Source organism: Telluria sp. RB2R28, assembly GCF_059685835.1.
The window spans coordinates 1,082,470-1,139,805 of record NZ_JCASIK010000001.1 but is presented as its reverse complement, the minus strand read 5'-3'; the positions used below and the strand labels follow the sequence as shown (position 1 = coordinate 1,139,805).

General features: G+C 64.5%; 50 protein-coding genes (2 of these 50 cut by a window edge). 16 read left to right on the top strand and 34 right to left on the bottom strand.

Annotated features, from left to right (window positions below):
* From AC56LV_RS05090 to AC56LV_RS05075, 4 genes are all read right to left on the bottom strand, one after another.
* A protein-coding gene (locus tag AC56LV_RS05090) for a glycoside hydrolase family 31 protein (protein WP_499556320.1) crosses the window boundary here: on the bottom strand, positions 1-1,377 show its start. The gene continues 1,491 nt to the left of window position 1, outside the view; 1,377 of the gene's 2,868 nt are visible here — the first part of the coding sequence; it begins with the start codon at positions 1,375-1,377; the stop codon falls past the left edge of the window.
* A gap of 77 nt (positions 1,378-1,454) precedes the next feature.
* Positions 1,455-3,134, bottom strand: a complete 1,680-nt coding sequence (locus AC56LV_RS05085) for a GH35 family beta-galactosidase (protein WP_499556319.1) — start codon at positions 3,132-3,134, stop codon at positions 1,455-1,457.
* 30 nt (positions 3,135-3,164) lie between these two features.
* Positions 3,165-5,468, bottom strand: a complete 2,304-nt coding sequence (locus AC56LV_RS05080; protein ID WP_499556318.1) for a glycoside hydrolase family 95 protein — start codon at positions 5,466-5,468, stop codon at positions 3,165-3,167.
* Positions 5,465-7,711 (bottom strand): exo-alpha-sialidase, encoded by a 2,247-nt coding sequence (locus AC56LV_RS05075; protein WP_499556317.1) that lies wholly within the window; start codon positions 7,709-7,711, stop codon positions 5,465-5,467. Before AC56LV_RS05075 ends, AC56LV_RS05080 begins: the two co-directional genes overlap by 4 nt.
* A gap of 213 nt (positions 7,712-7,924) precedes the next feature.
* On the opposite strand from AC56LV_RS05075, the gene AC56LV_RS05070 reads away from it, so the two are divergent.
* Positions 7,925-9,505, top strand: a complete 1,581-nt coding sequence (locus AC56LV_RS05070; RefSeq protein WP_499556316.1) for an aldehyde dehydrogenase (NADP(+)) — start codon at positions 7,925-7,927, stop codon at positions 9,503-9,505.
* A 93-nt stretch (positions 9,506-9,598) separates the two neighbouring features.
* Here the strand turns inward: AC56LV_RS05070 and AC56LV_RS05065 are convergent, their stop codons facing one another.
* The 9 genes from AC56LV_RS05065 to AC56LV_RS05025 all read right to left on the bottom strand — a co-directional run bounded on the left by AC56LV_RS05065 (position 9,599) and on the right by AC56LV_RS05025 (position 21,463).
* Positions 9,599-11,107 (bottom strand): tyrosinase family protein, encoded by a 1,509-nt coding sequence (locus AC56LV_RS05065; protein WP_499556315.1) that lies wholly within the window; start codon positions 11,105-11,107, stop codon positions 9,599-9,601.
* Between the two features lie 170 nt (positions 11,108-11,277).
* Entirely contained in the window at positions 11,278-12,420 is a 1,143-nt protein-coding gene (locus tag AC56LV_RS05060) for a sugar ABC transporter permease (RefSeq protein ID WP_499502190.1), read from the bottom strand.
* A 16-nt stretch (positions 12,421-12,436) separates the two neighbouring features.
* Positions 12,437-13,990 (bottom strand): D-xylose ABC transporter ATP-binding protein, encoded by a 1,554-nt coding sequence (xylG, locus tag AC56LV_RS05055; RefSeq protein WP_499556314.1) that lies wholly within the window; start codon positions 13,988-13,990, stop codon positions 12,437-12,439.
* Positions 13,991-14,085: 95 nt separating this feature from the next.
* Positions 14,086-15,090, bottom strand: a complete 1,005-nt coding sequence (gene xylF, locus AC56LV_RS05050; protein WP_499556313.1) for a D-xylose ABC transporter substrate-binding protein — start codon at positions 15,088-15,090, stop codon at positions 14,086-14,088.
* Positions 15,091-15,202: 112 nt separating this feature from the next.
* The gene (locus AC56LV_RS05045; RefSeq protein WP_332532123.1) at positions 15,203-16,981 is read right to left on the bottom strand and encodes an IlvD/Edd family dehydratase; all 1,779 of its coding nucleotides are present in this window, start codon (positions 16,979-16,981) and stop codon (positions 15,203-15,205) included.
* 21 nt (positions 16,982-17,002) lie between these two features.
* Complete coding sequence (locus AC56LV_RS05040) at positions 17,003-17,875, bottom strand: SMP-30/gluconolactonase/LRE family protein (RefSeq protein ID WP_499556312.1); 873 nt, start codon at positions 17,873-17,875, stop codon at positions 17,003-17,005.
* Complete coding sequence (xylB, locus tag AC56LV_RS05035) at positions 17,872-18,675, bottom strand: D-xylose 1-dehydrogenase (RefSeq protein ID WP_308638191.1); 804 nt, start codon at positions 18,673-18,675, stop codon at positions 17,872-17,874. Before xylB ends, AC56LV_RS05040 begins: the two co-directional genes overlap by 4 nt.
* A 65-nt stretch (positions 18,676-18,740) precedes the next feature.
* Complete coding sequence (locus tag AC56LV_RS05030; protein WP_499556311.1) at positions 18,741-19,961, bottom strand: fumarylacetoacetate hydrolase family protein; 1,221 nt, start codon at positions 19,959-19,961, stop codon at positions 18,741-18,743.
* Between the two features lie 398 nt (positions 19,962-20,359).
* On the bottom strand, positions 20,360-21,463 hold the full coding sequence (locus AC56LV_RS05025; RefSeq protein ID WP_499556310.1) for a LacI family DNA-binding transcriptional regulator: 1,104 nt from the start codon (positions 21,461-21,463) through the stop codon (positions 20,360-20,362).
* 164 nt (positions 21,464-21,627) lie between these two features.
* Between AC56LV_RS05025 and AC56LV_RS05020 the strand changes: the two genes are divergently transcribed.
* A complete protein-coding gene (locus AC56LV_RS05020) occupies positions 21,628-23,598 on the top strand; it encodes a peptidase U32 family protein (RefSeq protein ID WP_499556309.1) in 1,971 nt (656 codons plus the stop codon).
* Between the two features lie 239 nt (positions 23,599-23,837).
* Positions 23,838-24,572, top strand: a complete 735-nt coding sequence (locus AC56LV_RS05015; protein ID WP_499556308.1) for an SDR family oxidoreductase — start codon at positions 23,838-23,840, stop codon at positions 24,570-24,572.
* A 19-nt stretch (positions 24,573-24,591) separates the two neighbouring features.
* Here the strand turns inward: AC56LV_RS05015 and AC56LV_RS05010 are convergent, their stop codons facing one another.
* From AC56LV_RS05010 to mltG, 13 genes are all read right to left on the bottom strand, one after another.
* The gene (locus AC56LV_RS05010; protein WP_499556307.1) at positions 24,592-25,290 is read right to left on the bottom strand and encodes a glutathione binding-like protein; all 699 of its coding nucleotides are present in this window, start codon (positions 25,288-25,290) and stop codon (positions 24,592-24,594) included.
* Positions 25,291-25,309: 19 nt separating this feature from the next.
* Positions 25,310-25,909 (bottom strand): NAD(P)H:quinone oxidoreductase, encoded by a 600-nt coding sequence (gene wrbA / locus AC56LV_RS05005; RefSeq protein ID WP_499454467.1) that lies wholly within the window; start codon positions 25,907-25,909, stop codon positions 25,310-25,312.
* A 125-nt stretch (positions 25,910-26,034) separates the two neighbouring features.
* On the bottom strand, positions 26,035-26,934 hold the full coding sequence (gene lpxO, locus AC56LV_RS05000) for a lipid A hydroxylase LpxO (protein ID WP_332532131.1): 900 nt from the start codon (positions 26,932-26,934) through the stop codon (positions 26,035-26,037).
* A 189-nt stretch (positions 26,935-27,123) separates the two neighbouring features.
* On the bottom strand, positions 27,124-27,351 hold the full coding sequence (locus AC56LV_RS04995; RefSeq protein WP_183552258.1) for a DUF6139 family protein: 228 nt from the start codon (positions 27,349-27,351) through the stop codon (positions 27,124-27,126).
* 113 nt (positions 27,352-27,464) lie between these two features.
* Positions 27,465-27,665 (bottom strand): hypothetical protein, encoded by a 201-nt coding sequence (locus AC56LV_RS04990; protein WP_499556306.1) that lies wholly within the window; start codon positions 27,663-27,665, stop codon positions 27,465-27,467.
* 322 nt (positions 27,666-27,987) lie between these two features.
* Positions 27,988-28,902, bottom strand: a complete 915-nt coding sequence (locus AC56LV_RS04985; protein WP_499556305.1) for a class I SAM-dependent methyltransferase — start codon at positions 28,900-28,902, stop codon at positions 27,988-27,990.
* A 124-nt stretch (positions 28,903-29,026) separates the two neighbouring features.
* A complete protein-coding gene (locus tag AC56LV_RS04980) occupies positions 29,027-29,701 on the bottom strand; it encodes an ankyrin repeat domain-containing protein (protein ID WP_499556304.1) in 675 nt (224 codons plus the stop codon).
* 3 nt (positions 29,702-29,704) lie between these two features.
* Positions 29,705-30,487, bottom strand: a complete 783-nt coding sequence (locus AC56LV_RS04975; RefSeq protein WP_499556303.1) for a TatD family hydrolase — start codon at positions 30,485-30,487, stop codon at positions 29,705-29,707.
* 53 nt (positions 30,488-30,540) lie between these two features.
* Positions 30,541-31,059 carry a GNAT family N-acetyltransferase gene (locus tag AC56LV_RS04970; RefSeq protein WP_499556302.1) on the bottom strand — a complete coding sequence of 173 codons (519 nt, stop codon included), beginning with the start codon at positions 31,057-31,059 and terminating at the stop codon, positions 30,541-30,543.
* Positions 31,060-31,094: 35 nt separating this feature from the next.
* Positions 31,095-31,472: a PilZ domain-containing protein gene (locus tag AC56LV_RS04965; RefSeq protein WP_499556301.1), complete on the bottom strand. Its 378-nt coding sequence runs from the start codon at positions 31,470-31,472 to the stop codon at positions 31,095-31,097.
* 10 nt (positions 31,473-31,482) lie between these two features.
* The gene (locus AC56LV_RS04960; protein ID WP_499556781.1) at positions 31,483-32,499 is read right to left on the bottom strand and encodes a DNA polymerase III subunit delta'; all 1,017 of its coding nucleotides are present in this window, start codon (positions 32,497-32,499) and stop codon (positions 31,483-31,485) included.
* A 2-nt stretch (positions 32,500-32,501) separates the two neighbouring features.
* Positions 32,502-33,128 carry a dTMP kinase gene (gene tmk, locus AC56LV_RS04955; protein WP_499556300.1) on the bottom strand — a complete coding sequence of 209 codons (627 nt, stop codon included), beginning with the start codon at positions 33,126-33,128 and terminating at the stop codon, positions 32,502-32,504.
* Complete coding sequence (mltG, locus tag AC56LV_RS04950) at positions 33,125-34,126, bottom strand: endolytic transglycosylase MltG (RefSeq protein WP_499556299.1); 1,002 nt, start codon at positions 34,124-34,126, stop codon at positions 33,125-33,127. Before mltG ends, tmk begins: the two co-directional genes overlap by 4 nt.
* 175 nt (positions 34,127-34,301) lie before the next feature.
* On the opposite strand from mltG, the gene ygfZ reads away from it, so the two are divergent.
* From ygfZ to AC56LV_RS04935, 3 genes are read left to right on the top strand one after another with little or no spacing between them, the layout of a single operon-like run.
* A complete protein-coding gene (ygfZ, locus tag AC56LV_RS04945) occupies positions 34,302-35,306 on the top strand; it encodes a CAF17-like 4Fe-4S cluster assembly/insertion protein YgfZ (protein ID WP_499556298.1) in 1,005 nt (334 codons plus the stop codon).
* Between the two features lie 2 nt (positions 35,307-35,308).
* The gene (locus AC56LV_RS04940; protein ID WP_499556297.1) at positions 35,309-35,614 is read left to right on the top strand and encodes a DUF4936 family protein; all 306 of its coding nucleotides are present in this window, start codon (positions 35,309-35,311) and stop codon (positions 35,612-35,614) included.
* Positions 35,605-36,366 carry an NRDE family protein gene (locus AC56LV_RS04935; RefSeq protein ID WP_499556296.1) on the top strand — a complete coding sequence of 254 codons (762 nt, stop codon included), beginning with the start codon at positions 35,605-35,607 and terminating at the stop codon, positions 36,364-36,366. Before AC56LV_RS04940 ends, AC56LV_RS04935 begins: the two co-directional genes overlap by 10 nt.
* Positions 36,367-36,386: 20 nt before the next feature.
* Here the strand turns inward: AC56LV_RS04935 and AC56LV_RS04930 are convergent, their stop codons facing one another.
* From AC56LV_RS04930 to AC56LV_RS04920, 3 genes are read right to left on the bottom strand one after another with little or no spacing between them, the layout of a single operon-like run.
* Positions 36,387-37,295 (bottom strand): SDR family oxidoreductase, encoded by a 909-nt coding sequence (locus AC56LV_RS04930; RefSeq protein ID WP_499556295.1) that lies wholly within the window; start codon positions 37,293-37,295, stop codon positions 36,387-36,389.
* Positions 37,296-37,318: 23 nt separating this feature from the next.
* Complete coding sequence (locus tag AC56LV_RS04925) at positions 37,319-38,101, bottom strand: SDR family oxidoreductase (protein ID WP_499556294.1); 783 nt, start codon at positions 38,099-38,101, stop codon at positions 37,319-37,321.
* Between the two features lie 25 nt (positions 38,102-38,126).
* Entirely contained in the window at positions 38,127-38,429 is a 303-nt protein-coding gene (locus AC56LV_RS04920) for a Dabb family protein (RefSeq protein WP_499556293.1), read from the bottom strand.
* Between the two features lie 223 nt (positions 38,430-38,652).
* Between AC56LV_RS04920 and AC56LV_RS04915 the strand changes: the two genes are divergently transcribed.
* On the top strand, positions 38,653-40,356 hold the full coding sequence (locus tag AC56LV_RS04915; RefSeq protein ID WP_499556292.1) for an MFS transporter: 1,704 nt from the start codon (positions 38,653-38,655) through the stop codon (positions 40,354-40,356).
* Positions 40,357-40,419: 63 nt separating this feature from the next.
* Here AC56LV_RS04915 and AC56LV_RS04910 read toward each other — a convergent pair whose 3' ends face one another.
* The 4 genes from AC56LV_RS04910 to AC56LV_RS04895 form a co-directional block, all read right to left on the bottom strand.
* A complete protein-coding gene (locus tag AC56LV_RS04910; protein ID WP_499556291.1) occupies positions 40,420-42,510 on the bottom strand; it encodes a 3-hydroxyacyl-CoA dehydrogenase NAD-binding domain-containing protein in 2,091 nt (696 codons plus the stop codon).
* A 103-nt stretch (positions 42,511-42,613) separates the two neighbouring features.
* Positions 42,614-42,811: a YqaE/Pmp3 family membrane protein gene (locus AC56LV_RS04905; protein ID WP_258834116.1), complete on the bottom strand. Its 198-nt coding sequence runs from the start codon at positions 42,809-42,811 to the stop codon at positions 42,614-42,616.
* A 73-nt stretch (positions 42,812-42,884) separates the two neighbouring features.
* A complete protein-coding gene (locus AC56LV_RS04900) occupies positions 42,885-44,552 on the bottom strand; it encodes a 3-(methylthio)propionyl-CoA ligase (protein ID WP_499556290.1) in 1,668 nt (555 codons plus the stop codon).
* Positions 44,553-44,566: 14 nt separating this feature from the next.
* On the bottom strand, positions 44,567-44,755 hold the full coding sequence (locus tag AC56LV_RS04895; protein ID WP_499556289.1) for a hypothetical protein: 189 nt from the start codon (positions 44,753-44,755) through the stop codon (positions 44,567-44,569).
* Between AC56LV_RS04895 and AC56LV_RS04890 the strand changes: the two genes are divergently transcribed.
* The 7 genes from AC56LV_RS04890 (at position 44,755) to AC56LV_RS04860 (ending at position 49,847) form a co-directional block, all read left to right on the top strand.
* Entirely contained in the window at positions 44,755-46,245 is a 1,491-nt protein-coding gene (locus AC56LV_RS04890) for a protein adenylyltransferase SelO (RefSeq protein ID WP_499556288.1), read from the top strand. The two genes, AC56LV_RS04895 and AC56LV_RS04890, sit on opposite strands and share 1 nt — an antisense overlap.
* A 31-nt stretch (positions 46,246-46,276) precedes the next feature.
* Positions 46,277-46,672, top strand: a complete 396-nt coding sequence (gene msrB, locus AC56LV_RS04885; protein WP_499556287.1) for a peptide-methionine (R)-S-oxide reductase MsrB — start codon at positions 46,277-46,279, stop codon at positions 46,670-46,672.
* 13 nt (positions 46,673-46,685) lie between these two features.
* The gene (locus AC56LV_RS04880) at positions 46,686-47,318 is read left to right on the top strand and encodes a septation protein A (protein ID WP_332532150.1); all 633 of its coding nucleotides are present in this window, start codon (positions 46,686-46,688) and stop codon (positions 47,316-47,318) included.
* Complete coding sequence (locus AC56LV_RS04875; protein ID WP_499556286.1) at positions 47,315-47,608, top strand: BolA family protein; 294 nt, start codon at positions 47,315-47,317, stop codon at positions 47,606-47,608. Before AC56LV_RS04880 ends, AC56LV_RS04875 begins: the two co-directional genes overlap by 4 nt.
* Before the next feature lie 104 nt (positions 47,609-47,712).
* Positions 47,713-48,492 (top strand): peptidylprolyl isomerase, encoded by a 780-nt coding sequence (locus AC56LV_RS04870; protein ID WP_499556285.1) that lies wholly within the window; start codon positions 47,713-47,715, stop codon positions 48,490-48,492.
* A gap of 84 nt (positions 48,493-48,576) precedes the next feature.
* The gene (locus AC56LV_RS04865) at positions 48,577-49,353 is read left to right on the top strand and encodes a peptidylprolyl isomerase (protein WP_499556284.1); all 777 of its coding nucleotides are present in this window, start codon (positions 48,577-48,579) and stop codon (positions 49,351-49,353) included.
* A 113-nt stretch (positions 49,354-49,466) separates the two neighbouring features.
* The gene (locus AC56LV_RS04860) at positions 49,467-49,847 is read left to right on the top strand and encodes a GNAT family N-acetyltransferase (protein WP_499556283.1); all 381 of its coding nucleotides are present in this window, start codon (positions 49,467-49,469) and stop codon (positions 49,845-49,847) included.
* A 404-nt stretch (positions 49,848-50,251) separates the two neighbouring features.
* Here the strand turns inward: AC56LV_RS04860 and purL are convergent, their stop codons facing one another.
* Complete coding sequence (purL, locus tag AC56LV_RS04855; protein WP_499556282.1) at positions 50,252-54,283, bottom strand: phosphoribosylformylglycinamidine synthase; 4,032 nt, start codon at positions 54,281-54,283, stop codon at positions 50,252-50,254.
* A gap of 225 nt (positions 54,284-54,508) precedes the next feature.
* Here purL and AC56LV_RS04850 point away from each other — a divergent pair, with 225 nt between their 5' ends.
* Together AC56LV_RS04850 and AC56LV_RS04845 are read left to right on the top strand one after the other, a co-directional pair.
* Complete coding sequence (locus tag AC56LV_RS04850) at positions 54,509-56,140, top strand: response regulator (protein WP_499556281.1); 1,632 nt, start codon at positions 54,509-54,511, stop codon at positions 56,138-56,140.
* An 11-nt stretch (positions 56,141-56,151) separates the two neighbouring features.
* On the top strand, positions 56,152-57,336 hold the 5' portion of the coding sequence (locus AC56LV_RS04845; RefSeq protein WP_499556280.1) for a TonB family protein. The gene runs 123 nt beyond the window's last position; the window shows 1,185 of its 1,308 coding nt (coding positions 1-1,185); the start codon lies at positions 56,152-56,154; its stop codon lies off the right edge, out of view.

Below are 57,336 nucleotides of genomic sequence, written 5' to 3'. Positions count from 1 at the left end.
GCCCTTCGGGTCCGGGAAGCGCTTCTGGTCAAAGTCGTGCGAGCCCCAGCCGTCCTCGGGCCAGTAGAACCAGTCCTGCACGATGTTATCCAGCGGCCAGCCGCGCTTGCGGTATTCGGTCACCGTGTCGAGCAGCTGCTGCTGCGTCTCGTAGCGCTGGCGCGATTGCCAGAAGCCGTACGACCACTTAGGCATCATTGGCTGCTGGCCGGTCAGGTGGCGGTAGCCGGCAATCGCGCGATCCATGTTATCGCCGCTGATGACGTAGTAGTTGATCGCCTCGGCGATCTCGGACGACAGCGTCAGCGAATGGCGTTCCGGCGCCGGCAACGGATTGTTGTGGGTGATCGCGACCATGCCGCCCGATGGCTTCCACTCCAGGTGCAGCTTGACCGGCTTGTTCTTCGCGAACTTGACCTCGAAGTTGTGGTACCACGGGTTCCAGCCCATGCGCCACACGTCCATGACCTGTTTGCCGTCGATCGTCAGCGTCGCGTAGTCCGACGAATACAGCTGCATCTTGTGCACGCCCGGCTTGTCGCTGCTCATCGTGCCTTCCCAGACCACGCGCACGTCCTTCAGGTCCTTGTGCGGGCCGAGCTCTTTCGGCCAGTTCTCGTCGAGGTCTTTCAGGTACTGGTAATCGATGTCTTTCTCTTGCCGCGTGAGCGCCAGCTTGCCGCCGATGTAGTAGCGGGCCGTCAGGCCTTCGCTCTTGCCATCGGCGCCGCGCAGCACCAGGTCGCGCGACATCAGATCGTACGGCGTCTGGTCGCCGAAGCGCGAAATCGAGTTGTTGTCCCACAGGACGCCATAACCCTTGTCGGACACGACGAACGGCACTGCAGCGATCATATTGTGCTGCTGGAGCAGCACGTCTTCGCCGTTGTAGTTCATCTGGTTGTTCTGGTGCTGGCCCAGGCCGTAATACGCATCCTTCGTGCCGTGGTTGAAGCCCTGCTTGATCGCCAGGAACGGCTTGCCGCCCACGTTCACGGGCTGCATCGATTCGGACGCCTGCGCCAGGAAGCGCTTGCCATTCGCATCGAAGAAAGCGACCTGGCCGTCCTTGAGCGAGACGGTGGCGGCGATCTTGCCGGCCTTGAGCTGGACCGTGTCCTTGCCGGGCGTGACGGTGAAAGCGCAGCTGCTCGCGCATGGCTTGGCGACCGTCATCAGGGATGGCGTGAGCGTCTTGTCGGCCTGATCGAGCTTGACCACCTGGACGATGTTGTCGCTCATGAGGTTCAGCCGCACCACCTTGGCGCCGCTGTCGGGCTTGACTTCGATACCGGTCGCGGTCTGTTGGAAGGTGCCTGCATCGGCCCCGGTTGCCGCCAGCATCAGTACTGCGGCCGCCACTTGTGTCATACGCATTTGTCGATCTCCTGTTGTGTTCTGCGCTGCCGGTCCGGATGACCGGCGCTCACTGTTGTTATGCTTGTTGGTGATGCTTATTCGGTGTAGGTGCCCAGCCGGACCTTGAGGACGGTCGGCGTGGCCGGCAAATTCAAACCGTAATCGGTCTGGTCGCCATTCCAGTTGCGCTCCATGACCCATTTGCCATTCGCGTCGAAGCGCCCTTCTTCGACCCGCGCCAGCATCGACGGCTTGCCGTCGTTGGCGCCGCTGCCGGAGAGCTTGACGCGTGCCTGCTGGCCGACGATGACGAATTCGTTGTCGCCGATCTGCGCGAAAGCGACGCCGCCGCCTGGCTGCTCGGTGCCCGACTGGTACTCGTTCTTGTCCTTCAGGTACTGGCGCTCGCCGAACTGGAACTCCCGGAACTCGACGTTTGCCTTCCAGCCCTTCATGGCCACCGTCTGCGCGGCGCGGTCGTCGCCTTCGGCCACGCCGTAGGTGCGGCCTTCGAACGCCCAGCGCGCCCACTGGCGCGTCATTGGCGCGAACACGCCATACACCTTGGCGAATGGTTCGACCATCCGCTTGTCGGTGTGCTTGGCGCCCAGCGGGTAGTTGCTGTAGTCGGCGTAATCCAGGCCGAACGGCGCCACGCCGATTGCGCCCATGCCCAGGGCCTGGTAGACATAACGCGCGTACCCGGGCGCATTACCCATCTCCGGGATCATCAAGGCATTGTCGGGCCGCTGGAATGACTTGAGGATCGCGGTGACTTTTTTCGATTCCGGCATGTAGATGTCGGGCGCAGCGAAATCGATGTGGGGCGCGGCCGCTTTATAAATATCGAGCACGTCGTAGGTCGGCCCGCCACTGGCGAAATTGGCCTGCCACGGCGCCGTTGCCTCACCGGCCAGCGCTGGTTCACGCAGTGCGTTGTTGACGAACATCGGCAAATCGTAGACGGCACGCCCGGCCTTGGCGATCGACTCGATGTAGCTCGCGATCGCCCACGAATGGAAATACTGATCGGCGTAGTCGCCATATACCTGCGCCCAGGTACCGCTCGTCACGCCCGTGACCTTCGGTGTCTGGCGCGCCACGACAGCGGCCGGCACCGATTGGGCGAACGCAGCCTGCGCGCGGGCGCCGTAATCACGTGCGACACCATACGTGCCCACCTCGTTCTCGACCTGCACCATGATGACGGTGCGGTGCGCGCTGTCGATCTTCTTGATGTGCTCCATCATGCGCACGAACGCGCGCCGATCCAGCGCCAGCGTCTCTTCACCAAACGGCGAATGGCTGTAGACGGTCTTGCCGTCCTTGTCCTTCATGCGCGGAAAGCGCGCGTTGTCGAACTTGACCCATTCCGGCAGGTAGCCTGGCCCGGTATTTTTCCAGGTGCCGAACCAGACGATCACGAGGCGGATCTTGTTGTCGCGCGCCTGCTTCACCAGCGTGTCGAGGAAGCTGAAGTCGAAGCTGCCCTCTTTCGGTTCGATTTGTTCCCACGCGATCGGCATCTCGAGGGTGTTGGCGCGCGCATCCTTCAGCGCGGCCCAGACCTTCGGCAAGGCCGCCGGGTAGTTGCTGGAGTTGTGGGCCTGGCCCGCCAGCATCGTGAACGGCGCGCCGTCGACGATCAGGGCGTGGCGGCCGTTCTTGCTCTCGAGGCGCGGCAGCTCGGGCGCGGCGGGCGCGCCGTGCGCCGTCAAGGCCAGGCACAGTGGCGCGAGATGCGTCAGGCGGCGGGCGATCTGGTTCAGCTTCATGCGGGTTGTCTCCTTCGTGGTGTCGTTTTTTTATTTGAACAGCGAGGCAGACACGGTGCGGCTCTGCCCTTGCTTGAGTTCGACCTCGGTCACCCAGGCGCCGTAGCGCAGCTTGACCTTGCCGTCGTTCGACGGCGCGCGCACGGTGACGGTCTTGAGCAGCCCCTTGCGCCAGACGATGTCGACTTCGAAGCCGCCGCGGGCGCGCAAGCCCTTGACCGAGCCGGTGGCCCATGCCTTGGGCAGCGCAGGCAAGACCTGGATTTCACCGGCGTGCGATTGCACGAGCATTTCCGCCATGCCGGCGGTGGCGCCGAAATTGCCGTCGATCTGGAATGGCGGGTGCGCATCGAGCAGGTTCGGATAGGTGCCGCCCGCATTGTTATGTTCCGAGAAGATGCCGCCCTGCTCGGCGGCGCGGGCGCCCGGCGCGGCCAGCACCCCGCGCAGCATGCGGTGGGCGCGTTCGCCCTCGTGCAGGCGGGCCCAGAACGCCATCTTCCACGCCATCGACCAGCCGGTGCCGGCGTCGCCCCGCGCTTCGAGCGTGCGCCTGGCGGCAGCGGCCAGCTCCGGCGTTTTGACGGGCCCGATCTGGCGGCCCGGGAACAACGCGAACAGGTGCGACACATGGCGGTGCGTGTCATGGGGCGTATCGAGCACCGGATCGTGCTTCTCGTCCAGCCATTCGAGCAGCTGGCCCCAGCTGCCGATGCGCGGGCCAGCCAGGCGGTCGCGCATGTTCGTCAGCTCGGCGCGCAGTTCAGGATCGATGTCCAGGATGCCGGCCGCTTCGACCGTGTTGTTGAAGAGGTCCCAGACGATCTGCTGGTCGTAGGCGATGCCGTCTTCCACCGGGCCGTGCTCGGGCGACCAGCCTTGCGGCGCCACCAGGCGTCCGTCGGGCAGCACCTTCAGGTAGTCCTGCCAGAACGCGGCGGCCTCCTTCATCATCGGATAGGCGGTCTCGCGCAGGAAGCGTTCGTCACGCGTGAAGGCGTAATGCTCCCAGAAGTGCTGCGCGTACCAGGCGTTGCCCGTCTTGTTCCACAGGTAGCCCATCGCGCCGAACGGATTCGACTCGGTACGCAGCGTCCAGCCACGTATTGGCTTGCCATCCGTGCCCTTGAATTCCTGCGCCGTCTGCTGACGCCAGACCGGCGCCAGGCCGTTCACGAAACCGAAGAACGGTTCGGCCAGTTCCGAGAGGTTGGTCACCTCGGCCGGCCAGTAATTCATCTGGACGTTGATGTTGGTGTGGTAGTCAGAGTTCCATGGCGGCGCATAGCTGTTGTTCCACAAGCCCTGCAGATTGGCCGGCAGCGAGCCGCGCGAACTGGCGGTGAGCAGGTAACGGCCATACTGGAAATACTGGGCTTCGAGTTCCGGATCGCCCCCTTCGCGCGTGTAGGCCAACAGGCGCGCATCGGTTGGCAGCGCGCGGCGCTCGGCGAGCGTCGGGCCCAGATCGAGTTCGACCCGCTTGAGCAAGCCGCCCAGATCGCGCTCGTGCTCGACGCGCAGCTCGTCGACCGGGCGCGCCGCCGCCGTGCTGACCTGCTGCGTCACGCGCGCCAGCGGATGGCCGCCTTCGAAGCGGCGCGCCGGATCCATCACGAAGCTGGTGCCGGCGCCCAGCACCAGCGTCACCGAGTTCGCATTCGTAAAAGCGATCCGCTTGCCGTCGACGGCCAGCTTGCCGCCGTCATTCTGCACCTGCACCTGGCTCGCATACGACATCACGTTCGTGCTTGGCGCCTGGTCGGGCAGGACGAAGCCGGCCAGCGTGCCTGCCGCGTAGAGGCGGTTGCCGTTGACGGCCAGGTGGGCGCCGTGGCGGTCGGTCAGCGCGACGCTGCCCGTGTAGCGGCCCGGCTTGTCGGCGGACAGGCGCAGCACGATCACCTGGGCCGGATAACTGGCCCAGGCTTCGCGCTTGTAGTTCACGCCATCGTGCGTGTAGGTGACCGTGTGCACGCCGCGCACCAGGTCGAGCGTGCGGCGGTAGTTGGTCACGCCCGTTGCATGCGCCGGCAGATCGACCAGCACGTCACCAAACGGCTGGAACGCGCCCATCGTCTTGTCGTCGCCAGTCCAGAGCGTGATGTCGTTGAACTGCAGGTGTTCGCGGCCTGGCTGGCCGAACACCATGGCGCCGATGCGGCCATTGCCGATCGGGAGTGCTTCTTTTTCCCAGCCGGTGTCGTTGTCCTGCGCGGGCGCGTTGTAGCGCAATACCAGGTCGGGAGCGGCCAGCGCGGCGCCGGCGAAGGTCAGGCCGAAGCCAAGGCTGGTGGCGGCAAGCGCCAGGCGCAGCGTGTGATTCAAGGTCATTGGGTAACAGGCTTTCCGTGCACGATGCCGCGTCCGGCAGTGCTCATGTAGACAACGCCGAAGCGGTTCATGTCACCGACGATGAAGTGGCCGTCGCCAGGGCCGCCGTACTGGTGCGCGTCATCGTTGATGCGCTGCCAGGTGGCGCCCGTGTCGAGCGAGCGGTAGATGCCGCGCACGCCCTTGACACTGCCCCAGATGAACACCGTCGGATACGTTTTGCCCGGTGCAGCCTTGCCGAAGCCGACCGCGCCGCAATAGTCGATATCGAATACCGGCTTGAAGCTGGCGCCGCCGTCGATCGAGCGCGCGAGGCCCCCTTGTTTGAGCGGGGCCCACAAATCGCCTTCACGTTCGGGCGCCGCGCGGATCAGGCGCGAGCCGCCCGAAGGCAGGCTGGCGCGCGCCGTGAACGTGGCGCCGCTGTCGCTGCTGGCCACCAGAGCGTTGTCATCATACGCGTAGAACACGTTCGCTCGCACCGGATCGGCCACGGCGCGCATCCGGTTGCCCGTCAGGCCGGCGACCGGGGTCCAGGTGGCGCCCGTGTCGCCGGAGCGGAATGAGGTCGTCGAATCCTGCGGCGTGTGCACGAGCGTCGCGCCATCGGCCGAGATGGCAATCTGGCCCCGCTTGCCCTGCATTGCCGGCGTCTTGTTCCAGGTGGCGCCGCCGTCGCGCGTGACCAGCATCGCGTCGCCAACCCGCACCAGGGTGCCGGGCCGGCGCGCCGCCGCGTCCAGGCCCGTGGTGGTGCCGATTTCAGGCTTGTGGATACGGCCATGGCGCGCCGGATCGTCGTGCACGAAGCCGTCGTAGTCGCCGATCGCAGACACCAGCGGCGCGCCCGGCATGCTCACCAGGCCAAGGGGCACCGTCTCTTCCAGGCCCTTGACCGTGAACGTCCAGGTGGCCGGGACGGCGTCGATGTTCGCGGTGCGGAAGATGCCGTTGCCGGACGTGACCCAGACCGCGCGGGAATCGCGGGGATCGAATTCGACCGAACCGGCCCAGTGGATGGCGTGCCCTTCGAGCCATGGCACGCCGGCGGCGTCACGCCGAAAGCCCCGCGCAATCACGTCGGTCCAGGTGGCGCCGGCGTCGTTCGACACCAGGATGCGGTCGCCCTTGGCGTCGCCCTGCGGGATGAACGTGTTGATGGTCGAGACGACGAGCCGGCGCGGGTTGGCCGGATCGACGCTGATGCCGGCGAACGGGCGCGTCCAGCCGGCCGGCGTGACGTCGGTCCAGGCCCCGCTGGCAAGCGCGTAGCGCCAGACCTGGCCCCGTTGCATTGGTTCGGTACCGCTTTTGTCCGGATGCGGGCCGGCGCCGTCGGCGTAGGCGATGTACAGGTTGCCCGCGCCATCGAGCGCGGCGCGTTGCGGCATCAGGCCCGCCGGCCCGCCTGTCACCGGCTGGAAGCTCGAGCCGGCATCGTCGCTGCGGTACAGATTGGGGCCGACGCTGCCAAAGCGCGAGACGCCGACGAACACCCGGCGCGCGTGGCCGGCCTGCACGCTGGCAGGATCGGGAAGCACGATGTTCAGGCCAACGTCGTTCGGCGTCGTCGTGACCGGCAGCGCGTCGTTTCTCTGCCAGGACTTGCCGGCGTCGTTGCTGGTGAACAGGCCGTTGCGGCGCGAGCCAAGGTACAGGCGTGTATTCAATGACTGACTTGATCCCGGATCGACGGCGAGCCGCTCGCCATTCTGTCTGCCGAAGCCATTGCCGTGCGTTTTGAACTGGGCGGTGACGTCGATGACGTCGAAGTTCTTGCCGTAGTCGGTCGAGCGCAGGATGGCGGTGCGGCCACCGTTCAGGTAAGCGATGCCGGCCAGCAGCCAGATGTTGCCGGCGTTGTGCGGATCAACGGCGAGTGCATCGATGCCCAGGAAGCCCGTCTGGTCTTCGCCGACCCAGTCGAGCAACGGATACCAGCGCCCCTCTTTTGCGCTCCAGCGGTAGGCGCCGCCAACGTCGGTGCGGGCATAGGCGACGTCCGGCTCGCTGCGGCTTGGCACGACGGCCGTCACGAAGCCGCCGCCGCCGATGGCGACGCTGTCCCAGGCATAGGCGATGGTCGATGCAGTCGCTGCATTCGCTGATACCCCGGCGCCGGCTGATGACGCTGCGGTCGCTGCACTCGTGACGGTGGCCGTGGCCGTGGCAGCGGCCCCAACGACAATGGCCGCGACCGCGCCCACGAACACGCCAAGCTGGCGCGCGTACGTGGAAGGCATGGTGTCTCCTGATTGTTCTTATGTGTCGCGTGTGGGTTGCGACTATTAGCTTGCTGCAAACCATGCTAAACAATACAGACGACGCTGGCAAGCAGAATGTTCGCGCTAACAAATAAATTTCAGGATACGAACCAGCATGCCAGCCAACTTCTCCACGCAGTCATGATTGCGTATAACATTGAAGACCTACACGAATTCAACACAGGAGATTGCATGAACATCAACGGAGACATGATCATTGGCGCAAGCATCGTGCGCGGCGCTGCCGGCACCGTGCGTGCCTACAACCCGGGCACGAAGCAGGAACTCGAACCTGCGTTCGGCCTCGCCACGGCAGACGACCTGGCCCGTGCCTGCCTGCTGGCCGACGCCGCCGTCGAGCCGTACCGCGCGTTGAGCCTGGAAGAGCGCGCCAATTTTCTTGAAACGATCGCGCAGCGCATCCTCGACCTGGGCCCGGCGCTGATCGAGCGCGCCAGCCAGGAAAGCGGCTTGCCGACGGCGCGCCTCGAAGGCGAGCGTGGCCGCACTGTCGGTCAGCTGCGCCTGTTCGCCAAGGTCGTGCGCGACGGCTTGTTCCTCGAAGCGACGCTCGACTCGGCCCTGCCCGAGCGCACGCCGCCACGTGCCGACCTTCGCATGCGCAAGATTCCCGTGGGCCCGGTCGCCGTGTTCGGGGCCAGCAACTTCCCCCTCGCGTTTTCCGTCGCCGGTGGCGACACCGCCTCGGCGCTTGCCGCCGGCTGCCCGGTGGTCGTCAAGGCGCACAATGCGCACCTGGGCACGTCCGAACTGGTCGGCAAGGCGGTCCTGCAGGCAGCGCTCGACTGCGGCATGCCCGAAGGCGTCTTCTCGCTGCTGATTGGCGAAGGCAATATGATCGGCGGTGACCTCGTGAGCCACCCGGCGATTCGCGCCGTCGGCTTTACCGGTTCGCGCGCAGGCGGGCTGGCGCTGGCGCAAATTGCCAGTCGCCGCAAGGAACCGATTCCTGTCTACGCCGAAATGAGCAGCATCAATCCGGTCTACCTGCTGCCGGGCGCCCTGGCCAACGGCGGCGCCGCACTGGCAGGCGCGTTCGTCGATTCGCTGACGATGGGCGTCGGCCAGTTCTGCACCAACCCGGGCCTGGTGATTGGCGTGGCGGGGCCGCAGTTCGATGCGTTCCGCGCTGCGGCAACGGCAGCGCTGCAACTCAAGCCAGCGGGCACGATGCTGACCGCGGGCATCCATACCGCCTATACGGATGCGGTGGGCATTCGCGCCGGCATCGCGGGCGTGACGCTCGTCGCGCACGGCAGCAGCGAAGGTGCGGGCTGCGCGGCGAAAGCAGCGCTGTACGAGTGCGACGCCACCACCTTCCTGGCCAATCCGGCGCTGGAAGAAGAAATCTTCGGCCCGGTCTCGCTGCTGATCGCGTGTAAGGATGAGGGAGAGCTGCTGGCCGTGACGCGCCATCTGGAAGGCCAGTTGACGGCCACCGTGCATGCGGTCGCGAGCGACCATGCGCTGGCCGGCGCCCTGTTGCCGCTGCTGGAACGCAAGGTCGGCCGCATCCTGTTCAACGGCTTCCCGACTGGCGTCGAGGTGGCGCATGCGATGGTGCACGGCGGCCCGTTCCCGGCCACCACGGATCCACGCAGCACGTCGGTGGGCGCTACCGCCATCGAGCGCTTCCTGCGCCCCGTGTGCTACCAGGACGTGCCCGCAGGCCTGCTGCCCGATGCACTCAAGGACGGCAATCCGTTGCGGATCGCACGCCTGGTCAATGGCGAGCTAAAGCTGCCTGCGTAAAGCTGAAGCTGCCTGCCTAAACATCACCGAAGCAGACCAGCGCTGCAGATCAGGACCGTAGCCCGGCACCGCGGCCCTGGTCTGCCCGGCCCGCTACAGATGCTGCCGTTCGATATCCTCGGCATCCCCTGACAGCATGTGCGCATCGTCCGGGGCGAACGCGAGTTCAACCCGGATCTCGTTGGCCAGGATAACCTTCCCGGCCGGCGGACGATCGCCATCGACACGCACCCAGGACAACGCGAGCTCGCCGAAATTGACGCGGTCTTGCCGCGCCAGCAGATGCGACACATCGAATTCGATCCGTGGCGTGCCGTGGTGCGCTGCGGCGGCAATCTGGAATGCGCCCAGTGTGCCGATGAGCGACGCCTCACGCTCCGCCTGCGACGCGACCACGGCCGGCATGTCGAGGTACAGCGCATAGAAGAAGCCACCCTTCTTCGCGGCTGTGCCCACGGACAAGTTGTCGAATACCAGCTTGACCATTCCCGGCATCTGTCGAGAATCGACGCTGGAGTCGACGCGAGAATCGACGCTGGATTCGTACTCACCACGATCACGGCACAGCGCAACAACCCGTGCGAGTTCAGCCGCATCGCTTTTCGCCAGCCGCAGCAACACCGACACCGATTGCTCATCGAAAGGCACTTGCGCCACGCCACTCACTGACCGTCGTGTGCTCGACAGGCGGCGCCCCGCCACCGTCCTGAACGACTGGAACGGCGGTCGCTCCAATCGCGCAGCACGGGCCGCAGAAGCGGCAGGTACTGGCGGCAGCGTCGTCGGCACGGCGTTGGACGCATACGTCGTGCCCAGCCAGCCGGGGATTCTGGTCTTGTAACGCTCGATGCTCAGACCGCTCGCATACACGTGGTTGCCCGCCCAGTAGACATCGCTGTTGGTCGACGAATACGGATTCGCTGACTTGGGCATGGTCTTGCCCGCTAGCAGAGACCATGCATGCGTCAAGCGATCGACGCTGGCGTGGTGGAGGAAAAAGATGGGGTCGAGCGGCGACTGCATCGTGCTCATGACGCCGCCAATCAGATCATGGACGGGGTTGTGCACGTCTTCGATGCTCGGCTCGAACGCGTTGTATTTGCCGCGCTGGAAATTGCGCACCGCCGATGCGAATGGCGCCAGGCTCAGTGCGCTGTGCACGTTCGAACTTTGCCGGGGCACATACAGCGCATTGCCGGGCGCCGGGTCAGTAAATTCTACTGGCAAGGTCGCGTACGCGTAATAGTTCCAGTACGGCAGTGTGAGAGTCGGATTGCCCGATACGGAGCGCAACTGCTGCTCGAAGTAATACAAGTACCCGCGGTGCCATGAAATGAAATACGGCACCCCGTGCGGGCAGGTGTTGACATGCACGTTGGACCAATAGGACAGTGATCCGGGACTGGCCTGGTTGGGGTTGGCGCGCATCGTCGCAATGGCATTGACGAAGGCAGGATACTGATTGGTGGTCTTGAATTGCTGCCATTCGAGCCGCGGCCCACCGCTTGCCTGGGCCGCCGCCATGCCCGGAAAACACTGTAAAGCAGTGACCCCGATACCGGTTTTTAAAAACCTTCTCCTGGCACGGTTGTGGGTTTTCATCGCATCCCCCCGACTGAACAAAAAAGCTGTACATGTTCAGTCGAGTGTAGGAAAAGATCCGGCCAAAGGCACGCGCACGATTGCCCGATTTAAGGGCGATCAAAAACGCGCCAAAGCGCGTGGCTCACATCGGACAATTGGTGCGCTGCCAGCGATAATTCCAATGAAGCTTAACGCGTGTTGCCGCGCGTCGCGACATCCAGCCACACGGCCAGTGTCAGGATCAGGCCCTTGACGATCATTTGCCAGTACGCATCCACGTCCAGCATCGACATGCCGTTGTCCAGGCTTGCCATCACGAGTGCGCCGACCAGTGCGCCATGCACGGTGCCCGCGCCGCCACGCATCGACGTGCCGCCGATGAAGCAGGCAGCGATCACGTCCAGCTCCGCCGACACGCCGGCCGACGGCGAACCGGCCGCCAGGCGCGCCGTGTTGATCAGGCCAGCCAGCGCGCACATCAGGCCCATCAGGCCGAAGATCCACAGCTTCACCTTGCGCACGTCGATACCGGACAGGCGCGTCGCTTCCATATTGCTGCCCACCGCGTAGATGCGGCGGCCAAACACGGTCTGGCGCGCGATGTAGCTGAACACGCCCAGCAGCACCAGCAGGATCAGCACCGGCAGCGGGATGCCTTCGTAGCTGTTGAAGGTCGAGATCAGCCCGGCCAGCACCGCACCGGCCACCACCACCCGCAGCGCCGAGCGCCACATCGGGATCACCGGCAGCTTGTGGCGCGCCTGGCTGGCACGCTGGCGCCAGACCAGCACACAGGTCAGCACGAACAGGCCAATGCCCAGGATGCTGCCCCACAGCGGCGGCAGGTAGGCCTGGCCCAGCTGTTCCATGCCGGGCGAGACCGGCGCCACCGTGGCGCCGCCGGTCAGCCCCAGCACGACCCCGCGGTACGCCAGCATCCCGCCCAAGCCGACAATGAAGGACGGTATGCCCGCATACGCCGTCAGATACCCATTCAGGAACCCGCACAACAGGCCCGCACCGAGCACGATGAGGACGGACAACGGCAGCGGCAAGCCATGCGTGACATCGAGCACGGCGGCCATCCCGCCCAGAAGACCCAGCAGCGAGCCGATGGACAGATCGATTTCGCCCGCGATGATGACAAACACCATGCCGCAGGCGAGGATGCCGGTGATGGACATCTGCCGCATCAGGTTCGAGAGATTGCGCGCCGATGTGAAGCCGCCATCCGTCTTCCAGCTGAAGAAGGCCCAGATCAGCGCGATCGCCACCAGCAGCGCCAGAATTTTGTACTGCGTGAAAATCCGTTTGAACGTCATCGTGGTCATTGTGTGATTGTGGTTGTCATGCGTGGTGAGGGATCGACGGCGCCGCGGCCGATTGGCCAAGCGCGGCGGCCAGCACCGTTTCCTGGCTCAGGCCCTGGTTGACGAAGTCGCCGTTCAGGCGTCCTTCCTTCATCACCAGCACGCGGTCGGACACGCCCAGTACTTCGGCCAGTTCGGACGAGACCATGATGATCGCGATCCCCTGCGCCGCCAGTTCCAGCATCAGTTTGTAGATTTCGAACTTGGCGCCGACGTCCACGCCGCGTGTCGGCTCGTCCAGGATCAGCACTTTCGGGCCGGTCAGCAGCATCTTGGCCAGCACCGCCTTTTGCTGGTTGCCGCCCGAGAGCGACGTGATGGCCAGGGCCGGGGTGGCGGTCTTGAGCGCCAGCCGGGTAATCTGTTCACTCACGGCGCCCGCTTCTTCGTGCTCGTCGATGCGGCTCGCGTGGGCAAAGCGCGGCAGGACCGACAGCGTGATGTTCTCGGCCACCGACAGGTCGCGCACGATGCCGTGGTGCTTGCGGTCTTCGGGCACCAGCGCAAAGCCGGCGCGGATGGCTTTCAAGGGCGCCGACGTATCGACCTTGCGGCCCTCGAGCCAGACTTCGCCCTCATGCTTGCCCGGGTACGCGCCAAAGATGGCCGTCACGAGTTCCGTGCGTCCGGCCCCGACGATCCCGGCGATGCCGAGGATTTCGCCGCGCCGCACCTCGAACGACACGTCATCGACCTTCTTGCGGCCCGGCTGCTCCGGGTCGTAACACGTGATGTGGCGCGCCTCCATGACCACCTCGCCCACCGGATGCGGCAGCGACGGATACATCTGGCTCATCTCGCGGCCACACATCTGGTTGATGATGCGCTCGACGCTCATCGCTTCCATCGGCGTGGTGGCGATATGCTTGCCGTCGCGGATGACGACGACCGTGTCGCAGATGGCCGCGACTTCTTCGAGCTTGTGCGAGATGTAGACGCAGGCCACGCCCCGGCTTTTCAGGTCGCGGATGATGTCGAGCAGGACCGCGATTTCCGACGCTGTCAGCGACGCCGAGGGCTCGTCGAGAATCAACAGGCGCGCGTTCTTGTTCAGGGCCTTGCCGATTTCGATCAGTTGCTGGTGCCCGCCGCCGTAGTGCTTCACGGGCAGCACCACGTTCACGTCCGGCAGCTTCAGGCCGCGCAGGATCTCTGCGGCCTTCCCGTTCATGGCGGGATAATCCATGCGCCCGCCCGGCAGCGTGATTTCGTTACCCAAAAAGACATTCTCGGCCACGCTCAGTTCAGGCACGAGCATCAGTTCCTGGTGGATGATGATGATGCCGGCGTCCTCGGTTTCGCGCACCGAGCGCGCGCGCAGGGGCTGGCCGTCCAGGACGATCTCGCCCTCCCAGGTCCCGTGCGGATAGACCGCCGACAGCACCTTCATCAGCGTCGATTTGCCGGCGCCGTTCTCGCCGCACAGGCCGATGCACTCGCCCGGGCGGATCGCCAGGTCGATGCCATCGAGCGCGGGCACCCCGTTGAATCGCTTGGCGATTCCCTTCATTTCAAGCAGATAGCCGGCCATCGAAAGACTCGTTTCAAGACGTTGGACCACCGGCCGGCGAGGCTCGCCAGCCGGTTCGCCCGCAGGCGCGGGCGCTGTAGCAGGGTAACGCCGGCTTATTTGCCGGCCAGCTGGCCCTGCGTATAGAAGCCGTCCTTGACCAGCATGTCGACGTTGGCCTTGTTCAGCAGGATCGGCTTGAGCAGGATGGTATTGACGGGCTTGAAGCCGTTATTCAGTTGCGCGTTGTAGGCGGGCTTCTCGTTGCGCACCAGTTGCACCGCCAGCGTCGCGGCGCTGGTGGCGATATTGCGCAGCGGTTTGTAGACCGTCATCGCCTGCGTGCCGGCGATCACGCGGCGCACTGCCGCGAGGTCGGCGTCCTGGCCCGAGACCGGGACCTTGCCGGCCAGCTTCTGCGACGACAGCGCCTGGATCGCGCCGCCGGCGGTGGCGTCGTTCGAGGCCACGACGGCGTCGATCTTGTTGCCGTTGGCGGTCAGTGCGTTTTCGATGATTGCCATCGCCTCCGACGGGCTCCAGTCCTTGACCCACTGGCGGCCGATGACCTTGATGTCGCCCTTGTCGATCAGCGGTTGCAGCACCTTCATCTGGCCTTCGCGCAGGATCTTGGCGTTGTTGTCGGTCGGCGCGCCGCCCAGCAGGTAGTAGCTGCCCTTCGGTTTGAGCGCGACGATCGACTGCGCCTGCAGTTCGCCAACAGCCTTGTTGTCGAACGAGATGTAGGCGTCGACATCGGCATTGAGGATCAGGCGGTCGTACGACAGCACCTTGATCTTGGCTTTCTTGGCTTCGCGGATCGCGTTGTTCAGCACCGTCGCGTTGTACGGCACGATGACCAGGACGTCCACGCCGCGCGAGATCAGGTTCTCGATCTGGGCGATCTGGCGCTGCTCGCTGGCGTCGGCCGACTGCACGTAGACCTTGGCGCCCAGCTTTTCGGCCGCGCCGATGAAGTAGTCGCGGTCGCGGGTCCAGCGCTCCAGGCGCAGGTCGTCGATCGAAAAACCGATCTTCGGATTCTTGGCGTCGGCCATGGCGGGGGCGGATGCGAACAGCATTGCGCAACCGATGCCGACTGCCGTGATGAGTTTTTTCATGCTTGTCTCCAGTGTATTTTCGACGCCTGGACAGTAGGGTCCGGGCGAAGTTCCGACATTCTGCTCAAGAATGGCTATTAATGCCACTTTTAGTCATCGTACAAACTGCGGTTTAGTGGTTATGCCGAGGCATTGCGCCGGCCACGGCCCGGTATGGCAAGGCCAGTTCCATGCAGGCGCCAGTGTGCAACTGGCCCACCGTCGCGCGGTAGATCTCTTGCCACGGCGTCTGGCTTGGCGGGATCGCCGGCGGCGTATCGAGCTTGCGCGCTTCGAGTTCAGCGTCCGACAGCAGCACGTCGCAGCGGCCGTGCACCAGGTCAACGCGCACGATGTCGCCCGTGTGCAGCAGCGCGAGATTGCCGCCGGCTGCGCTTTCAGGCGACGCATTCAGGATCGACGGGCTGTCCGAGGTGCCTGACTGGCGGCCATCGCCCAGCGTCGGCAGGTTGTTGATGCCGCGCTTGATCAGCGCATCGGGCGGCTGCATGTTGACGACTTCAGCCGAACCGGGCCAGCCGATCGGGCCCGCGCCGCGAATGACCAGCATCGTGTGCTCGTCGATGCCCAGCTCCGGGTCGTTGATGCGCGCATGGTAATCGTCCGAGCCGTCGAACACGACGACCTTGCACTCGAAGCAGTTCTCGGCGCCCGGCGTGGCCAGGTAGCGTTCACGGAAGCTGGGCGAAATCACGCTCGTCTTCATGATCGCAAAATCGAACAGGTTGCCCTTTAAAACCAGGAAGCCCGCGTTTTCCTTGAGCGGATCGGCGAACGGGCGGATCATCTCGCGGTCCATCGTCTGGTGCATGTCGATGTTCTGGGCCAGCGTTTTGCCGGTCACCGTCAGGCGATCCGAACGCAACAGGCCCGCCTGGTCGAGTTCCCACATCACGGCCGGCACGCCGCCCGCGCGGTGGAAGCGCTCACCCAAGTATTTGCCAGCGGGCTGCATGTTCAGCAGCAGCGGCACTTCGTAACCGTAGGTCATCCAGTCTTCGGTGGTGATCTCCACACCGGCATGGCGCGCCATGGCCATGATGTGCGGCTGCGCATTGCTCGAGCCGCCGATGGCCGCGTTGACGACGATCGCATCGAGGAACGCGTCGCGCGTCAGGATGTTCGACGGGCGCACGTCTTCCATCGCCAGGCCGACGATGCGCCGGCCCGTCTCGTAGGCCATCTGGCCGCGCTCGCGGTACGGTGCGGGAATCGCGGCGCAACCAGTGAGCGACATGCCCAGCGCTTCGGCCACGGCGTTCATCGTTGACGCTGTGCCCATCGTGTTGCAATGGCCGGCCGACGGGGCCGAGGCGGTGGCGATGTTCATGAATTTCTGTTCGTCGATCGAGCCGGCCGCCAGCTGGCGGCGCGCCTTCCAGATCGCGGCGCCCGAGCCCACCAGTTCACCATCGAACCAGCCGTCGAGCATCGGGCCGCCCGACAGCACGATGGCCGGCATGTCGACCGTCGACACGGCCATCAGCTGGGCCGGCGTGGTCTTGTCGCAGCCGGTCGTCAGCACCACCGCATCGATCGGGTAGCCATGCAGGATCTCGACCAGGCCCAGATAGGCCAGGTTGCGGTCCAGCGCCGCAGTCGGCCGGCGGCAGTTCTCGAAAATCGGGTGCAGCGGGAATTCCATTGGAATGCCGCCGGCATCGCGGATGCCGTCACGCACGCGCTTGACGAGTTCCAGGTGGATGCGGTTGCACGGCGTGATGTCGCTACCGCTCTGGGCGATGCCGATGATCGGTTTGCCCGAGCGCAGTTCGTCGGGCGTGATCCCGTAGTTCATGAAGCGCTCGAGGTACAGCGCCGTCATGTCGATCCGCTCCGGATTGTCGAACCAGTCCTGCGAGCGGAAGCGGAAGGTGGATTGCTTGGTCATGCGGTGATTCTCCAGTGCGCGTTACAGGTGCAACGCATGTTGCGGCAGGCCCGGCGCATCGGCGCGGAACGTGAACAGGCCACCGGCCAGCGGCTGCGCGAGCAGATCGGCCTCGCTCAAACCCTTGCGCGCGGTGGTGGCATACACGGTGCGCAGATCGTCGCCGCCAAAGGCCGGCTTGGTGATGTTCGCGCACGGGAAGCGCACCTCATCGACCTTGCGTCCCTGCGGATCGTAGCGGTCGATACGCCAGCCGCCGAAGACGACGACCCACAGGTGCCCTTCTGCGTCGACTGCCATGCCATCCGGATGGCCGCTGCCTTCGTGCGTGACGAACAGGCGCTTGCCGTTGATCGCGCCGTCCGCGCCCAGGTCGAAGGCGTGGATCGTGCGCGCCAGCGTGTCGGTGTGGTACAGCGTGGTCGCGTCCGGGCTGATGGCCGGACCGTTGGTGATGATGTAGCCGGCGTCCATCGCGCGTGCCGGCTGGCCGGCGCCGTCGAAGCGGTACAGCGTGCCGGTGGCCTCGCTCTCGCCATTGTCCATCGAGCCGAACCACAGGCGGCCTGCTGCATCGACGTGGCCATCGTTGAAGCGGTTGCCTGGCAGGTCGGCTTCGACGCGGGCCAGCGCGATGAACGCGCCATCGTTCTCGACGAAGCGATACAGGCCATCTTCGAGCCCGCACACCATGCCGCCATCGTCGCTCGGCGCGAGAAAGCCGATCTGCGACGGCGCATCCCAGCTCTGGCGCGCGCCGCCGTCTTCATCGCAGCAGTGAATGCGGCGGCCCTTGATGTCGACGAACCAGATCTTGCGCCGGACCGCATCCCACAAGGCGCCCTCGCCCAGCGTGGCCTTGACGTCCCACAGGCAGTGCACGGCGCCGGTCATGCGCCGTACCAGCCAGCGTCGACGAAGTATTCGCGGCCGCTGCAGCGGCGCGCGTTGTTCGAGGCCAGGAACAGCGACAGCGCTGCCACGTCCTGCATCTCGACGCGCTGCGGCAGGCACTGGCCGGCCAGGATGCGCGCTTCTTCTTCCGGCGTGTGCCACAGGGCCTGCTGGCGCGGCGTGCGCACGGCGCCGGGAATCACCGTATTGACGCGGATGTTCTCGGCGCCAAGGTCGCGCGCCAGGCCGCGGCTCATCGCTTCGATCGCCGCCTTGGCCATCATGTACAGCGACAGCTGGTTCGACGCCAGGTACCACGAGATCGAGCCGAAATTGAGGATCACGCCGCTGCCCTGGCGGCGCATCATCGCCACTGCTGCCTGGCTGCAGAAATAGGTGTGGCGCAGATTGACTGCCATCCGGCTTTCCCAGTAGTCGGGCGTGACGTCGTCGATGCCGTGGCGGTCGTCGTTGGCCGCGTTATTCAGCAGGATGTCGATACCGCCCGCTTCCGCTTCGATGGCGGCAAAGGTCGCGGCCAGCGCATCGAGGTCGGTCAGGTCGCACGGCAAAAAACGCGGCTTGTGCGCGGAACCGGCCAGCGCGTCGGCCAGCGCGGTCGATGCTTCCTTGGCGATATCGAGGAACCAGACCTGGGCGCCCTGGCCGGCAAACGCCGTCACCAGTTCGCTGCCGATGCCGGTGCCGCCACCGGTGATGACGACGCGCTTGTCGCGCAGGTCGGGATAGGTCGCGTAGACCAGTGCGGCGGGGGTGGAATCTGGTGTTGAATCGTGCATCGTGAACTCGTGGTTATCTTGAAGCGGATCGGAAAGCAAATCGTGGGGCGCGCCGTCGGGTGGGGTCATGCTGGACGGCCTGCCAGCAGTTCGCGCCGCGCCAGGTTCTGGTACAGCGCGCGCACGCCGAAGGTCCAGGGCGCGATGGTGTCGCTGCGGCCGACCGTGTTGGCCAGGGCGCCCAGCGCCGGGGTCGAGATGGTGACCTTGTCGCCCGGGTGGTGCGTGAAGCCGCCACCGGCCGCGCCGCGGTCCTTGATCGGCGAGAACATCGTCCCCAGAAACAGCATGAAGCCGTCCGGATACTGGTGGTGCGCGCCGCAGGTCTGTGCCACCAGGTCGAGCGGGTCGCGGCTGATCTCGCGCATGCGGCTCGAACCGGCCAGCGTGAAACCGTCGTCCGCACCTTCGATCAGCATGCTCACTTCGCAGCTGCGCAGCGTGTCGAGCGTGAAGTCCCCGTCGAACACGCGCACGAATGGGCCGATGGCGCACGAGCCGTTGTTGTCCTTGGCCTTGCCCAGCAGGAGCGCGCTGCGCCCTTCGATGTCGCGCAGGTTGACGTCGTTGCCCAGCGCGGCGCCAACGATCTCGGCGCGGCTGTTCACGGCCAGCACGATCTCGGGTTCCGGGTTGTTCCAGTGAGACGACGGGTGCAGGCCGACGACCGCGCCATGGCCCAGCGACGACATCGGTTGCGATTTGGTGAAGACTTCGGCGTCGGGGCCGATGCCCACTTCCATGTACTGCGACCACAGGCCGCGCGCGCTCAGCTCCGTTTTCAGGCGCATCGCGGCGCTGGACCCCGGCACCATCTCGGCCAGGTTGGTGCCGATGGTCGCCTGCAGTTCCGTGCGCAATGCAGAGGCGCGGGCAGGATCGCCCTTGGCCTGTTCTTCGATGACGCGTTCGAGCAGGCTGACGGCAAACGTCACGCCGGCGGCCTTGATGGCCTGCAGGTCGCACGGCGCCAGCAGCTGGACGCCGCCCTCGCCCAGGCCACCGTCCAGCGCCGCTTGCACCAGGCTGGCAGCATCGCCCAGATCCTCGCCCGCGGCGCTCTTGACGATCGCCAGCATGTCGGCGGCGTCGCGCTCGAACAGGTCGGCGACGGTGGCTGCGTGGTGGGTGATGTCGATGATGCGGCCGGCGCGCACGGCGACGACTGCCGGGCCGTCGATCGGCGCCGGCCGCCAGACCCGGCCAACCAGCAGGGCCGACGCAATGTCAGCGGGGAGCGCGCCGGGTAGCGCGTCAGGTAGCGCGTTGACGGAAGATGCGGTCATGTTTTCTCTCGTTCGTGGTGACGGGTCCGGGCGGGCGCGCAGACGGCTGCGAAGACGGATGCAAAGCAGCGTGGCGCGCGCGGTCGGGACAAACCGGTACTCAGGAGGTGTGACGGGAAGGCGCGCGGCGCAGTGTGGCTACAGCCACGCCGGCGGGCAGCCGGGTGTGCGGGTCTTGCATGGTCGTCTCCTGATGCTTTTTGATTATTTTAATGTGCGTCACAACAATCCTTTAACAGAATTGTTAGCGCAACCATTGCAGTCTAAACTTGTGCTCGGACGGTTGTCAACGAATTATTGGAATGCTTGCAGGAGGGCGGGAACGGCGATGGATGTGGCGTTCGCAGCCGTGCCGGGAGATGGTCCCTGCCCCGCCCGAGGCCGGGACAGACCCTTTGTCAGAGGCTCCGCGCTGCAGCAGGCAAGCGCGCCGGTGGGCGCACGCGTGGCGCGGCGTCTGACTGGCGCCGCACCAGGACAAAGTCCATGCGCGTCTGCTCCGGCTCGGCCGGCTCTTCTTCGCGCATCGCGCGCACGCGCCGCACGAGCGCCTGCACTGCTTCGCGCGCCATCTCGGCAATCGGCTGGCGCACGGTGGTCAGTTCGGGCCAGATGGTGGTGGCCAGCGCGGTATCGTCGAAACCGGTCACGGTGAGATCGCCCGGCACGTCCAGCGCCAGCCGATGGGCGACCGCAACCGTAGCGGCAGCCATATCGTCGTTGCTGGCAAAGATCGCCGTCGGCCGCTCGGCAAGCGCGAGCAACTGCTCGGCCGCGTCCAGACCCGAGCGATAGGTAAACATCCCCTGCACCACCAGTTCGTCGGCTGCGTCGGCGTTCATTTCCGCGATCGCGGCGCGGTAGCCATCGAGACGGCGCGCGCTGGCGCTCTGGTTCGGGTGGCCGACGATGAAGCCGATGCGCTGGTGACCCAGGGCGATCAGGTGGCGCGTCATGAAGTGGGCGGCATCATAGTCGTCGATGCTGACCGCGCCCAGGCCAGGCGCGGGCGAACCGCAGGCGACGACGACGGCGGGAATGCCGGCGCGTTCCACGCACCCCAGCACGGCTTCGCTGTCGCACAGCGGCGGTGGCAAGATGACGCCATCGAGGCCATTGTCGATCAGGCGCTGCGTGTGTTCGGTTTCGTGGTTGCCCGCCTCGCACTTCTCGACGAAGAGTTGGACATTGTTCAGGCCCGACTGGTTCAGCAGGCCGACGAGAAATTCGCTCAGGTAGGCGGCACTCGGGTTGCTGTACAAGAAACCGACACGGATCGGCTTGGAACCGGCCAGATTGCGCGCTTCCTGGTTCGGCGTATAGTTCAGTGCAGCGACTGCATCGGCGACCTTGCGCCGGGTGCTTTCACGCACCAGGGTTTTCCCGTTCATGACGCGCGAGACCGTCATGGCGGACACGCCGGCCAGCTTGGCGACGTCCACCATCGTTGGCTTGCCGTGTTCCATCGCTTCACGGATGCTGTCGAGCGTCACTTTACTCATGTCAGGATAGTTTTCAAGGCCAGGGAAATGGGCTTGATGTTAGCACAGCAACGCTTGGGATTGCGCTAACATCCTCCAGCTTCGGCGGGAGCCGCAACGTCGCGGCACATGACGGCAGCGCGCCGACTGGCTATAATCCCGGTCTTCGCATCGAAGGATTCCCCATGTCATTGCTAGCCCACGAGCTTGAACTGCTCTCGCCCGCCAAAACCGCCGAGATCGGACGCGAGGCGATCCTGCACGGCGCCGATGCCGTTTATATCGGCGGCCCGGCATTCGGGGCGCGGCACAATGCCAGCAACCCGCTCGAGGACATCGCCGGGCTGGTGCAGTTCGCGCACGCCTACCGGGCGCGCATCTTCGTGACGATGAACACGATCATGCACGACAGCGAACTCGAGTTGGCGCGCAAGCAGATCTGGCAGCTGTACGAGGCCGGCGTCGATGCACTGATCATCCAGGACATGGGCCTGCTTGAGCTCGACCTGCCCCCGATCCAGCTGCATGCCAGTACCCAGTGCGATATCCGTGGGCCAGAGAAAGCGAAATTCCTCGCCGACGTCGGTTTTTCGCAACTGGTGCTGGCGCGTGAACTGACGGTCGAGCAGATCCGCAAGATCCATCAGGTCACCGACACGCCGCTCGAATACTTCGTGCACGGCGCGCTGTGCGTGGCGTATTCGGGCCAGTGCTATATCTCGCACGCCGACAACGGCCGCTCGGCCAACCGGGGCGACTGCTCGCAGAATTGCCGCCTGCCCTACACGCTGAGCGATGGCCAGGGCCGCGTGGTTGCGTTCGACAAGCACCTGTTGTCGATGAAAGACAACGATCAGAGCCGCAACCTGGGCGCTCTGGTCGATGCCGGCATCCGTTCGTTCAAGATCGAAGGCCGCTACAAGGACATGGGTTACGTGAAAAACATCACGGCCCACTACCGGTTGCTGCTCGACGAACTGCTGGATCAGCGGCCGGAATTCGTGCGCGCCTCGAGCGGCCGCACGCGCGTGATGTTCACACCGGACGTCGACAAGAACTTCCACCGCGGCCATACCGAGTACTTCGCGCAGGGCCGCCTGACCGATATCGGCGCGTTCGATTCGCCGAAGTACGTGGGCGTGGAGCTGGGCATCGTGGCGCGCCTGAATGGCGACAGCTTCGATGTCGTCACCAGTGCGCCGATGGCCAACGGCGACGGCCTGAACTATATGTACAAGCGCGACACGGTCGGCATCCAGGCCAACAAGGCCGACAAGCTGGGCGACGAAGCTGACGGCCAGCGCTGGCGCGTCTATCCGAACGAACCGATGCAGACGCTGGCAGGTTTGAAGGTCGGCACCGTCATCCACCGCAACCGCGACCACGGTTGGGAAGCAACGCTCAACAAGAAATCGTCCGAGCGCAAGGTGGCGCTGGAACTGGTGCTCAGCGAACAGCCGGATGGCCTGCGCCTGGACATCATCGACGAGGACGGCATCGCGTCGCATGCAGCGGCAGCAATTGCCCTGCAGCCGGCGACGCAGGCCGCGCAGGCCGATGCGGGATTGCGCGCCAGCGTTGCCAAACTCGGCAACACCATGTTCGAAGCCGGTCACGTCGAGCTCAAGCTGAGCCAGCCTTGGTTCGTGCCGAGCGCGGCGATCAATGCGCTGCGGCGCGACGCCATCGCGGCGCACGAAGCGGCGCGCCTGGCGGCCTGCCAGCGGCCCGAGCGCAAGTCGGCGACCACGCCGCCGCCGGTGTATCCGGACGTGCAGCTGAGCTATCTGGCCAATGTCTACAACGACAAGGCACGCGCGTTTTACCAGAAGCATGGCGTGCAGCTGATCGACGCCGCCTATGAATCGCACGAAGAAGCCGGCGAAGTCTCCTTGATGATCACCAAGCACTGCCTGCGCTTCTCGTTCAACCTGTGCCCGAAACAGGCCAAGGGCGTGCAAGGCGTGCAGGGCCAGGTGAGGGCCGAGCCGATGACGCTGGTCAGCGGCGAAGACCGCTACACGCTGCGCTTTGACTGCAAGCCGTGCGAAATGCACGTGGTGGGCGCGATGCGCTCGAACATCCTGAAGCAGCCGCCACCATCGGCCGTGTCGTACACGCCGTTGACGTTCCATCGCCAGCGGCCAAGGGCCTGACCCGCAGCTGCCAGCTCTGCTGCGGCGAATGGCATCGTAGGGTGGACGGGTTCCCCGTCCACGCGTTCAACGCACTTTCGCACACCGCAGAGCGACATGGGACGGCCATCAAAACGGCGCCTGCGGGCGCCGTTATTCATTTCCGGAGGATCGTGCAATCGATGCCGAGGTTTCGGCATGGGCAACGCCACGCCCGATGTCCATACTTGCGCCACTGTCAACACACCAGGGAGCACAGCATGGAACACGCATCGAAAGTCATCCTCATCACGGGCGCCAGCAGCGGCATTGGTGAAGCCACCGCCCGTTTTCTTGCCGCGCAGGGGCACCGCGTCGTCCTTGGCGCGCGCCGTGTCGAGCAGCTGATCGCGCTGGCAAGCGCCATCCGCGCTGCAGGCGGCACTGCCGACGTCGCCCGGCTCGACGTCACCTGCATGGAAAGCATGACCGCGTTCGCCGACTTCGCGCTCGATTGCCATGGCCGGATCGATGTCCTGGTTAACAACGCGGGCGTCATGCCGCTGTCGAAGCTCGAGGCCCTGAAGATCGATGAATGGAACCAGATGATCGACGTGAACATCCGCGGCGTACTGCACGGAATCGCCGCCGTGCTGCCCGGCATGCAGGCCCGTGGCAGCGGTCAGATCATCAATATCGCGTCGATCGGCGCGTATGCGGTCAGCCCGACGGCGGCGGTGTATTGCGCCACCAAGTTTGCCGTGGCGGCGATCACCGAGGGTTTGCGGCAAGAGGTCGGCGGCGCGATCCGCGTCACGCTGGTGTCGCCTGGCGTCGTGGAGTCGGACCTGGCGGAGTCGATTTCGGATCCTGCTGCGCGCGAGGCGATGCGCGAGTTTCGCAAGGTGGCGATCAAGCCGGAGGCCATCGCGCGGGCGATCGGGTTCGCAATCGAGCAGCCCGCCGACGTGGATGTCAGCGAGCTGATCGTGCGGCCGACGGCCAGTCCTTACTGAGGCGGGTTCACCGTCGTGATCACGCCGGGATCTTGAGCCCTTTTTGCACGGACGGGCGCGCGAGGAATTTCGTGAGCGCGGCCGACACGTGCGGGAAGTCCTTGATGCCGACCAGATCCCCTGCTTCGTAGAAATTCAGCAGGCCATTGATCCAAGGGAAGATCGCGATATCGGCGATGGTGAGTTCGTCACCCGCGATCCAGGCATGCTGGGCCAACTGGCCATCGATGACGCCCAGCAGGCGGCGTGACTCGTCGGCATAACGGTCGCGGGGGCGCTTGTCCTCGATATCCTTACCAGCGAACTTGTGGAAGAAGCCCAGCTGGCCAAACATCGGCCCCACGCTGCCGATCTGGAACATCACCCACTGCATGACCTGATAGCGCGCGGCCGGGTCCTGAGGCATGAGCTTGCCAGTCTTGTCCGCGAGGTAGATCAGGATGGCGCCCGACTCGAACAGCGGCAGCGGCTGGCCGCCGGGACCGTCCGGATCGATGATCGCCGGGATCTTGTTGTTCGGGTTGAGCGACAGGAACGCCGGCGAATGCTGGTCGTCCTTGGCGAAGTCGACCTTGTGCACTTCGTACGGCAGGTCGATCTCTTCCAGCATGATCGGAATCTTGACGCCGTTGGGCGTCGGCATCGAATACAGCTGCAGCCGGTCCGGATGTTGCGCCGGCCATTGCTGCGCGACGGGGAATGCGGAGAGATCGGTCATGGTGATGGCGCCCGCCCGATCAGCCGAACAGCTTGGCAGCGGTCTCGGCGATCAGCTTGCCCTGGTGGCGCGCGCCGCCCAGGTCGATCTCGCTCGGCTGACGTTCACCCTTGCCGCCGGCAATCGTCGTCGCGCCATACGGGCTGCCGCCGGCGACTTCGTCGAGCGTCATCTGCTGCTGGTAGCTGTATGGCAGGCCGACGATGGTCAGGCCAAGGTTCATCAGATTCGTGATGATCGAAAACAGTGTGGTCTCCTGGCCGCCGTGCTGGGTGGCGGTGGAGGTGAAAGCGCCGCCGACTTTGCCGTTCAGGGCGCCGCGTGCCCACAGGCCGCCGGTCTGGTCGAGGAAGGCCGCCATCTGGCTCGGCATGCGGCCGTAGCGCGTCGGCGCGCCGATGATGATCGCGTCGTAGTGCTCCAGCTCATCCACTTTCGCGATCGGCGCAGCCTGCTCCAGCTTGAAGTGGCCGTTCTTGGCGATGTCTTCGGGGACGGTTTCAGGGACGCGTTTCACGTCGACCGTTGCACCGGCGCCGCGCGCACCTTCGGCCACTGCATTGGCCATCGTTTCAATATGACCGTAGGTCGAGTAATACAGAACCAGTACTTTTGCCATGGACTTCTCCGATAGGTGAAAACAGAAAAGCCATTGTAGCGAGATCGGCAAAGGTGCCGGTTTCGCTACAATGGCTTGTCGTGTTGTCTAAGTATCGGCGCAAGGCGGCGTTAGACCCGCGCGCGTCAGATCCAGTAGATGAATGCAGCCAGTGCGATGACCAGCGCCACACGCGTGATGTTGTACGCGGTCTTGTTCCACGCCTTGAAGCGGCGGCGGTACTGGCCCATGTAGAACGAAATGCGGAACAGCTTGCTGACCAGGCCGACCTGGTCTCCTGTTTCGTTGGGCGATGCGGCGGCGGTCATCAGGTTGCGGCCGAGCCAGCGGTTCACGCTCTGCATCCAGCGATAGCGCATCGGGCGCTCGACGTCGCAGAACAGGATGATGCGGTCGCTGTCGCTGCCGTTGATCGCCCAGTGAATATAGGTTTCGTCAAACACGACGCCCTGGCCATCGCGCCAGCTGTGGCGCTCGCCATCGACTTCGATGAAGCAACGGTCATCGTTCGGCGTGGCCAGACCCAGGTGATAGCGCATCGAACCGGCGAAGGGATCGCGGTGCGGATTCAGTTTGCCGCCGGGTGGCAGCTCGGCGAACATCGCAGCCTTGACGGACGGGATCGACTGCAGCAATGCATAGGTTTGCGGACACAGACGCTCGGCCGACGGGTGGCTCGCGTCGTACCATTTCAGGTAGAAACGCTTCCAGCCATTCTTGAAGAACGAGTTAAAGCCGGCATCGTCATTCTGCTCGGCAGCCTTGATCTTCTTGAGCGCGAGCATGCTCTCGGCTTCGGCGCGGATGATCGGCCAGTTTTCTTGCAGGCGGGCCAGTTCGGGGAATTCGGAGAGTGGCGTAAACGGCGTATTGGGTACGCGCGAGAACTTGTGCATGAAGATATTGATCGGCGCCATGAACGACGAGTGATCAAAAATCTGGCGACGAAACGGTAAACGGACTCGGCCGCGGAAATGGATGTGCAGGATCGATAACACGTAAAAACCGACGACAACCCACTTCATACCATCCTCCGTCCCAGTCCATCGCGTGGCTGGCTTGCTTGATCAAGGACGCAGAATACCACAACGGCTATGGGGCCGTTGCGGGCGGGCCAGGTTCTCAGGGAGAGATGCTGACGCATCGGCAAGGCGCGAATTGCGCGCTTGCCGATGAAGAGATGTTGGCGGGCTTGACCGCCCGCCAGGGAAATCCTAGTGCGTCACCGACGTGATCGCATACCCTTTTTCGGCGATCTGGTCGCTCAGGTGTTCAATGTCGAAATCCTTGATGGCATCGGCATTGTCTTCCACCTCGTAGCCCTGGGCTTGGACTTCCCAGTCGGTGTTGGTGGCTTCTTCAGGAATGCTCTTCGATTCCGGCACGGCCAGGTACGAAAACTTGCCATCATGTTCAGCTCGGCGGTAGATATCCAGGCGCATATTATTTCCTCTATTCAATGTTTGCTTTCGAATGAAAGCGAGCATGTTCACAGTAGAAGATCACGCTCGAAGCGTCTGTTAATTGCCCAACACTCAGTCATGCCATAACGTTATCAGTGGCCCGGGCGCTGTCCCAGCACCCTCGCCGGCAGCATGACAATGCCTTTGAGCAGACTGAACACGGCATCAACGCCAATTCCCAGCAACCTGAACGGCAGCAGCAATAACCACACAACGGGATACGCCAGCAGCGCCAGCAACGCGATCGGCCAGCACACCATCAATAGCAGCACCCACACCAGAAAACTCAGCATATCGCCTCCACGTTGAACGAGAAAGCAATATACCCGCCAGCACATTCAGACGGCCATCCCGATCCGACGCACGGTCATTTCCCCGGCACGAACAGTCAGCTACCCCGATAAGCGGTCAAGGCAATAGCCATAAGGCTCAATCTAAACAATTAGGGTCAGTGTCGAATTATTGAGCAACTGATTTACTGAAGTTGTCAAACAATTCGACACTGACCCTATATGTTCATCGAGCAATGACCCATCAATTGGGGTCAGAGTCGAATTATTGAGCAACTGACTTACTGAAGTTGTCAAACAATTCGACACTGACCCTATTTGGGGGTTAGGCGTATTCGGGGATTTGTTCGGCGATGGACTGGGTGACGACGTCGGCCTGGATCGAGGCTTGCAGGGACGGGATGGAGCCGCCGGCGCGGTAGGCGAAGGACAGGCGGAGCAGGTCGCCGGGTTTGACGGTGATAGGCGTGTAGAGCGGCAGCGTCATGTAATGGTTCAGCCAGTCGATTGTCGTGGCTTGCTCTTGTACGATGGCCAGCACGTTTTTCGTTACGAAGCGCATGGCGTTCAGGGTGCCGGATTGTTCGATCAGGACCGAGCCCTCCCAGGCGATCAGGCTGTCGACCGGTTGGCCGAAGTCGATGATGCTGTAGACGGCGGGCTGCGACAGCTCGATGGTGCCGGGTTGGACGACGCCGGTTTCCTGGAACTGGACGATCGGGGCGTAGAAGCCGTCGAAATCGTATTCCTGCTGGAGCGGCTGGACGGCCATGATCACGGCTTCCGGCATGAACAGCGGGAGCGGGCCGCCGAATTTGGCCAGGTAGCGGCGCTTGAACGATTCGATCACTTCGACCTGTTTTTCACGCAGCATGCCGACGTGGATCATTTCGCAGATCACGACATCGACCGGCTCCGGTGGCAGGTAGTCGAATGCGTCGGCGTGGACGACTTCGACCTTATGGCCGTTCGGGTTCATCGCCAGGAAGCGGCGGGCTTCACGCACCATGTCCGGGTTGTATTCGACGCAATAGACTTTCGACGCTTTCTGCGCCGCGAAGAACGACAGCACGCCGGTGCCGCCGCCCAGTTCCAGCACCTTGGCGCCGGGGAAGACCGAGTAGTGGATGGCGGACTTGAAGCTGTGCATCCGGTTCTGGTCCATCAGCATATTGTGATGGTAGTGGACTGGAATGAACTGCCCCAGGTAGCAGCTTTCGATTTCGCGTTCGTTCAGCATGATTATCCTCGTCGTCCTGTGTAGTGGGACCGTAGGACTATTATGGATACTATTTCCTGCGCGCAATCTGTCGAGGTGAGGGGCAAATAACGCCCAATTCAATCCACACGAAGTTCGCCGGCCATCAGCGGCCGGACAGCAGCCCGGCCACCTTGTCGTGCCCGGCCTGCTTTGCCAGCTGGGCGGCGGTGAAACCTTCGGTGTTCTTCAGGCCCGCATTCGCGCCTTTACTCAGCAGCAGGCGCACGATCCCATCCTGCCCCTCGCGCGCCGCCATCATCAATGGCGTCATGGCGCCGGACGGTCGTGGCGACAGTGCATCGAGCTTCGCGCCACGCTCGATCAGCCGTTGCGCGATCGCGGCGTCGCCGCTGGCAGCCGCGTAATGCAGCGCCGTCCAGCCGGGCTGGTTGACCTTTGCACCCTTGTCCAGCAGCGCGCGCACGGTGTCGCCATCGCGCTTGAACGCCGCCATCATCAGTGCCGTGTTGCCGTTGACCGCCTTGCGTTCCAGGTCCGTGCCCGGATGCGCCAGCAAATCCTGCACGACGGCCGTCGAGCCTTCGCGGATCGCCAGCACCAGCGCCGGCTCGCCGCCCAGCGGATTGAGTTCGTTGGCGTTGACGACCGTCCCGACCATCTTGCGCACGGTACTCGCATCGTCCATCTGCACGGCGCGGAAGAACGACGACACCTGCTTGTCAGTCGGCGGTTCTGCCGCAAAAGCAGCGGCACCGACGGCCAGCCCGCCCAGCACACCCGCCGCGCCCAGGCGCGCCATCCAACGAACGATTTGCATGCGTCAGCTCCTGGCTGTCTGGAACAGGTTGAAGAAGTTCTCGCTCGTCTGCGCCGCGACGTCGCGCAGCGACACGCCCTTGAGCGTGGCGATGTACTCCGCCACGTGCGCCACATACCCCGGCTCATTCATGCGGCCACGGAACGGCACCGGCGCCAGATACGGCGAATCGGTCTCGATCAGCATGCGCTCGAGCGGCACGGCCAGCGCAACGGCCTGCAAATCCTTGGCGCTCTTGAACGTGACGATCCCCGAGAACGAGATATAGAAGCCCTGCTCCATGGCCGCCTGCGCCACCTCGAGCGACTCGGTAAAGCAATGCATCACGCCCGCCACGCCACCGGCGTCGGTGCCGGCGCACTCTTCCTTCATCAGGCGGATCGTGTCTTCGCTGGCGGCGCGCGTATGGATGATCAGCGGCTTGCGGGTCTCGCGCGAGGCGCGGATGTGCACGCGAAAGCGCTCGCGCTGCCAGTCGAGGTCGCCCTTGAGGCGGTAGTAATCCAGGCCCGTCTCGCCGATGGCGACGATCTTCGGATGGTCCGCCAGGTCGACCAGCTGCTGCACGGTCGGCTCAGGGGTGTCCTCATAGTCGGGATGCACACCGACCGATGCGAAGATATGGGGATACTGCTCGGCCAGCGCGAGCACGTGCGGAAAGTCCGGCAGATCGACCGACACGCACAAGGCATGCGTGACCTGGTTCTCGGCCATCTTGGCCAGCACCTCGGGCATGCGGGCGGCCAGTTCCGGAAAATTGATGTGGCAGTGGGAATCGATAAACATCCTGCCATTGTACGCGAGGCGCCCTGCCGCAGCACGGGCGCCACGGTCACAACTCAAGCCACGCGCTTGCCCAGGATGATCAGGTCGCGCTCGATCCCATCGAGGTTCGCCACGCGCGGGAAGTTGGCCCAGGTCTCGAACCCGTATTTACCAAACAGCGCCAGGCTCGGCGCATTGTGGCCGAAGATGAAGCCCAGCAGCGTGTGCACCTTGACCTCGGGCGCGAACGCAATCGCCAGCTGCAGGCAATAGCGCCCCAGGCCCCGGCCACGGGCGCTTTCGGCGATATAGATCGACACTTCGGCCGTGCCCGAATACGCCGGCCGGCCATAGAAGTTGGAGTACGACAGCCAGCCGATCACCGCTGGCGCTTCGCTCGTATCGAGTGCATCGTGGATCACCCACAGCGGGCGCCGGTCGGGCGTGTGCTCGTTGAACCAGGCTTCGCGCGACTGCACCGACACCGGTTCGGTATCGGCCGTTACGTCGCGCGACGCGATGGTGGAATTGTAGATATCGACGATGACCGGCAGGTCGTCGCGTCGTGCCAGGCGATGGACGTAGGAAGGCATGCAGCAGGAATGGGTTAGTTACAGAATTTGGTTAGTTACAAAGTGTGGGTGGCGCGCGAAGAGCGCAGCGCGGCGCCGAGGATTTCTTCGATGCGCTGGCGGGCGCGCTGGCCCGATTCGTCGGCCGGGAAATGCACGCCGATCCCTTGCGCCTTGTTGTTGTTGGCGCCCGCCGGCGTGATCCAGGCGACGGTGCCGGCAATCGGGTATTTGTTGGTGTCGTCCATCAGCGCCAGAATCAGGTAGATCTCGTCGCCGATCTGGTACGGCTTGGTGGTCGGGACGAACATGCCGCCATTGCGCAGGAACGGCATGTAGGCTGCATAGAGCGCTGCCTTTTCCTTGATCGCCAGCGACAGCACGGACGGCCGCGGGGCCTGGGCTGCGGTGGCATCTGGCAGATTGGCGCTCATCGTGGTCCTCTCATGTACAGCAGCCAGTGTACTCAAGCAGCATGTCCTCGACAAATAATTTTGCCGACAGCGGATGATCGGCCACCCCGCGCCGTTCGTTCATGGCCTTGATCGCGCGCAGCAGGTTGTTCGTCTGCGCCCTGCCGGCCAGCGCCGCCAGCTCTTTCTGATAGCGCGGGTAGTAACGGATCTTGCCCGACAATTTGTACGAGAATACATCGTACAGCCAGCGCTGGGTCCACGCCACCAATGCCGGCAGCTCGGCCTTGGCCAGCTTGTCGGCCGCCCGCAGCGCCGCATCCGGCGCCGGTCGCGCCAGAAACGCGAGCAGCACGTCGAGTTCTTCACGGCTGCCGTGCGCCGACGCGGCCAGCGCCGCGAGTGGCGCCCCGCCCTGCTCGCGCAGCCAGCTGTCGGCATCCGGCACGCTTTGCGCGTTGAGCCACGCCAGCGCATCGTCGTGCGATGGCATCGGCAGCGCGAACTTGCGGCAGCGTGACAGGATCGTCGGCAGCAGCCGGTCCAGGCTATTGGACGACAGCAGGAACACGGTGCCCGGTGGCGGTTCTTCCAGCGTCTTGAGCAGCGCGTTCGACGCCGGCGTATTCAGTGCCTCGGCCGGATACAGCACCACGACGCGCAAACCCTGGCGGTGCGTCGAGATATTCATGAAATCGGCCAGGGCCCGGATCTGCTCGATCTTGATCTCTTTCGACGGCGCCTTGGTCGATTTCGATTTACGATCGCCGTCGCCTTCTTCGTCGCCCGCGCCCGGTTCGTCCTCGAGTGCTTCGGGCCGCACGCGGCGGTAATCGGGATGGTTATGCTGGGTGAACCAGCCGCACGACGCGCACACGCCGCACGCCTGGCCGTCAGGCCGGGCGTTCTCGCACAGCAGCGCCTGGGCAAACGCTTCGATGAAGTCGGCCTTGCCGGTGCCGGCCGGGCCGTGGAACAGGATCGCGTGCGGCATGCGCGCGCGCAGCGCCTGCAATTGCGTCCAGGCTGCGCCCTGCCATGGATACATCGTCACAGCAGGCGCTCCAGGACAGCCGCTAGTTCGCGCTGGATCGCCTCGATGCTGCGCGTCGAATCGACGACCACGAAGCGCCCCGGGAACTGCGCTGCGCGGCGCAGGTACTCGGCGCGGCACCGGCCAAAGAACTCGGCCTGCTCGCGCTCGAACTTGTCGAGCGTGCGCGAAGCCGCAAGCCGCTCGCGCGCCACCTCGAGCGGCACGTCGAACAGCAGCGTCAGGTCAGGCTGCAGCGCTGGATGCACCCACGCCTCGAGCGCTTCCATCTTCTCGCGCGACAGGCCCCGACCACCGCTCTGGTAGGCGAAACTGGCATCGGTAAACCGGTCCGACAGCACCCAGTGGCCCATCTCCAGCTGCGGCGCGATCACCTGCGCGATATGCTCGCGGCGGCTGGCGAACATCAGGAGCGCCTCGGTCTCGAGATGCATCGTTTCGTGCAGCAGCACGTCGCGCAGCTTTTCGCCCAGCGGCGTGCCGCCCGGCTCGCGCGAGGCCACCACGGTCTTGCCGCGGCCCGCAAGAAAATCGGTGACGAAACCGATATGGGTCGATTTTCCGGCGCCGTCGATGCCTTCGAACGTGATGAACTTGCCCTGCATGGAACAACTTTCTGTCATTGGGTGGTGATCCCGCGCTGGTAGCGATTCACGGCGCGGTTATGGTCCGGCAGATTGCTGGAGAACTGACTGGTGCCGTCGCCGCGCGAGACGAAATACAGCGCTGGCGTGTCGGCCGGCGCGAGCGCTGCCTGCAGCGATTGCAGCCCGGGCAGCGAGATCGGCGTGGGCGGCAAGCCGCCGCGCGTATAGGTATTGTACGGCGTGTCGGTCAACAGGTCCTTCTTGGCGATCTTGCCGACGAACGCGTCGCCCATGCCATAGATGACGGTCGGATCGGTCTGCAGCAGCATGCCGGTGCGCAGGCGGTTGACGAACACGCCGGCGATCATCGTGCGCTCGCTCTTCTGCCCCGTTTCCTTCTCGACGATCGAGGCCATGATCAGCGCCTCGTACGGCGTCTTGTACGGCAGTTCCTTGTTGCGCTTTTCCCAGGCTTCGTTCAGGTGAGCCAGCATGGCCTGGTGCGCGCGGCGGTAGATCTCGATCTCGGACGAGCCCTTCGCGAACAGATAGGTATCGGGGAAGAACAGGCCTTCCGGATCCTTGTACTCGGTCGAGATCTTCGCCATCAGTTCGGCGTCGGTCAGCTTGACCGTATCGTGCTTCAGGCGCGTGTGGCTGCTGATCGCCTGGCGCATCTGCTTGAAGCTCCAGCCTTCGATGATCGTCACGGCTTCTTGCGCGAACTCGCCGCGCACCAGTTGCGTCAGCAGGCGGCGCGGCGACGTGTTCGGCTTGAGTTCATAACTGCCGGCCTTGATGCGGCCCGCATCACCCGTCAGGCGCGCCAGCAGCACGAACAGCGTCGGGTTGACGGGCACGCCGGCGGCGGCCATCTGCTGCGCGCTGGCAGCCACACCACTGCCGGGATTGATCGAAAATTCAATCGGCGCGCCGGGGACGGGCAAGACCTGCTTGGTCCACCAGGCAAAGCCGCTGGCGGCGGCGACGGAAACGATGACGCCGGTAACGAGTAATTTTTTTATCAGTGCCATGTCTTTGCGCGGTCAACGTGCGAAATGGACCGCGCCCGGCGCGATTTTCCACACAACTCTATAATGAGGCCGTAATGATAAAGCCTAATTGCCTAAATATAAGCGGATTTTGATGACGACCCAGACAGACATCCAGAACACGCCTTCGCCAGCACCTGACCATGACCAACCTGGCATGCATACAGAGGTTGCAGACACGGGCCCGCAGCTCACGCTCGACAATGTCGCCGCCGGCTTCATCGCGACGGTACGCGACCAGGGCCTGATCGCCGTGAATGGTGACGACGCTGCGAAATTCCTGCACACGCAACTGACCAACGACGTCGAGCACCTGACGGCGACGGACGTGCGCTTCGCGGGCTTTTGCACGCCGAAGGGCCGCCTGCAGGCGAGCTTCCTGATGTGGCGCAACAATGATGCCGTCTACCTGCAACTGCCGCGCGCCATCCAGGCGCCGCTGCAGAAACGGCTGTCGATGTTCGTCATGCGTTCCAAGGCCAAACTCGTCGATGCAACCGATGCGGCGCCGTTCGCCACGGTGCTCGGCCTGGGCGGCGCGCGCGCACAAGCGGCGCTCGGCCAGATCGTGCCGACGCTGCCGGCCACGCCGATGACCAAGACCGATGGCGCGTTCGGCACCGTGCTGCGCCTGAACGATGCGTTCGGCGCGCCGCGCTACTTGTGGCTCACGTCGGCCGAGACGGCCAGCGCTGCGCTGTCAGCGCTGGGCACGCAGCTCGCCGTCGGCGGCGACCAGGCCTGGCAACTGGCGACGATCCACGCGGCCGAGCCGCAGGTCGGCCCCGCCACGCAGGAACAGTTCGTCCCGCAGATGATCAATCTCGAACTGCTCGGCGGCGTCAATTTCAAGAAAGGCTGCTATCCGGGCCAGGAAATCGTCGCGCGCACCAAGTACCTCGGCAAGATCAAGCGCCGCGCGGCGCTGGCCCGTATTGACGACGCGGGCGCACGCGCCGGCGACGAAGTCTTTTCGCTGCTCGATCCGAGCCAGCCATGCGGCATGGTTGTCAACGTCGCGCCCAACGGCATGGGCGGCGTCGACGCGCTGGTCGAAATCAAGCTGGCGCAGCTGACGGAAGAAGTGCGCCTGGGTTCGGCCACCGGCGCACGCGTGAGCTTTTTGCCGATGCCGTACAGCCTCGACGCGATCGACGACTGACGATGGCCGACCTGTCCGTCTCCGACCTGTACGTGTATTACAAGGTGCGCGACGCCGACACCGCGCAACTGGCCCCGCTGGTGCGCGCGATGCAGGCGGCCCTCGTCGCCAGCGAAGGCGTGAGCGTACAGCTCAAGCGCCGGCCAGGCAATCACGATGGCCTGCAAACCTGGATGGAAGTCTACCCGTCCGTCCCCTTTGGCTTTGACGCCGCGCTCGCGCGCGCCGTCGACGAAGCCGGATTCGAATCCCTGCTGGCCGGCCCGCGCCGTGTCGAAGTCTTTACGGAGTTGCCGCCATGTGCCTGATCGTCTTTGCATGGCACGTCGTCCCTGGCGTGCCCGTCATCGCCGCCGCCAACCGCGATGAATTCTATGACCGCCCGGCCCTGCCCGCAGCACCCTGGCCCGAGCATCCGCACGTGATCGCCGGACGCGACCTGCAAGGCGGCGGCAGCTGGATGGGCGTGTCACTCACGGGCGCCAACGGCCCGCGCTTTGCCGCGTTGACCAATATCCGCAGCCCGGGCGAACGTCAGCCCGACGCGCCGACACGCGGCGCGCTGGTGGCCGACTACCTGGCCGGTGACCTCGATGCGGGCGCCTACGTCGCGCAGCTCGCGGCGCAGCCGGACCACTACAACGGCTACAACCTGGTACTGGGCGATGCCGAGAGCCTGTACTGGTACTCGAACCGCGGCCAGCATGATCCACGTAACGGCCAGCCGCTCGAGCGCGGCCGGATCTACGGCATCTCGAACGGTCTGCTCGACGCGCCGTGGCCAAAGGTGCTGCGCACGAAAGCGCAGTTCGCGAGCCTCTTGTGCCAGGGCGCGCCGGAAGACGCGTACTTTGAAATGCTGGCCGACACGACGCGCGCACCCGATCTGCGCCTGCCGGAAACGGGTGTGCCGCTCGAAATGGAGCGGATGCTGTCGTCGGTCTGCATCGAGTCCGAGGAATACGGCACGCGCACGTCGACGGTGGTCAAGCTGTACCTGAACGGCGCGCCCGACCTGCACGAGCGCGTCGTGGTGCCGGGCGAGCAAGCCGCAGCTTGATGCGGTAGAGGGGCGGCCGCTCAGCGCCGTCCCTTGAGTCCGGTTTTCAGGATATCCCGTAGATGCGGCGTGGCCGCATATGGATCGGGCGGCTGCCGGCCATGCACCAGCGCATCCGCATGCTCGGCGACGGTGCCCAGCGCCTGCGGATGCGAGAACACATAAAAGCGCTCGGCGCGGATAGCATCGAACGTCAGTTGCGCAACCTGCGCCGCGGACACCTTGCCCGACCCCACAGCTTTTTCGGTCAACGCCTGCGCCGCCATCTGGCTGGCCGTCATGATCTCGTCGGTGCGCAGTTCGTCCGGCCGGTGCCGGTGCGACTGGGCGATCTGCGTCGGGATGAAGTACGGGCACAGCACTGACGTGCCGATCGGCGCATCAACGAGCTTGAGGTCGTGATACAGCGTTTCGGTCAACGCCACCACCGCATGCTTGGACACGTTGTACAGGCCCAGCGCCGGTGAATTGATCAAGCCCGCCATCGACGCCGTGTTGACGACATAGCCCCGGTACGCGGGATCCTTCGCCGCACATTCGAGCATCACGGGGATGAACGCGCGCACGCCGTTGACGACGCCGTACAGGTTGACGCCCAGCACCCACTCCCAGTCTTCCTTCGAATTTTCCCAGATCAGGCCACCAGCGCCAACGCCCGCATTGTTGAACACCAGGTGCACCGCGCCAAAGCGCGCCATCGCCGAATCGGCCAGCTCCTGCACGTGCGCGCTCTTGCGCACATCGCACACCATCGCAATGACTTGGGCGCCGCCGTCCATCAATTCCTCGGCAGCTTTCTCGAGTGGCTTGCGCTGCACGTCGCCCAGCACCAGCTTCATGCCCAGGCTGGCGGCCATGGCGGCAAACTCGCGGCCCATGCCACTGGCCGCGCCCGTGATGACCGCGACCTTGCCTTTGAAATCATCCATCGTCTTGTCCTTTGACCGTGCGGTCAGACAGCGGTGACGCCGCCATCGACCGCCAGTATTTGTCCCGTGATGTGCTTGCCGGCGTCGGAAGCGAACAGCACCACCGCACCTTTCAGGTCTTCGTCGTCGCCCAGCCGTCCCAGCGGCGCTGCAGCTGCCAGGCCTTCGGCGCCATAAGCGGCCAGCACGCCTTTCGTCATCTTCGATGGGAAGAAGCCCGGCGCGATCGCATTGACCGTGATGCCATGGCGGCCCCATTCGCCGGCCAGCGTGCGCGTGAAGTTGATGACCGCACCCTTGGACGTGTTGTAGGCAATGGTCTGCATCGCGTCTGGCGGATTGCCCGACAGGCCGGCAATCGACGCAATATTGACGATGCGCCCGTAGCGGCGCGGGATCATCGACAGCTTGCCGACCGCCTGCGAAACGAGAAATACCGAGCGCACGTTCAGATTCATGACCTTGTCCCACGCTTCGAGCGGATAATCCTCTGCCGGCGCGCCCCAGGTAGCGCCGGCATTGTTGATCAGGATATCGACGTGGCCCAGGCGTGCGAGCGCCGTCTCGACCAGGCTTGTCGCGTGAGCCGGGTCGGACAGGTCGCCGGCAAAGCAGCTCGCCTCGATCCCCAGGCCGTGCAGCCAGGCGACGGCGGCGTCGAGTTCTTCCTGCTTGCGCGAGGTGAGGATCAGGCGTGCGCCCTGCTCGCCCAGCGCCTGCGCCATCTGCAGGCCGAGGCCGCGCGAGCCGCCGGTGACAATGGCGGTCTTGCCCTTCAGTGAAAACAGTTCCTGCGTGGTTCGCATACGGCCTCCGGTCAGAACGGCGTGGTCAGACTTCGTAATCCATGCACTGGCGAGCTTCGCGGATCGCGCCGATGAAGGGCACCACGGCCTGGTGCACCGGGTGCGCGATATACGCCGCCAGCGCAGCGCGGTCGGCGAATTCGGAATACAGCACGATATCGTAGGTCGCTTCGAGGTCGGGCTGCGCCAGCGTGACTTCGAACGTGATGATGCCGGGGACGATCGCGGCGCATTCGTCGAGCCGGCGTTTCATTTCGCGTGCATTGGTCGCGCGGTCTGCGCCTTCGGCTTCTTCCTTCAGCTTCCACATGACGATGTGCTTGATCATTCGCGCTCCTGTTGTAGGCGTTTTGGGCAGCGTCGCGTGCCCCTCGCAACCAGTATAGCGAGCGCACGACCGTTCGCCAAAACCATACGAAAAACATATTTACAGACGGTGTTCCTGGCCACCCATTTTGCAAGATTCGCGTAAGGTTCGAGGCGCACATTGGGTTGGCTGACCAACAATCAGCATTTCCGCTTAAACACAAAACAATGAACGGAGACCACCCATGGCCATCACACCCGGCAACACTGTCGGCGCCGTACCACCCACCACCACCACCGCCGGCCTGACCAAGGAAGAGCGCAAGGTCATTGCTGCTTCCTCGCTCGGCACCGTGTTCGAATGGTACGATTTTTACCTGTACGGCTCGCTCGCCACGATCATCGCCAAGCAGTTCTTCATTGGCGACCCCAACACCACCTTCATCTTTGCGCTGCTGGCCTTTGCCGCCGGCTTCATCGTGCGGCCGTTCGGTGCACTCGTGTTCGGCCGCCTGGGCGACATGATCGGCCGCAAGTACACGTTCCTGATCACGATCCTGCTGATGGGCGCATCGACCTTCCTCGTCGGCATCCTGCCCAGTTACGCGCAGATCGGCATCGCCGCACCGATCATCCTCGTCACGCTGCGCATCCTGCAGGGCCTGGCGCTGGGCGGCGAGTACGGCGGCGCGGCGACCTACGTGGCCGAGCATGCGCCGCACGGCAAGCGCGGCCTGTTCACGGCGTTCATCCAGACCACTGCGACGATCGGCCTGTTCCTGTCGCTGCTGGTCATCCTCGGTACCCGCACGCTGATCGGTGAAGAAGAATTCCAGGCCTGGGGCTGGCGCATTCCGTTCCTGATCTCGGTCGTGCTGCTGGGGATTTCGGTCTGGATCCGGCTGTCGATGAACGAGTCGCCGGCGTTTGCCAAGATGAAGGCGGAAGGCAAGACGTCGAAGGCGCCGCTGTCGGAAGCGTTCCTGAAACCGAAGAACGCCAAGATCGCCCTGCTGGCGCTGGTCGGTCTGACGATGGGCCAGGCCGTGGTCTGGTACACGGGCCAGTTCTACGCGCTGTTCTTCCTGACCAAGACGCTCAAGATTGCCGACCCGACGGCCAACATCCTGATCGCGATCGCCCTGCTGCTGGCCACGCCGTTCTTCATCATCTTTGGCGCGCTGTCGGACAAGATCGGCCGCAAGTGGATCATCCTGGGCGGCTGCGCGATTGCAGCGGCGACCTACTTCCCGATCTTCAAGGCCATCACGCACTACGGCAATCCGGCACTGGAAACGGCGCTGCGCACCGCGCCCGTGTTCGTCGTGGCCGACCCGGCCACCTGCAGCTTCCAGATCGACGCAACGGGCACCCGCAAGTTCCCGTCATCGTGCGACATCGCCACGCGCATGCTGACGGCCGCCTCGGTCAGCTACAACCGGATCGACGCGCCAGCCGGCACCGTCGCCACGATCAAGGTCGGCACGACCGAGTTCAAGTCGTTCAACGCCGTCATGACGCCGGATAACCTGAACTTCGACGATGCCTCGAAGGCCAGCGAAGCGGCGCTCAAGAAAGAGGTCAACGGGGCACTGGCCAGCGCGGGTTATCCGGAGAAAGCCGATCCGGCCGCGATCAACAAGCCGATGCTGGTCGTGCTGCTGTTCATCCTCGTGCTGTACGTGACGATGGTGTATGGCCCGATCGCGGCGATGCTGGTCGAGATGTTCCCGACCCGGATCCGCTACACGTCAATGTCGCTGCCGTATCACATCGGCAATGGCTGGTTCGGCGGGCTGTTGCCGACGACCGCCTTTGCGCTGGTGGCGTTCAAGGGTGATATCTATTACGGCCTGTGGTACCCGATCATCATCGCCATGACCACGTTCGTGATCGGTGCGCTGTTCGTGCGGGAGACCAAGGACAACAATATTTACGCGAACGACTAGTAATTTTGTTGTGTGCTCGATGCGTGGAAGGCGGCGCCGTCCACGCATCAAGCCGTTTTATGTTCAGGCGTTGAACGCGCCATTCGCCGCGGCCAGCCGCACCAGCAGCGGCGCCGGCGTCCACGCCTCCCCATTGCGCCCGCGCGCAAAGCCCTCGATTGCTGCAAGCACGGCCGGCAAGCCCACCATGTCGGCATACAGCATCGGTCCGCCACGGTGCAGCGGGAAACCGTAGCCACTCAGGTAGACCATGTCGATGTCGGACGCCCGCAGTGCGATGCCTTCTTCGAGGATTTTGGCGCCCTCGTTGACCAGCGCATACACGAGCCGCTCGACGATTTCAGCGTCCGCAATCGCGCGGCGCGCGACACCGATCTCGCCCGAGTACTGCGTCACCATCGCGTCGACGGTGCCTGAGGGCGTGGCCGCCCGCGCGCCCGCCTGGTAGTCATACCAGCCGGCGCCGGTCTTTTGCCCGAAGCGGCCCTGTTCACACAACAGGTCCGGCAGCTTCGAATACGCAAAGTCTGGTGACTCGATCGCACGCCGCTTGCGGATATGCCAGCCGATGTCGTTGCCGGCCAGGTCGCTCATCCGGAACGGCCCCATCGCAAAGCCGAACGCCTCGATCGCGCGGTCGACCTGTTCCGGCAGCGCGCCTTCTTCCAGCAGGTCGTACGCCTGGCGCAGATACTGCTCGAGCATGCGGTTGCCGATGAACCCATCGCAGACGCCGGAGACCACACCCGTTTTTTTGAGTTTTTTCGCCAGCGCCAGCGCGGTGACCAGCACATCGGCCCCGGTCTGTGCGCCGCGCACGATCTCGAGCAGCTTCATCACATGCGCGGGGCTGAAGAAATGCAGGCCGATCACGTCCTGCGGCCGGCCCGTGAATGCGGCAATCCGATTCACGTCGAGCGACGATGTGTTGGTAGCCAGGATCGCGCCCGGCTTCATCAGTTTGTCGAGCTCGCGGAACACCAGCTCCTTGACGTCCATGTCCTCGAATACCGCTTCGACGACGATGTCGGCCTGCGCCAGCGCGTCATACGACAGCGTGCCGGTGATGGAGGCCATGCGCTGCGCCAGCTTGTCGGCCGTGAGCTTGCCCTTGGCGACGCTGCGTTCGTACACGGCGCGGATGCCGGCCAGGCCCTTGTCGAGCGCGTCCTGCTTCGTCTCGAGGATGGTCACCGGGATGCCGGCATTGGCAAAGTTCATCGCGATGCCGGCGCCCATCGTGCCGGCGCCCACCACGGCCGCACTGGTGATGGGACGTGGCCTCGTGTCAGGAGGCACGCCCGGCACCTTGCCGGCGGCGCGCTCGGCAAAGAATGCATGACGCAGCGCCTTCGATTCGGGCGTCGTGGTCAGGTGCATGAAGCGTTCGCGCTCGAACTGCAAGCCGGCCTCGAACGAATCGGCGGTGACCGACGCGGCCACCGTTTCGACGCACTCGCGCGGCGCCGGGAATGGCCCCGCCGTCGCATCGACGCGCGCACGGGCCTCAGCCAGAAAGCCGGCGGCGTCCGGGTGGTCAACCGCGCGGTCGCGCACTTTGGGCAGCGGCCGGACAGCGGCAATGGATTCGGCAAACGCGACGGCGGCCGGCAGCAGATCGACGTCCGCATCAAATACGCGGTCGAACAGCGCCGTGCCGGTCAGCTTGTCGGATAACACCGGCGCGCCAGTGAGGATCATGTCGAGGGCTTTTTCCAGGCCCAGCACGCGCGGCAGGCGCTGCGTGCCGCCCGCGCCGGGCAGCAGGCCAAGCTTGACCTCGGGCAGCGCAATCTGCGCGCCGGGCGCCGCGACGCGGTAGTGGCAGCCCAGCGCCAGCTCAAGTCCGCCGCCCATGCACACGCTATGAATGGCAGCAACGACCGGCTTGGCAGCGCCTTCGGCAGTGGCGATCAGCGTGTGCAGCGTCGGCCCGGTGAGCGCTTTAGGGGACGTGAATTCACGGATGTCGGCGCCGCCCGAGAATGCCTTGCCGGCGCCGGTGATCACGATGGCCGTGACCGCCGGGTCGGCTTCGGCTTGCCGGATGCCGGCAACGGCTACCGTGCGGGTGGCCAGGCCAAGGCCGTTGACGGGGGGATTGTTCAGCGTGATGACGGCAACGCTGCCGTGCACCTGGTAGTCGGCGCTCATGTCGATTTCGTCTCCTGAAAGTGGGAATGACCGAGCCGCCAACTATACCGCAAATAAACGAACGAACGTGTTATTCGGGCAAGCCAGGATGGTGATTACCCGTTCAGAATTGGCCGCGCTGGCTCGCCTCGGCAATCTTCTTGTCGGTCTTGTACTCGTTCAGCGCGTACACGGCCCAGATCGCGGCAGGCAGCCAGCCGACCAGCGTGATTTGCAGAATCAGGCAAATGACGCCGGCAATAGGACGACCGATCGTGAAGAACGTCAGCCACGGGAAAATGAGGGCGATAAGCAGGCGCATGGGAATTCCTGTGAGTAGAAGATTGTTAAAAGTGACACAACTTTACCCGCCCGCCCCAAACTGCGTCGCACAACTATGTTTCGCGGCCCTGCGCCGATGGCAGGCGATGCTGCGCGTACGTTTCACGCAGCCGGTTCTTCTGGATCTTGCCGGTGCCGCCAACGGGCAGGCTGTCGGCAAACACGACGTCGTCCGGCGTCCACCAGCGCGCGACCTTGCCGTCAAACCAGCTGATCAACGCGTCGCGCGTGACGTCCATGCCGGGCCGGCGCACGACCACCAGCAATGGGCGCTCGTCCCATCTCGGGTGCGCGACGCCAATGCAGGCCGCCTGCAGCACGGCCGGATGCGCCATCGCCACGTTTTCCAGGTCGATGGTGCCGATCCATTCGCCGCCGGACTTGATCACGTCCTTGCTGCGGTCCGTGATCGCCAGATAGCCGGCGGCATCGATCGTGGCGACGTCGCCCGTCGGGAACCAGCCATCGACCAGCACATTGCCGCCCTCCTCGCGGAAGTAGCCGGAGACGACCCATGGCCCCTTCACCAGCAGATGGCCATAGGTCACACCATCCCAGGCCAGTTCGGCGCCAGCGTCGTCGACGATCTTCATGTCGACGCCGTAGATGGCGTGGCCCTGCTTGCGCAGCACGGCGCGCTGCGCCTCTGGCGACAGTGCCTGGTGCGCGCTATTCAATGTGCAGGCCGTGCCCAGTGGGGACATCTCGGTCATGCCCCAGGCATGCACGACCTCGATGCCGAACCGGTCCATCAGCGTGTCCATCAGCGCCGGCGGGCAGGCCGAACCGCCGATCACCGTGCGGCGGAACGTGGAGAACGCCAGATCGTGCTCGATGACATGGTTGACCAGCCCCAGCCAGACCGTAGGCACACCCGCCGAGAACGTTACGCCCTCACCTTCGAACAGGTCGTACAGCGAGCGCCCATCGAGAGCCGGGCCGGGAAACACGAGCTTGGCGCCCGACAGCGGCACCGAGTACGGCAAGCCCCATGCGTTCACATGGAACATCGGCACCACCGGCAGCACAACGTCGCGCGACGATACATTGAGCGCGTTCGGCATGGCCGATGCGTACGCGTGCAGGACCGTCGAGCGATGCGAATACAGTGCGCCTTTCGGGTTGCCGGTCGTGCCGGACGTGTAGCACAGGCTGGCGGCCGAGCGTTCGTCGAACTGCGGCCAAGCATAGTCATCGCTCTGCGTGCCGATCAGGTCTTCGTAGCACAGCAGGGTGTCGATGCCCGTATCACGTGGCAGCGCCGCACTGTCGCACAGGGCCACCCAGGCCTTGACGCCCGTGCAGGTACGCGCCAGCGCAGTGACAATCGGCAGGAAGGTCAGGTCGAAGAACAGCACCTGGTCGTCGGCGTGGTTGACGATATAGGCGATCTGTTCAGCGTGCAGACGGGGATTGATCGTGTGCAGCACGGCGCCGGAACCCGAGACGCCGTAATACAGTTCCAGGTGCCGGTAGCCATTCCAGGCGAGCGTAGCCACCCGGTCGCCCATGGCAATGCCCAGGCTGTCCAGCGCATTGGCCAGTTGGCGCGAGCGGGCCGCCGCGTCGCGCCAGGTGTAGCGGTGCAGGTCACCTTCGACGCGGCGCGAGACGATGTCGCCATCGCCATAGTGGCGCGCGGCGAATTCGATGATGCCGGAGACCAGCAGCGGTGCATCCATCATCTGGCCTTGCAAGGGACTCATCGGGTAATCAGGCATGTGGGCTCCGGGGTTCAAGGGTTATCAAGCTCAGCGGCAACGTAGAAAGTGTCGTGCGCGATGCGGCGCGGCGTCAACGCAATTCGATGATGCAGCGCATCATCGCCCATGCGCCCCTCGACTGACGTCGTTACAGGGTGTAACGCGCGCGAACCGGCGTGCCCGATCACGCGTAATATCGCGGTCGGGTAAAATCGTTTCATTGCCGACCACGCCAACGAGGACTGCTATCACTGCCGACGAACTTGCACTGAACAATTCCTTCGCCGAATTGCCGCCAGCGTTTTACACGCGCCTGATGCCCACGCCATTGCCTGCGCCGCACTTCATTGCGGCCAGCAAACCTGCGGCCGCCCTGATCGGGCTGACCGTCGAGGACCTTGCGCGCCCCGATTTTGTCGAAGTCTTCACCGGCAACAAGGTGGCGCCGCGTTCGCAACCCCTTGCCGCCGTGTATTCCGGCCACCAGTTCGGTGTCTGGGCGGGCCAGTTGGGCGATGGCCGCGCGATCACGCTGGGCGATATCGCCACCCCCGCCGGGCCGATGGAAATCCAGCTCAAGGGCGCCGGGCGCACGCCGTATTCCCGCATGGGCGACGGCCGCGCCGTGCTGCGCTCGTCGATCCGCGAGTTCCTGTGTTCCGAGGCGATGGCGGCGCTGGGCATTCCCACCACGCGCGCGCTGTCCCTGACCGGTTCGCCCCAAGGGATCGCCCGCGAAACGCTCGAGACGGCCGCCGTCGTGGCGCGCATGGCGCCGACGTTTGTTCGCTTCGGCTCGTTCGAGCACTGGGCCTCGCACGACCGCCAGGACGAACTGCGCCTGCTTGCCGATTACGTCATCGGGCAGTTCTATCCTGAACTCGCCGGCGAGGCCAATCCCTACGCGGCGCTGCTGGCTGAAGTCACGCGCCGCACGGCGCGCATGATTGCGCACTGGCAGGCCGTGGGCTTCATGCATGGCGTAATGAACACCGACAATATGTCGATCCTGGGCCTGACGCTCGACTATGGCCCGTTCGGCTTCATGGAAGCATTCGACGCCCGCCACATCTGCAACCACACGGACCAGGGCGGGCGCTATTCCTATGCCAACCAGGTGCCAGTGGGCCACTGGAACTGCTACGCGCTGGGCAATGCCCTGCTGCCGCTGATCGGCGAGCCCGAAGTGGCCGAGGAAGCCCTGGCTGTCTACCGGCCCGAATTCGGCCGCCAGATGGACATCCTGATGCACGGCAAGCTTGGCCTGCTCGAGACCCAAGAAGGCGACGCCAAGCTGTTCGAAGACACGATCGAGCTGCTGCAGGCCAATCACGCCGACTTCACGCTGTTCTTCCGCCTGCTGGGCGACCTGCAGGTTAACGCGCCAGAGCACGATGAACCGCTGCGCGACCTGTTCATCGACCGCGCCTCGTTCGACGCTTGGGCCGCAATCTACCGCACCCGCCTGCGCAGCGAACACAGCGTGGACGCGACCCGGCGCGCTGCGATGAACCTGGTCAATCCCAAGTACATCCTGCGCAACTACCTGGCCCAGACGGCCATCGAACAGGCCCAGAACGGCGACTTCAGTGGCGTGCACAAGCTGCTGGCCGTGCTCGAGCGCCCGTTCGACGAACAACCCGACAACGCCGCCTACGCCGAGCTGCCGCCCGATTGGGCCGCGCATCTCGAAGTGAGCTGCTCTTCATAACGTAATTAACGAGACACGAGGAAACCACATCATGACCGACAAAGTCACCAAGACCGACGCCGAATGGCGTAACCAGCTCGACCCGATGGAATACGAAGTCACGCGGAACGCGGCCACCGAACGCGCCTTTACCGGCAAGTTCTGGGACCACCACGAGCATGGCATTTACAGCTGCGTCTGCTGCAACACGCCGCTGTTCGAATCGGACACCAAGTTCGACTCGGGCTGCGGCTGGCCCAGCTACTTTCGCGCGCTCGATCCGGCCAATGTGATCGAGAAAACCGACCGCACGCACGGCATGGTGCGCACCGAAGTCATTTGCGGCGTCTGCGACGCCCACCTGGGCCACGTGTTCCCGGATGGTCCGCCGCCAACCGGCCTGCGTTATTGCATCAATTCCGCCTCGATGCGGTTCGACCCGGCCTGAGAGTGAATGCACGATGAAATTCCTGTTCGACTTTTTCCCGGTCCTGCTGTTTTTCGGCGTCTACAAGTATGGCGACAGCAACCAGGCCTGGGCGCATCGCATGGCCGTCGAGTATCTGGGGCCATTGATTGCGGGCGGCGGCGTGCCGCCGTCACAGTCGGCGATCCTGCTGGCCACTGCCGTGGCCATCATCGCCACCGTGTGCCAGGTCGGTTACCTGCTGGCACGCGGGCGCAAGGTCGATAACGCGATGTGGCTGACGCTGGGCGTGATCCTCGTCGCCGGTGGCGCCACGATCTATTTCCACGACGACCTCTTCATCAAGTGGAAGCCGACGATCCTGTACTGGGCATTCGCACTGGGTCTGTTCATCGCACAAGTGTTTTATCGCAAGAACCTGATCCGCTCGGTCATGGAACCGAACATGAAGCTGCCCGAGCCGTTCTGGAACCGCATCGGCTACATCTGGATGGCGTTCTTCGTCGCCATGGGTTTGCTGAACCTGTTGATGGCCTTCGTGGTCTTCCATAACGATACCGGCGCCTGGGTCAGCTTCAAGCTGTTCGGCTTCACCGCCATATTCTTTGCCTTCATCATGATTCAAACGATGATGCTCTACAAATATATCAAGGAGGAAGACGCATGACCAATCTGACAGACAAAAGCGATCGCGAACCACGCATGCGCGCCCAGCTCGAAGCCGAGCTGGCCCCTACCCTGCTCGAGATCAGCGACGACTCGCACCTGCATGCGGGCCACGCCGGCGCGGCCTCCGGCGGCAGCCATTATTCGGTCAAAATCGTGTCGTCGCGCTTCGAAGGACTCAAGCTGGTCATGCGCCATCGTCTTGTGTATGATGCCGTGCACGATATGATCAACAAGGCGGAAATCCACGCTCTGGCCATCAACGCCATCGCGCCTTCCGAGCTGACCTGAAAGCGGGTTTTCAGGCAGTTTTAAGAAATTTGCCCGACAATCGAACAGATAAGTACAGCACCTGAACTTCTCTCGCCCAGTTAAAACCCGTCACAGGAATACACATGACCTTTAAGCCTGCTCGCCTGCTGTTAGCCCTCGTTGCCATCGCATCGGCCCCGGCCTTTGCCCAGAACATCGCAGTGGTCAACGGCAAGGCGATTCCTTCGGCACGCGCCGACGCCGTCGTCAAGCAGGTCGTTGCCCAGAACCAAGGCAAGGACTCGCCAGAGCTGCGCGAAGCCGTCAAGAACGACCTGATCGCCCGCGAAGTGCTGATGCAAGAGGCTGTCAAGCAAGGCTGGGACAAGAAGCCTGAAGTGCGCGAAGCCATGGACAGCGCCCGCCAGTCGATCGTCGTCAATGCACTGGCCCGCGACTACATCGCCAAGAACCCGGTGACCGACGCCGAGATCAAGGCCGCCTACGACAAGGTCAAAGCTGAAACGGGCGACAAGGAATACCACGTCCGCCACATCCTGATGACGACCGAAGCCGATGCCAAGGCAGCCATTGCGAAGATCAAGGGCGGCGCCAAGTTCGAAGACGTCGCCAAGACGTCGAAGGACACCGGCACCGCCAACACCGGCGGCGATCTGGACTGGGTCACCCCGAACACGATGCCGCCTGAATTTGCGGCCGGCTTCACCAAGCTCGCCAAGGGTGCAGTCACCGACGTGCCGGTCAAGACCAATGCCGGTTACCACGTAATCAAGCTGGACGACACCCGCGCGACCAAGCTGCCACCGATGGAGCAGGTCAAGCCACAGATCTCCGAGACGCTCGCGCAAGAGAAGCTGCGTGACTTCCAGGAGCAAATGGTCAAGAAGGCAAAGGTGCAGTAAGATGTGCTGTCGCCGGCGCGCACACCGCGCGCCGGCATTCGTCGCCTGCGGCGATACTTTTCGAGTTTATATAGGATCTCAACGATGATTTTGAAGCCAGCCAGCCTGTTGTTCGCCATGATTGCAGTCGTTGCCGTGCCTGCCCTCGCGCAGAACGCCGCTACCGTCAATGGCAAGGCAATCCCGCAAGCTCGGGTCGACCAGCTGGTCAAGCAGGTCGTGGCCCAGGGCCGCGCTGCGGACTCCCCTGACCTGCGCGAAGCGATCAAGAAAGACCTGATCAGCCGTGAAGTATTGATCCAGGAAGCCGACAAGCAGAACATCGGCGCCCGCGCCGACGTCAAGTCGGCCATCGACAATGCCCGTCAAAGCATCATCATCAACGCGATGCTGGCGGATTACGTCAAGAAGAACCCGATCAAGGATGCCGACGTCAAAGCCGAGTACGACAAGCAGAAAGCGCTGATCGGCGACAAGGAATACCACGCGCGTCACATCCTGGTCGATTCCGAAGCCGATGCCAAGGGCATCATCGCCAAGCTGAAAGCGGGCGGCAAGTTCGATGAACTGGCCAAGCAGTCGAAAGACGGCAGCGCACAGAACGGCGGCGACCTGGGCTGGGCCAGCGCGGCCACCTATGTGCCTGAGTTCTCGAAAGCCATGGTCGCTCTGCAAAAAGGCGCCATCACCGAAACGCCTGTGAAATCGCAGTTCGGTTACCACGTCATCAAGCTGGAAGACGTGCGCGCAGCCAAGGTGCCGGCGCTGGAAGAAGTCAAGCAGCAAGTCACCGAAGGCCTGCAGCAGCGTCAGCTGGCAGCCTATCGCGAGACCCTGGTCAAGAAAGCCAAAGTGCAGTAATTCCTGCCCGGCTTGACCGCAAAGAGCGCACCTAAGGGTGCGCTCTTTTTATTTGGAGGCTGGCGTTTATGCATCCCGTATTTCGTGAGGCGGCGTACAACGATCTACCGCACATGAGCCGCATCCGCCTGGCGGTGACCGAGAACGTTCTGCGCGACCCGGCGCGGATCACACCGCAGATGTATGCCGATTTTCTGGAGAAGGATGGACGCGGCTGGGTGGCGCTGGTCGATGGCGAGATCGTCGCGTTCAGCTATGCCAACCGGATCGATGGGTCAATCTGGGCGCTGTTCGTCGATCCGCGTTTCGAGGGGCAAGGGCTGGGCAAGCAGTTGCTCGCGCTGGCAACGGACTGGTTGTTCTCGCTGGAGTTCACACGGGTGACACTCAGCACCGGGACGCACACCAGAGCCGCACAATTCTATACGCGCCGGGGATGGCGACTTGCATCATCGAGCACTGGCGACAGCGACTTCGTTCTCGACAGCCCGTAGGGTGGACGGCTATGCCGCCCACGCGTTCAAACTCGCTTGATGTCGTGGCGCGGCAAGGTTCGTTGGGCGCGTGGACGGCGAAGCCGTCCACCCTACGGCCGAGGTCGTGTCCGAATGTCAGACCTGACCCCGGCTGCGATTTTATACGCGACTGGGATGGCAGCTCGCATCATCGGGCGCTGGCGACTGCGTCTTTTTTCTCGACCGCTCGTAGGGTGGACGGCTATGCCGCCCACGCGTTCAAACTGGCTTGATGTCGTGGCGCGGCAAGGTTCGTTGGACGCGTGGACGGCGAAGCCGTCCACGCTACAGCCGAGGTCGTGTCCGAATGTCAGACCTGACCCCGGCTGTGCTACAGCAAAAAAAACGCCTCTGGAGAGGCGTTTTTCATTTCAGCCAGCCGATCAGCCAACCCACTTGCGTGCGTTGCGGAACATTCGCATCCATGGCGACTCGTCGCCCCAGGATTCCGGTGCCCACGAATGCACCGAGGCGCGGAACACGCGCTCAGCGTGCGGCATCAGGACCGTGAAGCGGCCATCGGCCGTTGTCACCGACGTCAGTCCGCCCGGCGAGCCGTTCGGGTTGAACGGGTAGGTTTCGGTAGCCTGGCCGCGGTTGTCGACGAAGCGCATTGCCTTGATTGAGGCGTCGTAATCGCCCGTCAGCGAGAAGTCGGCGAAGCCTTCGCCGTGCGCGATGGCGATCGGCGCGTGGGTGCCGGCCATGCCCTGGAAGAAGATCGATGGCGAGTCCAGCACTTCGACCATGCCGAAGCGCGCTTCGAATTGCTCCGACTTGTTGCGCGTGAATTTCGGCCAAGCCTGCGCGCCCGGGATGATCGATTTCAGGTTGCTCATCATCTGGCAGCCGTTGCAGACGCCCAGGCCGAAGGTGTCCTGGCGCGCGAAGAAGCGGGCGAACTGGTCCGCGAGCTGCGGGTTGAACAGGATGGTCTTGGCCCAGCCTTCACCGGCACCCAGCACGTCGCCGTACGAGAAGCCGCCCACGGCGATCACGCCATGGAAGTCGTCCAGCTTGGCGCGGCCGGCGATCAGGTCGCTCATGTGCACGTCGATCGCTGCGAAGCCCGCCTGGTGCATGACCCAGGCCGTTTCGATGTGCGAGTTGACGCCCTGCTCGCGCAGGATCGCCACGCGTGGGCGCTTGCCGGTCGCGATGAACGGTGCAGCGACATCTTCGTCCAGGTTGAAGCTGATCTTCGGCGTCATGCCGATATCGTGCTCGTCGAGCAGGCGGTCGTATTCGGCGTCCGCGCACTCTGGATTGTCGCGCAGGCGCGCGATGCGCCAGCTCGTCTCGCTCCACAGGCGGTGCAGGCTGCTGCGTTGTTCGTTGTAGATGACTTTCGCGTCGCGCGTGAATTCAATCGCGCCACGGTCATTCAGTTTGCCGATGATATGGCTGCAAGCGCCCAGGTTCGCTTCGCGCAGCACGTTCATGACGGCTGTCTTGTCCTCCACGCGCACCTGGAACACGGCGCCCAGTTCTTCGCTGAACAGCGCGCGCAGCGTCATTTCGTTGCGGCGCTCGGCCACCTGGCCGGTCCAGTTCTTGGCATCGCCCCAGTCGGCGCCGTGGCCGCTCTCCATCGTCAGGATGTCGAGGTTGACCGACACGCCGGTACGGCCGGCAAAAGCCATCTCGGCCAGCGTCGCGAACAGGCCGCCGTCCGAACGGTCGTGGTAGGCCAGCAGCTTGCCGTCCTTGTTCAGCGCCTGGATCGCGCCGAACAGCGCTTTCAGGTCGTCCGGCGAATCGACGTCCGGCACCGAGTCACCCAGTTGCTGCGTGACTTGCGCCAGGATCGAGGCGCCCAGGCGATTCTTGCCACGGCCCAGGTCAACCAGGATCAGGGCGGTCTCGCCCGCATCGGTCCGCAGTTGGGGCGTGAGCGAGCGGCGGATATCGGCCACCGGCGCGAACGCCGAGACGATCAGCGACACCGGCGAGATCACGGCTTTCGATTCGCCAGCGTCGTTCCACGTCGTGCGCATCGACAGCGAATCCTTGCCGACCGGGATCGACACGCCCAGCGCCGGGCACAGTTCCATGCCGACGGCTTTCACGGTGTCGAACAGTGCGGCGTCCTGGCCTGGCTGGCCGCAGGCCGCCATCCAGTTGGCTGACAGCTTGATGTCCGAGATGTCGTTGATCGCGGCAGCCGCGATATTCATGATCGACTCGGCCACGGCCATCCGGCCCGACGCAGCGGCGTCGATGACGGCCAGCGGCGTGCGCTCGCCCATCGCCATCGCTTCGCCGAGGAAGCCTTCGTAGGCCATTGCCGTGACGGCGCAATCGGCCACCGGCACCTGCCACGGGCCGACCATCTGGTCGCGCACCGTCATGCCGCCAACCGTGCGGTCGCCGATCGTGATCAGGAACGATTTGTCGCCCACGGTGGGATTCTGCAGCACGCGGCGCGCCGCTTCCACCAGCTCGATGCCGGTCAGGTCCACCGGCGGGAACGTGTTCTGCACGTGCTGCACGTCGCGCGTCATCTTTGGCGGTTTGCCGAGCAGGACGTCCATCGGCATATCGACCGGCGACGCATTCGGGCCACCGGACTGCTCTTCGTCGATCAGGCGCAGCTGACGCTCTTCGGTCGCGGTGCCGACGACGGCAAACGGGCAACGCTCACGCTCGCACAGCGCGGCGAACTTCGCCAGGCTCTCGGGCGCGATCGCCAGCACGTAGCGTTCCTGCGATTCATTCGACCAGATTTCTTTTGGCGCCAGGCCGCTCTCTTCGAGCGGCACCTTGCGCAGATTGAAGATCGCGCCGCGCTTGGCGTCGTTGACGATTTCCGGGAACGCATTCGACAAGCCGCCCGCGCCCACGTCGTGGATCGAGATGATCGGATTGTGCGCGCCCAGCTGCCAGCAGCCGTTGATCACTTCCTGTGCGCGGCGTTCCATTTCCGGGTTGCCGCGCTGGACCGAATCGAAGTCCAGGTCGGCCGTATTGGTGCCGGTGGCCATCGACGACGCGGCGCTGCCGCCCATGCCGATGCGCATGCCGGGGCCGCCCAGCTGGATCAAGAGGCTGCCGACCGGGATTTCATCTTTGTGCGTGTGCGCGGCCGAGATGCTGCCGATGCCGCCGGCGATCATGATCGGCTTGTGATAGCCGTAGACCGCGCCTGCTGCGCCGACGTTCTGTTCATAGGTGCGGAAGTAGCCGCCCAGTACCGGCCGGCCGAATTCATTGCTGAATGCGGCGCCGCCGATCGGGCCTTCGATCATGATCTGCAGTGGCGAGGCAATGCGTTCCGGCTTGCCGTACAGCGCATCCGAGCGCACCTGGCCCGTCACGTCCGACGCGTTTTCCCACGGCCGCACGGCATCGGGGATCACCAGGTTCGACACCGTGAAGCCGGCCAGGCCCGCCTTCGGCTTGGCGCCGCGGCCCGTTGCGCCTTCGTCGCGGATCTCGCCGCCGGCGCCGGTGGAGGCGCCCGGGAACGGCGAGATCGCGGTCGGGTGATTGTGCGTCTCGACCTTCATCAGGGTGTGCACGAGCTCCGTCGACGGGCCGTACTCTTCGCCGTCGCGCGGGAAGAACCGGGTGACGGTGGCGCCTTCGATGATCGACGAGTTGTCGCTGTAGGCGACGACCGTGCCGCGCGGGTTCAGCTGGTGCGTGTTCTTGATCATGCCGAACAGCGAGATGCTCTGCTTCTCGCCGTCGATGACCCAGTCGGCATTGAAGATCTTGTGGCGGCAGTGCTCCGAGTTCGCCTGCGCGAACATCATCAGCTCGACGTCGGTCGGGTTGCGCTGCGCCTTGGTGAAGGCGTCGTTCAGGTAATCGACTTCGTCGTCCGACATCGCCAGACCGAGTTCGGTGTTGGCGCGCACCAGTGCAGCGCGGCCAAGACCCAGCACGTCGATGCTCTCGAGCTGCTTGCCCTCGAGTTCATTGAACAGGTGCTGCGCGTCGTCGGCATTGCGCAGGACGGTATCGGTCATGCGGTCGTGCAGCAGGCCGATGACTGCCTGCAGCTCGTCGGCCGCCAGCTTCTTGGGCGCGCCGAAGCTGCTGCCAAGGATGCCGGTCTTGAGCACGACGGTGTAGCCGATGCCGCGCTCGATGCGGTGGACATGGCCCATGCCGCAGTTGCGCGCGATATCGGTCGCTTTCGAGGCCCACGGCGAAATGGTGCCCAGGCGCGGGATGACGAAGAATGCTTCGGTCACGCCTTCGTACAGGGTCTCCGGCGCAGGCTCGCCATAGGTGAGCATGGCCGACAGGCGCGACGTATCGTCGATGGACAGTGGCGCGCTGGTGTCGATGAAATGGTAGAAACGGCCCTGGACGGCGGCAATCGACGGGGCGACAGCTTGCAGTTGGCTCAGGAGGCGTTGGCTACGGAAGGCGGACAGGGCATTGGAACCCGGCAGAATCAACATGGCTTGGACAGTCGGTTGATGCAGCGTCGCTGCTAGGGTGGAAGATAGGCCGGTATTATACAGCCTCGCCCCTCTGGCCGGGCCGCCATCGACGACCGGCCGGCACCCCGCGCACGCAGCGAGCCGGTTTCCTTGATCGATTCCGCACTTGCCGGTATCTTAACGGTGGACAATCTTGCGATGTGCGCCGTCCGGCGTACGCGGCCAGAGCAGACGAGAGCGACGATGCAAGAAAACGCGAACCTGGCGGTGCTGGTGGTCGATCCCAATCCGGGCATGCGCACCAGCCTGCAAAACATGCTGGGCCTGGCCGGCATCACGAAGATCGAACACGCGGTCAATGCCAACACGGCGATCCGCCAGCTGCAGCAGCGCGCGTTCGACATCATCCTGTGCGAATACGACCTGGCCAGCGGCGCCGGCGAAGGCCAGGACGGCCAGCAACTGCTGGAAGACCTGCGCCAGCATCGCCTGATCACACCATCGACCATTTTCATCATGCTCACGTCCGAGGCCGAGCGCGACAAGGTCGTCAGCGCCGCCGAACTGGCCCCCACCGACTACCTGCTCAAGCCGTTCACGGTCGACTTGATCAGCACACGCATCAAGCGCGCGCTCGATCGCCGCGGCGCCCTGCTCCCGGCCTGGCAGCTGGCCGCGCAAGGCAGGCTGCGCGAGGCGATCCTCGCGTGCGCCAATGGCGCCCAGGCGCAGCCGCGCTTTGCGGCCGACCTCGCACGCGTGCGCGCCGAACTGCACACGACGCTGGGCGAACATGCCGAGGCCGCCGCCGTCTACCGCGACGTCCTGGCCGAACGCCCGCTGGGCTGGGCGGCGCTGGGCCTGGCGCGCACGCTGCTCGCGCTGGGCCAGGGCGACGACGCCCGCGCAATCCTGGAGGAACTGCTGGCGACCAACCCGCGCCTGATGGCCGCCTACGACCTGCTGGCGCGCAGCCTCGAAGCGGACGGCGAGCCGGCACTGGCCCAGGCCGTGCTGGCCGATGCGGTGGCCATCTCGCCTCACGTCGTGGGGCGCCTGCGCAAACTGGGCGAGCTCGCACTGGCCACAGGCGACATGGCCGTGGCCGAGACGTCGTTCCGCCAGGTCGTGGGCAAGGCGCGCTACTCGGCGTTTCGCGATCCCGAAGACCACGTCAGCCTGGTCAAGACGCTGGTGGCGCGCGGCGACCTGCTGCAGGCCAGCGGCGCGATCCGCGACCTCGAACGCACGCTGCGCGCGTCCCCGGGCTACGATGCCTGCCACGCTTATGCCAACGCACTCCTGCACGACAAGACCGGCAACAGCGGCGCCGCCGTGGCCGGCCTGCAGAACGCCGTGTCGGCAGTGCGCGCCAACAATGCGCTGTCTTCCAGCCTCAAACTCGAACTGGCGCGCGCCTGCCTGGCACACCGGCTCGACGAGCAGGCCGCCGGCGTCATGCTGACCGTGGTCAACGACGCCAGCAGCGGGGTCTCGCCCGACCAGGCAATGACGGTGTTCGTGAACGCCGGGCGCACCGACCTGCTGGAGAACATGGACCAGCAGCTCAAGGCACAGGCGCAGATCCTGCTGGGCGTGGCCGACGAAAAACGCAATATGGGCGACGTGCGCGGCGCGGTCCAGACGCTGCGCGAAGCACTGCACCTGGCGCCGCGCAACCTGCAGGTGATGGCCGCCACCGCCGGCGGCATTCTTCGTCAGATCAACGAGCTGGGCTGGGATCATCCGCTGGGCCAGACCGCCGCAGGGCTGCTGGACGGCATCCGGGCCCAGGATGCGCAGCATCCACGGCTGGCGACGCTGACCGAGGAATACCAGGCGGCGCGGCGCAAGTACGGGATTGCGGCTGGCTGAACGACGTGCTCATGACCCGCATCCTGGCCGGCCTGCTCTACGTCGCCATCGGCGCGACTGCCATCGCCGGGGCCGGCACGGCACGCGCCGCTGACGCGCAGTCGGCACTCAAGTACGATTTGTACGCCTGCCATCGCCCCGTCTGGCCCGCTGCCGCGCTGGCGCAGCACGCCAGCGGCACGACCACGCTCGAATTACGCATCCACGAACAAGGCTATCTCCTCGACGCGCGCGTGACCGGTTCTGCGGGCCGGGCCGACCTGGACGAGGCTGCGCTCGACAGCACGCGTGGGTGCACCTATCACGCGGTGGCGTCCACGGGCGAGGCGGCGGGCGGCTGGCTCAGGACGCAGTTCAAATGGTCATACACCGGCACATCCCCAGCGCCCGACGCGTCGCTGCTGGCGGCCACGACGGCGCAGGCGACCGGCGGCGATCCGTCGGCCCAGAACCGGCTCGGCACCTGGTACGAGCGTGGCACCCACGTCAAGACCGATCTCGCACAAGCCGCGCTCTGGTACGAAAGGGCAGCGCGGGCTGGCAATGCGCATGCACAGAACAATCTGGGCGTCCTGTACCTGCGCGGCGCTGGCGTAGCGCGCGACCGCCAGAAGGCAACCTGGTGGTACGCACAGGCGGCCGCACAGGGGCATGGCTGGGCGCAGGCCAACCTGGCCTGGAGCTACCAGCATGGCATGGGCAACGACCTCGACCCCGAACTGGCCACTGACTGGCTGACGCAAGCCGCCGATGGCGGCCTGCCTGACGCCCAGGTACGACTCGGCACCATGCTGATGCGCAGTGCAGTGAACGACGATGCACGCCATGCCGCTGCCGGCTGGCTGGCGCGCGCTGCGGCGCAGGATGACCCATCCGGGTTGTACCTGCTGGGCCGCACGTACGACTTGGGGCTCGGCAATGTGCAGGACGACGTCGAGGCAGCAGCGCTGTACCGCAAGGCGCTGGGCCGTAGCGACGGGCGGGCCGAGACTGCCCTCGGCGTCCTGCTCGATACGCTGCGCGCGCAGCCGCAGGTCGACGATGAAGCGGCGCTCCTGTACGAACGCGCCATGGGGGCGCGCCACGCGACGGCGTTCTACCGGTATGGGCTGCTGCTGGAACAGCGCGGCGAAGAAGCGCTGGCGGTAGCCCTGTACCAGCACGCCGCCGCGCAGCGCAACTGCGACGCCGTGTTC

Excerpts from the sequence above, each read along its gene's own strand:
- tmk (WP_499556300.1), bottom strand. The coding sequence starts at position 33,128 with ATGACAGAAAGTTGTTCCATGCAGGGCAAGTTCATCACGTTCGAAGGC.
- ygfZ (WP_499556298.1), top strand. The coding sequence starts at position 34,302 with ATGCATACAGAGGTTGCAGACACGGGCCCGCAGCTCACGCTCGACAAT.
- AC56LV_RS04960 (WP_499556781.1), bottom strand. The coding sequence starts at position 32,499 with ATGTATCCATGGCAGGGCGCAGCCTGGACGCAATTGCAGGCGCTGCGC.
- AC56LV_RS05025 (WP_499556310.1), bottom strand. The coding sequence starts at position 21,463 with ATGAGTAAAGTGACGCTCGACAGCATCCGTGAAGCGATGGAACACGGC.
- AC56LV_RS04975 (WP_499556303.1), bottom strand. The coding sequence starts at position 30,487 with ATGTTTATCGATTCCCACTGCCACATCAATTTTCCGGAACTGGCCGCC.
- AC56LV_RS04985 (WP_499556305.1), bottom strand. The coding sequence starts at position 28,902 with ATGCTGAACGAACGCGAAATCGAAAGCTGCTACCTGGGGCAGTTCATT.
- AC56LV_RS04990 (WP_499556306.1), bottom strand. The coding sequence starts at position 27,665 with ATGCTGAGTTTTCTGGTGTGGGTGCTGCTATTGATGGTGTGCTGGCCG.
- AC56LV_RS04940 (WP_499556297.1), top strand. The coding sequence starts at position 35,309 with ATGGCCGACCTGTCCGTCTCCGACCTGTACGTGTATTACAAGGTGCGC.
- AC56LV_RS05020 (WP_499556309.1), top strand. The coding sequence starts at position 21,628 with ATGTCATTGCTAGCCCACGAGCTTGAACTGCTCTCGCCCGCCAAAACC.
- AC56LV_RS04920 (WP_499556293.1), bottom strand. The coding sequence starts at position 38,429 with ATGATCAAGCACATCGTCATGTGGAAGCTGAAGGAAGAAGCCGAAGGC.
- AC56LV_RS04860 (WP_499556283.1), top strand. The coding sequence starts at position 49,467 with ATGAGCCGCATCCGCCTGGCGGTGACCGAGAACGTTCTGCGCGACCCG.
- AC56LV_RS04910 (WP_499556291.1), bottom strand. The coding sequence starts at position 42,510 with ATGAGCGCCGACTACCAGGTGCACGGCAGCGTTGCCGTCATCACGCTG.
- purL (WP_499556282.1), bottom strand. The coding sequence starts at position 54,283 with ATGTTGATTCTGCCGGGTTCCAATGCCCTGTCCGCCTTCCGTAGCCAA.
- AC56LV_RS04870 (WP_499556285.1), top strand. The coding sequence starts at position 47,713 with ATGACCTTTAAGCCTGCTCGCCTGCTGTTAGCCCTCGTTGCCATCGCA.
- mltG (WP_499556299.1), bottom strand. The coding sequence starts at position 34,126 with ATGGCACTGATAAAAAAATTACTCGTTACCGGCGTCATCGTTTCCGTC.
- AC56LV_RS05030 (WP_499556311.1), bottom strand. The coding sequence starts at position 19,961 with ATGACCGCATCTTCCGTCAACGCGCTACCTGACGCGCTACCCGGCGCG.
- AC56LV_RS04865 (WP_499556284.1), top strand. The coding sequence starts at position 48,577 with ATGATTTTGAAGCCAGCCAGCCTGTTGTTCGCCATGATTGCAGTCGTT.
- AC56LV_RS05010 (WP_499556307.1), bottom strand. The coding sequence starts at position 25,290 with ATGACCGATCTCTCCGCATTCCCCGTCGCGCAGCAATGGCCGGCGCAA.
- AC56LV_RS05060 (WP_499502190.1), bottom strand. The coding sequence starts at position 12,420 with ATGACCACGATGACGTTCAAACGGATTTTCACGCAGTACAAAATTCTG.
- lpxO (WP_332532131.1), bottom strand. The coding sequence starts at position 26,934 with ATGAAGTGGGTTGTCGTCGGTTTTTACGTGTTATCGATCCTGCACATC.
- AC56LV_RS04915 (WP_499556292.1), top strand. The coding sequence starts at position 38,653 with ATGGCCATCACACCCGGCAACACTGTCGGCGCCGTACCACCCACCACC.
- AC56LV_RS04875 (WP_499556286.1), top strand. The coding sequence starts at position 47,315 with ATGACCAATCTGACAGACAAAAGCGATCGCGAACCACGCATGCGCGCC.
- AC56LV_RS04925 (WP_499556294.1), bottom strand. The coding sequence starts at position 38,101 with ATGCGAACCACGCAGGAACTGTTTTCACTGAAGGGCAAGACCGCCATT.
- AC56LV_RS04930 (WP_499556295.1), bottom strand. The coding sequence starts at position 37,295 with ATGGATGATTTCAAAGGCAAGGTCGCGGTCATCACGGGCGCGGCCAGT.
- AC56LV_RS04970 (WP_499556302.1), bottom strand. The coding sequence starts at position 31,059 with ATGCCTTCCTACGTCCATCGCCTGGCACGACGCGACGACCTGCCGGTC.
- msrB (WP_499556287.1), top strand. The coding sequence starts at position 46,277 with ATGACCGACAAAGTCACCAAGACCGACGCCGAATGGCGTAACCAGCTC.
- xylG (WP_499556314.1), bottom strand. The coding sequence starts at position 13,990 with ATGGCCGGCTATCTGCTTGAAATGAAGGGAATCGCCAAGCGATTCAAC.
- AC56LV_RS05040 (WP_499556312.1), bottom strand. The coding sequence starts at position 17,875 with ATGACCGGCGCCGTGCACTGCCTGTGGGACGTCAAGGCCACGCTGGGC.
- AC56LV_RS04880 (WP_332532150.1), top strand. The coding sequence starts at position 46,686 with ATGAAATTCCTGTTCGACTTTTTCCCGGTCCTGCTGTTTTTCGGCGTC.
- AC56LV_RS04995 (WP_183552258.1), bottom strand. The coding sequence starts at position 27,351 with ATGCGCCTGGATATCTACCGCCGAGCTGAACATGATGGCAAGTTTTCG.
- AC56LV_RS05065 (WP_499556315.1), bottom strand. The coding sequence starts at position 11,107 with ATGAAAACCCACAACCGTGCCAGGAGAAGGTTTTTAAAAACCGGTATC.
- AC56LV_RS05080 (WP_499556318.1), bottom strand. The coding sequence starts at position 5,468 with ATGACCTTGAATCACACGCTGCGCCTGGCGCTTGCCGCCACCAGCCTT.
- AC56LV_RS04935 (WP_499556296.1), top strand. The coding sequence starts at position 35,605 with ATGTGCCTGATCGTCTTTGCATGGCACGTCGTCCCTGGCGTGCCCGTC.
- AC56LV_RS05045 (WP_332532123.1), bottom strand. The coding sequence starts at position 16,981 with ATGACCAAGCAATCCACCTTCCGCTTCCGCTCGCAGGACTGGTTCGAC.
- xylB (WP_308638191.1), bottom strand. The coding sequence starts at position 18,675 with ATGCACGATTCAACACCAGATTCCACCCCCGCCGCACTGGTCTACGCG.
- AC56LV_RS04850 (WP_499556281.1), top strand. The coding sequence starts at position 54,509 with ATGCAAGAAAACGCGAACCTGGCGGTGCTGGTGGTCGATCCCAATCCG.
- wrbA (WP_499454467.1), bottom strand. The coding sequence starts at position 25,909 with ATGGCAAAAGTACTGGTTCTGTATTACTCGACCTACGGTCATATTGAA.
- AC56LV_RS05085 (WP_499556319.1), bottom strand. The coding sequence starts at position 3,134 with ATGAAGCTGAACCAGATCGCCCGCCGCCTGACGCATCTCGCGCCACTG.
- AC56LV_RS05070 (WP_499556316.1), top strand. The coding sequence starts at position 7,925 with ATGAACATCAACGGAGACATGATCATTGGCGCAAGCATCGTGCGCGGC.
- AC56LV_RS04895 (WP_499556289.1), bottom strand. The coding sequence starts at position 44,755 with ATGAAACGATTTTACCCGACCGCGATATTACGCGTGATCGGGCACGCC.
- xylF (WP_499556313.1), bottom strand. The coding sequence starts at position 15,090 with ATGAAAAAACTCATCACGGCAGTCGGCATCGGTTGCGCAATGCTGTTC.
- AC56LV_RS04905 (WP_258834116.1), bottom strand. The coding sequence starts at position 42,811 with ATGCGCCTGCTTATCGCCCTCATTTTCCCGTGGCTGACGTTCTTCACG.
- AC56LV_RS04965 (WP_499556301.1), bottom strand. The coding sequence starts at position 31,472 with ATGAGCGCCAATCTGCCAGATGCCACCGCAGCCCAGGCCCCGCGGCCG.
- AC56LV_RS04900 (WP_499556290.1), bottom strand. The coding sequence starts at position 44,552 with ATGCCTGATTACCCGATGAGTCCCTTGCAAGGCCAGATGATGGATGCA.
- AC56LV_RS05015 (WP_499556308.1), top strand. The coding sequence starts at position 23,838 with ATGGAACACGCATCGAAAGTCATCCTCATCACGGGCGCCAGCAGCGGC.
- AC56LV_RS04980 (WP_499556304.1), bottom strand. The coding sequence starts at position 29,701 with ATGCAAATCGTTCGTTGGATGGCGCGCCTGGGCGCGGCGGGTGTGCTG.
- AC56LV_RS05075 (WP_499556317.1), bottom strand. The coding sequence starts at position 7,711 with ATGCCTTCCACGTACGCGCGCCAGCTTGGCGTGTTCGTGGGCGCGGTC.